Here is a 57,671-nt window from a genome sequence, read left to right on the forward strand (position 1 = left end):
TGTAGACCTGCGCCAGGATGGACCCGCCCATGCGATGCAGGCCGCGACCCAGGTCGACCAGGATCAGCACGCTATCGCCGGCGTCGGCGCGCAGCTGCGGCGTCAACGTGTTGCGGGCATCCTTGACCGGCGCGAAGGCCGTCACCACCAGCGACACGGGCGCCACCACCTGGCGCGACTCACCGTTCTCGCTCCAGGCGGTTTTCATGGACAGGGAATCCTTGCCCACGGGAATCGACAGTCCGACGGTCTGGCACAGCTCGCTCACTGCCGACACCGTGTCATATAACGCGGCGTCCTGGCCGGGCACGCCGCAAGCGGCCATCCAGTTGGCCGACAGCTTGATATGTTCGACCAGCGCCACGTCGGCGGCGGCCAGGTTGGTCAGCGCTTCAGCGACAGCCATGCGGCCCGATGCCGGCGCATTGAGCACCGCCAGCGGCGTGCGTTCACCCATGGCCATGGCTTCGCCGCGGAAGCCTTCATAGTCAGCCAGCGTGACGGCGACGTCGGCAACCGGGACCTGCCACGGACCGACCATCTGGTCGCGCGCGGTCAGGCCGCCCACGGTGCGGTCGCCGATGGTGATCAGGAAGGTCTTGTTGGCCACGGTCGGATGGCGCAACACGCGATAGGCGGCCTCGGTCAGGTCAATGCCCGCCAGGTCCAGCGGCTCGGCAATCGCCGGCAGACGCTGGACATCCCGCGCCATGCGCGGCGGCTTGCCCAGGATGACGTCGATGGGCACGTCCACCGGACGCACGGGGCCCGCGGCCACGCCCGCCGGATCCAGCCCCGGCAGGCCTTCGCCCTGTACCACGCGCAGTTCGCGTTCTTCCGTGGCCACGCCGATCACGGCGTAAGGGCAGCGTTCGCGCCGGGCGATCTCGTCGAAGCGATCCAGGTCTTGCGGCAGGATGGCCAGTACATAGCGCTCCTGCGACTCGTTGCTCCAGATTTCCGCCGGCGACATGCCCGACTCTTCCAGCTGCACCCGCGCCAGGTCGAAGGTGGCGCCACGGCCAGCGTCGTTGACCAGTTCCGGGAAGGCATTGGACAAGCCGCCCGCACCGACGTCATGGATGGCGATGATGGGATTGGCGGCGCCCTGCTGCCAGCAGCGGTCGATGACTTCCTGCGCGCGCCGCTCGATTTCCGGGTTGCCGCGCTGGACCGAATCGAAGTCCAGGTCGGCGCTGTTGCTGCCCACGCTCATGCTGGATGCGGCGCCGCCGCCCATGCCGATGCGCAAGCCGGGGCCACCCAGCTGAATCAGCAAGGCGCCGGGCGGGATGATGTCTTTATGCGTCAGGCCGGCATCGATGCTGCCCAGGCCGCCCGCGATCATGATGGGCTTGTGGTAACCCCAACGCGTGCCGCCCGCCGTCTGTTCATAGCTGCGGAAATAGCCCAGCAGGTTGGGACGGCCGAATTCGTTGTTGAAGGCGGCGCCGCCGATGGGGCCGTCGATCATGATGGACAGGGGCGAAGCGATGCGGTCCGGCAGGCCGTGATGGTCGGCTTCCCAAGGCTGCAGGGCGTCGTCGAAACGCAAATGGGATACGGTGAAACCCGTCAGGCCGGCCTTGGGCTTGGAGCCGCGGCCCGTGGCGCCTTCGTCGCGGATTTCGCCGCCGGCGCCCGTGGACGCGCCGGGGAAAGGCGCGATGGCGGTCGGGTGATTGTGGGTCTCCACCTTCATCAAGGTGTGGACGGTGGTCTCACGGCGCTTGTACACCAGCGCCTCGTCGCCCTGCCCGGCCAGGCCAGCGTGGAAGCGCTGGGCCACGCCGCCTTCCATGATGGCGGCGTTGTCCGAATAGGCCACCACGGTGCCTTCGGGCTGCGCTGCATGGGTGGCGCGGATCATGCCGAACAGCGTGTTCGGCTGCGCCTGGCCATCGATGGTCCATTGCGCGTTGAAAATCTTGTGGCGGCAGTGTTCGCTGTTGGCCTGGGCGAACATCATCAGTTCGACGTCGGTGGGATCGCGTTCCAGCTTGCCGAAGGCTTCGGCCAGGTACTCGATCTCGTCTTCCGACAGCGCCAGGCCCAGGGTGGTGTTGGCCTCGACCAGAGCAGCGACGCCTTGCGCCAGTACGGGCACGGTACGCATGGGACGGCCGTCCAGCGGCGCGAACAGGGCCTGGCCGTCGAAACCGGCATCGACCACGGTTTCGGTCATGCGGTCATGCACCAGCGCGGCGGCACGGCTCAGCATGTCGGCGTCGAAGGACTTGCTGCCCAGCAGACCGCGTTCGGGCACCAGCAGGTAGCGCACGCCACGCTCGATGCGGCGTACCGAGGCCAGGCCGCAATTGTGGGCGATATCCGTGGCCTTGCTGGCCCAGGGCGAAATCGTGCCCAGGCGCGGGATCACGCGCAGGGCCAAGGCCTTGGGATTGTCGGCGATCTCGTAGGGATCGCCGTATTCCAGCAGCTCCGCCAGGCGTTTCTGCTCATCCGCCGACAAGGGGACATCGCAGTTGACGAAGTGTTCGTAGCGGGCGGAGACATCGGCGACCGGCAGGCCGGCCTGCTTCAGCTGCGCAAGCAGCCGCTCGCGGCGAAAAGACGACAGGACGGATGAACCGGGCAGATACTGGACGATGGACACGATGAGCGGCGCCGTAGGGAAAAAGGAGCAAAGCGGGATTTTAACCGCTCCTGGCGCCGGCTCCGGCCCATGTGGATTATTCCGTCATCCCTTCCCTTCATTCCCGGCGCCCAGGCGCCTCAGGGATACCGCACTTCCAGGATTTCCAGCGTTTCCACCCCGCCCGGGGTGCGCAGGGTGACGGCATCGCCCTCGCGCGCCTTGATCAGGGCGCGGGCCACCGGGGAGATCCAGCTGATCTTGCCCGCCAGCGGCTCGGCCTCGTCCACGCCGACGATGGCTACCTCGTGCTCGTCACCAGCTTTGTCCAGGTACAGCACCGTGGCGCCGAAAAAGACCTGGTCGCGATTGGGTTGGGTGGCCGGATCGACCACCTCGGCGATATCCAGGCGACGGGTCAGGAAGCGCATGCGGCGGTCGATTTCGCGCAGGCGCTTCTTGCCGTACAGGTAATCGCCGTTTTCCGAGCGGTCGCCATTGGACGCCGCCCAGGACACCACCTGCACCACGGAGGGGCGCTCGACCGTCATCAGGTGGGCCAGTTCGTCGCGCAGACGGGCATAGCCCGTGGGCGTGATGTAGTTGCGCGTACCCGGCGGCAAGGCCTGCGCTTGCGGGATATCCTCGTCGTCGTCCTGTTCGGACTCTTTCACGAAAGCCTTGTTCATCGCGGCACCACCCTCATTGCCAGTCGTGCCAGACCGTGCGCAAGTCCGGCGGCAGCGGCGGTAACTGCCCCAGATCCAGCCGGCTTTCCTGCGGGCTGTGGAAATCCGACCCGCAGGATGCCAGGAAGCCACGCTGGCGCGCCACTTCAGCGTAACGGCGCGCTTCCTCGGCGGTGTGGCTGCCCGTATTCACCTCGATGCCCTCGCCGCCCAGGGCCAGGAACTCATCGAACAAGGCATCGAACTGCAGCGGGCTGTATTTGTATCGGCCCGGATGCGCGATGACCGCACGTCCGCCCGCGCCACGGATCCAGCCCACCGCCTCGGCCAGGGTCGCCCACTGGATGGCAACCTGCCCGGCGCAGTCATCGCCCAGGTATTTATTGAAGACGGTCTGCACATCCGGGCAGTAACCCGCCTCGACCAGATAGCGGGCGAAATGGGTGCGGCTGATCAGTTCGGGATTGCGGGCAAACGGCAAGGCGCCTTCAAAAGCACCCGGCATGCCCATGTCCGCCAGGCGTTCGCCGATCTTGCGGGCGCGGTCGGCGCGGCCAGCCCGGGTGGCGCGCAAGCCTTCCACCAGATCGGTGTTGGTGGCGTCGAAGCCCAGGCCGACGATGTGCACGGTCTGGGCCGCCCAGGTAACGGAGATTTCCACCCCGGTGATGAAGCGTAAACCCAGCTCCGCCGCGGAAGCGCCGGCCTCGGCCAGGCCCCCCACCTCGTCGTGGTCGGTCAATGCCCACATGTCCACGCCATTGGCATAGGCGCGCGCGGCCACGTCGCGCGGCGACAGGACGCCGTCGGAGACGCGGGAATGGCAGTGCAGATCGACGTTGGAGTAGCGGGTCTTGGTCATAGGGGCATTGTAGGCGGCTTTGGCCTCGGCGCCGTCACTTCTGGCGCCGCTATCCGGGGATGCCTCAGCCTTCCAGCAGGAAATGGGCCACCGGGGTGATCTGGCTGTCGTCCATCAGCGTGGGCGCATGGCCGACGCCAGGGACTTCGAGGGCGTGTGCGCGAGGATTGCGCCGGCACATATCCGCCAGGGTCGCCGGCGTCAGCAGATCGGATTGCTCGCCCCGCAGGACCAGCAGCGGGCAATCGAGCGCTTCGAAAGCTTGCCACAGGAACTGCTCGCCGGCTTCCACCGCCGCCTCGTCCCGCACCGCGAAGGGGACAGCGATCTTCACGTCGTAGTGCTTGCCCCAGCCGCCATTGCGCTCGACGAAGACATGCTCCGCCAGTTCGCGCCACTGCGCATCGGTATGCGGACCGAATGAGCCGGACACCTCGCGCACGTACGCCACCGCGGCGTCGAAATCCGCCAGTTCGATCGGCGATCCGACGTACTCGCCGATGCGTGCAATGGCCTGCGGCGCCAGGTGCGGGCCAACGTCGTTGATCACCATCTTGCCGATGTACCAGCCGTTGCGCGGCAAGACCGGGCCACCCTGGGGACGCCCCACGCCGGCCGAGCGCATGCGCTCGGACAGGATGGCCGATCCGCCCAGCGCCATGCCGATGATGCCCCCCATGGAAGTGCCGACCCAATGCAGGGTGGCCGGTTGCAGCCGCGCCAGCAAGGTGATCATGTCCGCCACATATTGAGGCACGGTGTAGAACGCCGGATTGACCAGCCAGTCCGAGGCGCCGCGGCCGACCACGTCCGGGCAGATCACGCGATACTCGCCCGCCATGCGCCGTGCCAGCGTATCGAAATCCCGGCCGGTGCGGGTCAGGCCATGGACGCAGAGCAGGATCTTGTCGTTGTCCGGATCGCCCCACTCCCAATAGGCCATGCGATGCGTGCCGGTCGGGCTGGCGCAGGTGACAAAATCGAGACGGGGAGACGACATCTGGCACTCCTTGCAAAGGGACATGGGCGCATGCACTACGCACCGCGCCACGCTGCCCTATCTTATGCCAGGACCGCAGCGAAACTCATGACCGCGATGCCCATACTGGCGGTCCATGACTGTGAATCGGCGTATGCCTGTCCGCCCAGCTCGATTCCAACGGCGGCCCTCCCTCACTGACCATGCCAGTAGCGTGCGCGTTCCTCACCCAGGGCCCGCAAGCGCAGGCCCGCCGCGTTCGAGTCGACCAGGACCGCGCCATCCAGGTCGGTCCGCCAGATCTCGGCCCCGGCGCGCTGCCAGCGCCGCAACACCCGCCCGGCGGGATGGCCGAAGCGATTCCGGTATCCCGCCTGGACGATGAGATGCGTGGCGTCGGCGGCCTGCACCAAGGCATCCCCGGACGATGTGGCGGAACCGTGATGCGGCGCCAGCACCACGTCGACGCGCCCCAGCCTGGACGCCAGCGCATCTTCCTGGTTCACGCCGATATCACCCGGCAGCAGGACACTGTGATATCGCCCCCGTACCCGCAGCACACAGCCGTTGTCGTTGCTACGGCCGGCTCGGCCGGCCCCTTGCGCGCCATTGCCACCGGCAGGCCGAGACGCCGCCGGATGCAGGAAATCGAAGCGCACGCCGTCCACCGTCCACGCCTGCCCCGACTGGCAACGCTGGAAGGTCCCCAGCCTTGCCACGGCTCGGTCCGCATCCGCCTCCGCCGTCCGCACCCGCGCGGGCAAGTTGAACGAGGCGTAGCTGGTGCCTGCCGCCACGCCTTGCAGCACGCCACGAATACCGCCAGCGTGGTCCAGGTCCCCATGCGACACCACCAGGGTGTCGATATGCGTCATCCCTTCGGCCCGCAGATACGGCCAGACCACCCGCGCGCCCGCATCGCTGCCGCTGCGAGACGACGGCCCGGTGTCGAACAGCAAGGTGTGCCGGGCGGTACGCAACACCGCCGCGCCGCCCTGCCCGACGTCCAGCACCGTCATGCTCCAGGCGCCCGGCGCAGGACGATCCGGCCGCCAGGCCAGGGCCGGCAGAAGCAGCAGCCAGCCCCAACGCCGCGCCGGCCAGCCTGGTGCCATCAAGGCCCAGGCGGTACCCGCGCATGCCAGAAGCACCAGCCCGGACGGCGGCGCCGCCAGGGGTTGCACTGCCCAGTCTTGCGCCGCCAACCATGCCAGCGGCGCCATGGTCCATTCGATGACGGCGTGCGCGGCCCATGCCACCCAGTACGCAACGTCCCGCGCTGCGCCAAGCCCTGGCATCGCGTGCATGGCCGCTGCCAGCAAAGCCAGAGGCGTGGCCAGCAGGCTGATGGCCGGAATCGCGAAGGCGTTGGCCAGCGGGGCCGCCAGGGACAGCTGCTGCGTCAGCACGGCCAGCACCGGCGCCAAGGCAATATTGATGGTCAGCTGCAAGCGTGAGCCAGCCAGGAACCGCGCGCCGTACCGGCGCAGCGCACCGTGCAGGATTCCACCAGGCAAAGGCACCGCGCGCGCCGCCGGCCGCCGCAACACGCCCGCGCTGCAAGCCATCAGCACCGCCACGGCACCGAAAGACAGCCAGAACCCCGCCGCCAGCGGCGCCCAGGGATCGATCAGCGTGACCACCGCGGCCGCCAGTACCAGCACCCGCCCTGGAGACAGCGGCAGGCGCAGCAGCCAGGCCACGACCGCCACCGCCAGCATGAAAAACGTCCGCTGTGCAGGCAGCCCCCAACCCGCCATGGCGCAATACACCGCGGCCACGGCCAGCGCCGCGACACCACCCGCGATCTGCGCGGGCACCCATTCGGCCGCTCCCAGGCCACGCCAACGCAGCCGACGCCAGCACCACGCCCCACCCAGGCCAGCCAATCCCGCCACCAGGCTGACATGCAAGCCGCTGATGGACACCAGGTGCGTCACCCCGGTGGCGTTGAAGACGGTCCAATCCTCCCTGTCGATCGCCGTCTGATCGCCCAGGGCCAGGGCGATCACCACGCCACCATAGGGCAAGGCACCCAAGGTTTGCGCCAGGCGCTGGCGCAGCGCATGCCGCGCCTGATGCACGCGGACTACCGACCAGAAAGGCAAGGCGGTCGCGGCAGCTTCCATCAGACGCCTGGGCTTGCCTCGCACCGTCCCCAAGGCGCGTACACCAGCATGGAACAAACGCGCCGAGGCATCCGCGGCGTAGGGATTGAGTGCGGCGTGCGGACGCCGTAGCAACAGCGCGGTCTGCCACACCTGCCCCGGCGCCAGCGTGGGCAGGACGGCACCATATCCCTGCGCCCACCAGTCGACCTGTATCTTTGCTGGTAGCGGACCTGGCACCGCTGCCAGCACCTCGGCATCGAAGCGCGCGTGGCCGTCCTGCTGCACCGGCAGACCCGTAATGCGCAGCGTGACCCGCGCCACTTCGTTGTCATGGATCGGCGGCAAGGCATGGGCGATGCGCCAGGCGGCGCGCTCCGAGGCATACGCGATCCCGGCGCAGGCGGCCGCCAGGCAGTAGGCGAACGGTAGCGCTCCTGGGCGCCACCGGCATCCGACATGGCCACAAGCGACCAACCCCAACGCGGTCACCGCCAAGGCGCAGCGCGTCATGCCGCCAGGCAAGGCCGCGAAAGTCTGTACCCCCGCGATTGCGAACACCCAGGTAAGCAACGCCGCGCGTACCCGCATGCGCCATCCCCAAATATCTCGATGCTAGCGAAGCATGCGATGGCGCAATGCGCGGCGCGACAAATCGGCAACGGCGCCAAAAAAAATCGGCCCCGTAAAAACGGGGCCGATCCACTTCATCGAGAGGACTTCCTGTTGCACCCCACCTCTCGCTGGGGACCGCCTTGCTGAGGGGGCACCAAGGCGGTGGGGGTCGATCAGCCTTGGAAAGGCACGTTGTTCAGATCGCCGAAGGCGGTAGCGCCGGGCGTCTTCGCAACTTCGTCGGCAACCTGGGCACGCGTCAGGCTCGACTCGGCTTGGGCAGCGAACGGGACGTTATCCACGTCACCGAAGGCGACCAGGCCTTCATTCTTGGCTTGTTGCAGTTCAGCCTGAATCTGCGCGCGGCTGGTCGAACTATCGGCTTGGCCGTAGGTACCTTGGAAAGGCACGTTGTCGATGTCACCACGGGGGGTACCGGCTTGAGCGGCACCGATCAGGGCAAACGAAATAATCAGCGAGGTAGCGATGGTCTTCATGGCAGTTCTCCAGTCCTTGACGTTGGGAGCAGACCTGGCCGGGTAATTCCGTGAGGTCTGTTGCTGTTCCCGATGGACTGAATTCTGCTCCGCAACAACCTAGGGATAAACCCTGATATGTCGAAATCACTATTCCATATTCACTACCAATTGATGACAAAGGCCCAGAACACTCCAAATAAAAGCGGCCCCGTCCAGAATTGACGGGGCCGCAATCACGCCCGGTGGGGGTCCTGCTGCCTGCACTTCGTTCGTGCGGGCTTATTGGGAAAGTTCGATCAGCTGCCTTGGAAAGGCGCGTTGTCGGTATCGCCCATCGCCGTCTGGCTGATCTGGTCCTGCGGCAATTGTTGGACGTCGTTCAAAGCTTGGGGGGAAGCTTGATCCGAGCGGTAATCGGATTGCTGTGTGCCCTGGAACGGCTCATTATCGGTATCGCCGCGCGGTGTGGCTTGGGCTGCGGCGCCGATCAAGGCAAACGAAAGAATCAACGAGGTAGCGAGGGTCTTCTTCATGGCAGTCTCTCCTGGTCCGTAAAGCTGGTCCGTAAAGCCGGGTTTAAGGTCTGCGACGCAGACACTTGTGCTGAACCCGTTGACCTTATTCTGCTCCCGACACCAGCCAGGATTAACCCTAGGGAATGGGATAGTTGATTCCATTCATCGCGCTTATCCACGCTCGATTTCAATCAGTAACTGCTGAATCGAAGCAATACAGAAGAATCAGCCCAGAGCATGTGCCAGGCGGGGCAATACCCGCATGGCGGTGGCGGCGGTGCCACTGGCCACCGCGGCCTCGCTCACCCCGCGCAACTCGGCCAGCGCGCGCGCCACGCCCGCCACCTGCCCTGGCGTGTTGCGGCGATCCGGCTCATGCAGCCAGGCCGGCGGAATATCCGGCGCATCGGTTTCCAGGACCAGATGCTCCAGCCCCATGTCCTTGGCGTGCCGGCGAATCTGTAGCGCGCGCTCGAACGTCATGGCGCCCCCTAGCCCCAAGGCGAATCCCAGGTCGGCAAAGCCGTGCGCCTGCTGTTCGCTGCCGTTGAAGGCATGCGCAATCCCGGTCAAGCCCTTGCGTTGGCGCAGGTATTTGAGAATGATGTCCTGCGACCGCCGCACATGCAGCAGCACAGGCAGATTGAATTCAAGGGCAAGGTCCAGCTGCGCGGCGTAGTAGCGTTCCTGCTTTTCCCGCGCCGGGCCCGACGCGATCTCCTTGACGAAGAAGTCCAGGCCGATCTCGCCGATCGCGACGAAGCGCGGATCGCCCATGGCCTGCTCTACCGCCGCGCGCAAGGCCACGAGGTCGTCGTCCCAGGCTCGCTCGACGAACAGGGGATGGATCCCCAGCGCATAGGTGCCGCCGGTGGTGGTGTGCGCCAGCTCGCGCACGGTTTCGAAATTGGCGCGGCCGATGGCCGGGATGACGATGCCGCGCACGCCGGCGGCCAGGGCCTGGGCAGCCACTTGCGCGCGATCGGCATCGAACTCGGCGGCGTCCAGATGACAGTGCGTGTCGATCAGCATGGCAGCTCCGGAATGGATGGGGACGGCCGCCCCACCTGGCGATCAGACCAGCCGGCCGTTTTCCATGGCCAATTGCCGATCGGCCCGTCCAGCCAGTTCGCGGTCGTGCGTGACGATGGCAAACGCCGTACCCGATTCCTTGTTCACCCGCGTGAGCAGCTCGAACATATTGTGCGCGGTACCGCGATCCAGGTTCCCGGTCGGCTCGTCGGCCAGTACGCAGGCGGGCCGCGACACCAGGGCGCGCGCCAGTGCCACGCGCTGGCGTTCACCGCCTGACAACTGGCCGGGATAGTGCGTGGACCGCGCGGACAAGCCCACTTGGTCCAGCACTTCCTGGGCGGCGGCGCGCGCCTTTTCCCGGTTCATGCGGCGCACGATCAGGGGCATGGCCACATTGTCCAAAGCCGAAAATTCCGGCAACAGGTGGTGGAACTGGTAGACGAAACCCAGGCTGCGGTTGCGCAGATTGCTCTTGGCGGATTCGTTCAGGCCCGCCGCGGCCACGCCGTCAACGGTGACGCTGCCGGTGGTGGGCGTATCGAGCAGACCCAGGATGTGCAGCAAGGTGCTCTTGCCCGATCCGGACGCGCCCACGATGGCCAGCATCTCACCACGAGCGATGCTCAGGCTGACACCGCGCAGTACGTCCACCCGGGTCGCGCCCTCGTCGTAGTACTTGACGAGGTCTTCGGCATGCAAGGCGTGATCAGTCATGTCGCAGCACCTGCGCGGGTTGCAGGCGCGAGGCGCGCCAGCTGGGATAAAGCGTGGCCAGCAGGGACAGCACCAGCGACGTCACGCCAATGCTGATGATGTCCGCGGATTGCGGGTCGGACGGCAACTCGCTGATGAAATAGACCTGGCGCGGCAGGAAATGCACGCCGAACAAACGTTCGATGAAAGGCACGATGACGTCGATGTTATAGGCCAGCAGCATGCCGCCCAGCACGCCCACGATGGTGCCCACCACGCCGATCAGCGCACCCTGCACCAGGAAGATCCGTGCCACCTCGCCCGGGCTGGCGCCCAGGGTGCGCAGAATGGCGATGTCGGACTGCTTGTCCTTGACGGCCATTACCAGCGAGGACAGCAGATTGAACGCGGCCACCGCCACGATCAGGGCGAGGATCAGGAACATCATGCGCTTTTCGGTTTGCACGGCGGCGAACCACGTGCGGTTGTTGCGTGTCCAGTCGCTGGCGCTGATGTAGCGCGGCAGGCTTTGCTGCAGTTGCGCCGCCACCTCGGGCGCCTGCTGCATGTCGGCGATGCGAAGCCGCACGCCGGCCACGCCAGTATCCCGGAAGACGCGCGCGGCGTCCTCGTTGTCGACAAAGGCCAGTGAAGAGTCGTATTCATAGTGGCCGGAAGAGAAAACCCCCACCACCGTGAACTGCCGCATGCGCGGCGCGAAACCGGCGGGGCTGACCGACGCCTGCGGCGCCAGCATCAACACCGTATCGCCCACCGTCAGGCCCATGCTGCCGGCCAGGTCACGCCCCAGCACCACCCCGTAAGACCCCGGCTTCAGGTCGTCCAGCTTGCCGGCCACCATCTGCTTGGGGATGTCGGATACCTTGCCTTCCAGGTCCGGCGCGATGCCGCGCACCTGCACGCCGTGCAGGCTCTGGCCGCGCACGATCATGCCCTGCGCGGCGACGAAGGGCGCTGCGGCCTTGACTTCCTTGTTGCGCTCGGCGGCCTCGGCAATCTGCTGCCATTGCCCCAACACGCGTTCGGAGTCCGCGCCCGGCACATACAGTTCGATGTGCGGCAGCACCGACAGCATGCGGTCGCGCACTTCCTTCTGGAAACCGTTCATGACCGAGAGCACGACGATCAATGCCGCCACGCCCAGGGCGATGCCCGCCATCGAACTGGCGGCGATGAACGAGATGAAACGATCGCGGCGGCCGCGACGCTTGGTGATCCGGGCCATACCCGCGTAGCGGGCGCCGATCCAAAATTCGTAGGGTATTTTCAGCACCCGCGCATTATGGCATTACGGCGCAAGCCCGCCAGTCTCAACCCTGCCTTGATTGCAAATATATGTGAGGGTGTGTACCCGGGCCGGCGGCGGCAGAGCCGGCCGGGCCATGGCCCTGAGCCATGGTCCGGATCCTGGCCTTGGATCCTGGCCTTGGATCCTGGCCTTGGATCCTGGCGTCGGATCCTGGCGTCGGGACCCCGGCCACGAAGCCACCGCCGGTGCGCGCGTCACACACTACAATCCCGCCATGCTAATTGTCCTTCCCGGCGCCCTGCCGGCCAGCCCGCCTATCGCGGACGAGCTGGCGAAGCGCTTGCCCAGTACCGCCCCTACCCTGCACGCCTGGCTGCGGGCCGCCGACGCCCGCGCCACCCATTTCGATCCCCACGAAGCCGGCTGTACGCCGTACGAGGCATGGCAACTGGAACGCGCCGGCTTCCAGCCCGCGCCCGGACAGCAGACAGGTGCCGGCCTGGGACCATTGCTGGCAGGCGCCTGGCCTGACTCGGCCCCGGTCTGGATCGCCGACCTGACCCACGTGGCCTTGAGCACCGAAAGCGCCAACCTGTTGCCGGTCGAGGCCCTGTCGCTCAGCGCGGAAGAAGGCGCAGCCCTGTTCGCGGCCGCGCAGCCGCTGTTCGAAGGCACCGGCTTCGCCGCCCAGCCCCTGGAACCCGGCCGCTGGCGCATCCAGTTGCCAGACGGCCTGCACCCGCGCATCGCCAGCCCTGCTGCCGTGGGCGGCCAATCGCTGTCCGGCTGGTGGAACCAGGACGCCGCCGTGCGTCCCTGGCGCCGCCTGATGAACGAGATCCAGATGGTCTGGCATGACCATCCCGTCAACGAAGCCCGCGCGGAACGCGGCCTGCCGCCAGTCAATACGCTGTGGTTGTACGGCGGCGCGGCGCCCTGGCCCATGGCCTCCAGGTTGCCGGCATCGCCGTCGGCAAACACTGGCGCCAGCGCCCCCTCCTCGCAGCACACCCAGGTCGTCGAAGACCTGCTGCCCGCCTTCGCCGCCGAAGACTGGGGAACCTGGCTGCTGGCCTTGCAACACATGGACTCGCGCGTGTTCAAGCCGCTGTCCGACGCCCGCGGCCTGCCCGCGCAGCCCGTCGAACTGCTGCTGCTCGGCCGCGACCGCCGCGTCGATCTCACCCTGAAACCGCGCAGCCGCCTCCTGGGCTGGCTGCCCTCGTCCGCAAAGAACTGGAGCGCCTGGTGGTCACCCCGCGCCTGACTGTACGTCCCGCCGATTTCCAAATCACCCGCGTGCTCGAAGCCGCGGGCATACACCCCTTGCTGGCGCGCCTCTGGGCCGCCCGTGGCGTCACGCATCCCGATGACATCCGCCTGAACTGGCCTGCGCTGCTACCCCCGGCCGGCCTGACGCACTGCGAACATGCCGCCCGCGTGCTGGCCGACGCCATCCAGCAAGGCCGCCGCCTGCTGATCGTGGCCGACTACGACTGCGACGGCGCCACTGCTTGCGCGGTCGGGCTGCGCGCCCTGCGCATGATGGGCGCCACGGTCGACTTCCTGGTACCAAACCGCTTTGAAACCGGCTACGGCCTGTCGCCGGCGGTGGTCGAACTGGCCTGCCGCCATCCGGCCGGCAAGCCCGACATGCTGGTGACCGTGGACAACGGCATCGCCAGCGTCGACGGCGTCGCCGCCGCCAACGCCGCCGGCATGGACGTGGTCATCACGGACCACCACCTGCCCGGCGACGAATTGCCGGACGCCCTGGCCATCGTCAATCCGAACCAGCCCGGCTGCGGTTTCCCGTCCAAGAACCTGGCCGGCGTCGGCGTCATCTTCTACCTGATGCTGGGACTGCGCGCGGAACTGCGCCGGCGCGGCGTCTTTCCGGCCGATGGCGGCCCGCGCCTGGATGCGCTGTCCGACCTGGTGGCCTTGGGCACCGTGGCCGACGTCGTCAAGCTGGACGCCAACAATCGCCTGCTGGTCACGCAAGGCCTGCAGCGCATGCGCAGCGGCCGCATGCAGGCTGGCCTGCGCGCCCTGTTCGCCGTGGCCGCGCGCGAACCGCGCAATGCCAACAGCTTCGATCTGGGCTTTGCCCTGGGCCCGCGCATCAATGCCGCCGGCCGCCTGGCCGACATGAGCCTGGGCATCGCCTGCCTGACCACCGACGACGAAGGCGAAGCGCTGGACATCGCCCGCCAGCTCGACGCCATCAACCGCGAGCGCCGCAGCATCGAAACCACCATGCGCGAACAGGCGCTGGCCTCGCTGGAAACCAGCGCGGACGTGGTCGGTGCCACGGTCTGCGTGTACGACGAAAGCTGGCACCAGGGCGTGGTCGGCCTGGTCGCCTCGCGCCTGAAGGAAAAGTACTGGCGCCCCACCCTGGCCTTCGCCCCCGCCGGCGACGATGAACTACGTGGTTCCGGCCGTTCGATTCCCGACGTCCATCTGCGCGACGCCCTGGACCTGGTGTCCAAGCGGCACCCTGGCCTGATACGCAAGTTCGGCGGCCACGCCATGGCGGCCGGCCTGACGCTGGGCCGCGACGGCCTGGCGCATTTTGGGCCGGCCTTCGATGCGGCCGTGCGCGAGCTGACCGGGCGCGACAGTTTCGAGCCCGTCATGGAGACGGACGGTTCGCTGGAATCGGGCTATGCCAACGCCGACGTCGCCGGCCTGCTGCAACAGCAGGTCTGGGGCGCCGGCTTCGCCGCGCCCCTGTTCTTCGACACCTTCCAGGTGCGCAGCCAGCGCTTGCTGGGTGAGAAGCATCTGAAGCTGTCGCTGGAACGGGGCCAGCAACGCTTCGAAGCCATCTGGTTCGGCCACGCCCAACTGCTGCCCGATACGGTGGACGTCGCTTATCGCCTGGAACAGAATATCTGGAACGGCATGGTGTCCGTGCAACTGGTCATAGAACACGCCTCCTGACCGCCCGCGCGCAGCGGATACCGCAGGCCCAGGCCAGGTCAGCGATTCACCAACCGCGCCGGCTGCGCCAGCGCCACCAACGCCCCCACGCACAGGCACGCCGCCAGCACATAGATACCGCTGCTGGTCGTCCCCGTGGTGTCCTTGAGCCAGCCCACCAGATAGGGGCTGATGAAGCCGGCCAGGTTGCTCACCGAGTTGATCAGCGCAATGGCCGCGGCCGCCGCGGTGCCCCCCAGCAAGGCCGTCGGCAGGCTCCAGAACAGAGGCAGCACCGTGCAGATGCCGATGTTCGCCAGCGTCAGCGACACAATGGCCAGCCACGTATTGCCCGCCCAGAGGGCGGAACCCACCAGGCCCACCGCGCCGATGAAGGCGGGAATGGCCAGGTGCCAGCGCCGCTCGCGCCTGCGGTCGGAGTTACGCGAGATGATGATCATCCCTACCACTGCGAACAGATTGGGAATCGCGGTCAGCAAGCCGATGGCCAGGGGGTCATCGACGCCCGTATTCTTGATCAGGGTCGGCATCCAGAATCCGACGCCATACAGGCCCATCACGAAGGAAAAATAGATGCTGGCCATGGCCCACACGCGCGGCTTCGTCATGGCCTCGCGGATGGGCGGATCTTCCTTGGCGCGTTCCTCGGCCTCGATATTGCGCGTCAGCACCGCCTTTTCGCTATCGGTCAGCCATTTGGCGTGGCTGATGCGGTCATCCAGCCACAGCAGCACGACCACGCCGATGATGACCGAAGGAATCCCTTCCAGCAGGAACAGCCACTGCCAGCCCGCCATGCCGTGATCGCCATGGAAAGTGTGCATGATCCAGCCGGAGATCGGGCCGCCGATCAGGCCCGACAGCGGCACGGCGGTCATGAAGAAGGTGGTGATGCGTCCGCGCCGCGCGTGCGGGAACCAGTAAGTAAGGTAAAGAATGATGCCGGGAAAGAAGCCCGCTTCGGCCAACCCCAGCAGGAAACGCAAACCATAGAACATGGCCGGCGTCGTCACGAATATCATGGCCGACGAAATGATGCCCCACGTGATCATGATGCGGGCGATCCAGCGGCGCGCACCGACCTTGTGCAGAATGATGTTGCTGGGCACTTCGAACAGGAAATAGCCCAGGAAGAATATCCCCGCGCCCAGGCCATAAACCGTGTCGCTGAACTTCAGGTCCGACAACATCTGCAGCTTGGCGAAGCCGACGTTGACGCGGTCCAGATACGCCACCACATAGCAAAGCACCAGAAAAGGTACCAGCCGTAACGTGACCTTGCGATAAAGCCTGTCCTCCGTGCTCACGGAGGCCGGGGCATGACCCGGCGTTGCAACGTTCTCCATACCGTCTCCTCTCTTTTATAAAGAACCGCCACGATGGACGGTCTCCCAGCGCCAAAGGCGCCTTTTCGGGCACGGCGCCTGAGGCGCCATTTTTTTCTTTCTTGGCGGAATTTAGCACCAGCGCAAGGCGTGGCCCAGCCGTTGCCGGCCTGCGCTGTTGCAAATCCGCCGCGAGCCGCGGCGAGATCGGACGAATCATGGGTCGCGGACCTGCGCTATCGAACCACCTCCCAGGAATCGTCAAGCACATCCGCTACGACTGGCGCCTGCGCGAGCGGCACCGCCGTCATCGAAAATGCCACCGGCCCCAATTGACGCACTTTTGCCTGCCCGTCCGGAAACTGCGAGACAAGGATGCACTTGCGGAACATGGCACTGCTTTGCGCGGGATCCACGGGCAGGCCTTCCTCGCCGGAAGCGCGTGTCTCGATGACGTTCGACATCGCGTCGTACCTGACTTCTACCTCTATCAAGGTATCGCCGTTCGGCCGCATATCGATCTCGAAGGTCACAGCCGAATAGCCATTTCCAGTGGGCTTGATATTAGCGCCCCATTTCGACAAGCCACCATGTATGAAAAAGACCTGTCCCTGGTCGAGATAAGGCATGAGTTGTCGCACTGAACCCGGACGCACGCTCTCCATGGCGTTCAGGAAATCCTCGACCTCGGTCTCACGTCCCGGACCGCCACGCGTCGAGGCGACAACCCGCTCACCATTTGCGCCAACGCCCCTCAGCGTGAGTCCGTAACGGGGCCGCACGATGACATCGTTGCGGAAAAACTTGGAAATCTCATGCCTGGGCCTCGATGACTCGGGATCCGCCACCCAGCTTAACCAGTCTTGAGGCAAGAGTTCGTTGGCTGCCATGGCGCCTTCCGAATTTGCCCGGAACGCTTCCTGCAGACGCTGTGTTTTCTGCGGGAGCACTCGCAAATTGCGGCCACCCACAACCAGTCCCATTTCGCTGACCAGGGCGTCCCGCCAGGCCTGTTCGTCCTCCAACCGCATCGGACGAACATTCTCCCCATCAGAATTACCGGAATCACCGATCAGTTCGCTCAACCAACCCAACATCTGGTGAGCATCTGCCGGCAACACATGCCTGACGACACCAGGCTCGCGCCCGCCGGATATTTCGGTGTATAGCTTGCTCACACCAGACCCCAGCGCTTCCCACAGCGTTTCAAGGTCGTCACGGTCGCGGAAAGCCGCTACCAGTGCGTCAGGCAGATCCGGCAAGCCCATTCTTTCCGACCGATCGAGCAGTTCTTCCCGCTTGTCGGTGGTATAGCGAATGACATTGAGCACCCGCCGCAACTTGCCTGCCAGGTTCGGCAGATCTCTTTGCTCACCCTGGCCAGCGCTCATGGGGATCCCTGCCATGATGTCGCCTATGGCTTGCGCCCCCGCCGCTTCATGCGCCGCATAACGTTCCCACGCCAGCTCGCTCACCTTGGACGTGAGCAGAATCGAATACGGGACCAGTTGGTCGAGGCGCTCCACCAACACTTTTTGCCAGGCCACCCCATTATTCAAGACCAGGGTTGGCGTTGCGCCGACAGGGTTGGACGGATAGACGTCAGTGACATGGGCATCGCCAAACAATTTCAGCAGGGCGCGGTCAAGCACAGCGCTGTCCAGGGCCAACGTGGGGACTCTGGATTCCTGGCCAAAATTGCCTGGCAACTTTTGCGCCGCGGCGCTCGCATCCTCGAATGCCCCCACCTGAAAATTCAGCGCGGACAGCAATTTCTTGCAGTTGTTTCCGTACACGTCGCAGTTGGTCTCTGCCAGGTTGGCGGCAAGCTCGGACACGCAACGATCTATCCCGGCTCTTTTGTTCTCCAGATCGGCCTGCGCTTCCGCCACTGCCAGACGCTCGCTGACGGCCTCCAGCACGGACCTGCAAAAACGGTCCATATCAGTCGACAACGCTTTACCCAAAGGCGTAGCACCGGGTTCGACAGGGTTGACCGCCGCAACGCTGAAACCGTCATTTTCGCGTGATGCGCCAACCTCTTGCAGCTTGTCGAGCTGATCTTTCAGCAGACGCAGGGTGTCGATATCGTCCACCCGATTCACATGCCCAGCGGCGATGCGAGCCAGATAATCGCTACCCGGCGTGGCCACCGGCCCCTTCAGACTGCCGCGAAGGTTCTCCATGTCCGTCGTCGTCAAAGTCTTGCAGTCATGGAGATGATCCAGCAACTGCGCGAACGTGTCCCGGTCAGGCGTTTCGTAGCGCATTTCCCTCCAGGTGGACAACGCATCCTTGTTGAATATATTTCTCAGCAGCGTGACGAACAGCTTGACCCTTTGGGCCAGCGACAGATCCTGCCTGTGCGTCGGTTTGAAATGCTCCCCAACGAGGACGATTTCGCGATCGGCCACGCGCGGCGGCCTATTTTCCGAGTGCAGAATGCGATCGCCCGCAGGCGCTATCGAGCCGCTTGCCCTGCGCTGCCGCTTGGAAGCGCGCCCCTCATCCGCGCCCGCGCCCCGCTTGACGCCTGGCGCGGGGATGACGTCGGCATCCTGCGATTGAACGAGTCCGCTATTGCCGTGCGCGGACACACCGTGGGTGGTGGAAAACATCGTGAGGATTCCTTGTGATCAATGTCATGGTGAGAACCGCGGAGAAACCGGCGCCAGGCTCGTCTCCCCGGACCGTAGGCAGCGCTGGAAAACCTCATCCGCGTCATGGAAATGCGTGAGCAGCAAGGATGCCGCCGCCCACGGGCTCCCGAGTTGGGATTCCCACGCCATCCGGATGGGAAATTTCTCAACCCCCTGTCGGCACCTTCCCTAACCCTGAAAAAGTGGGGGAACGCGGGCCATCGGGCCGGCTTCCGCCCTGCCGCCGCCAAGCAGGCTAAAATCGCGGGTTCAGTCAATAAAACCGCCTTAGGATTGCCATGGAAGCCGAACGTCAGAACCAGCTCGCCGCCCGCCTCGCCGACTACGCCGAGCGCGAACGCGCGCTTCGGAGGTATCTTTGACTACGATGCCAAAGATGAGCGTCTCCAGGTCGTAAACGCCGAGCTGGAAAATCCTGAAGTCTGGAACGACCCCAAGCACGCCCAGGATCTGGGCCGCGAAAAGAAAAGCCTGGAAGACGTCGTTGGCACGCTGTCCGCATTGGGCAGCGGCCTGGCGGACTCCAACGAGCTGTTCGAACTGGCCGCGGCCGACGCCGACGACGCCACGCTTGAATCCATAGAACTGGACGCCGACGCGTTCCAGGAAAAGCTGGAAGGCCTGGAATTCCGCCGCATGTTCTCCAACCCGGCCGATCCGCTGAACTGCTTCCTGGACATCCAGGCGGGCGCCGGCGGTACCGAAGCGCAGGATTGGGCGTCCATGCTGCTGCGCCAATACCTGAAGTATTGCGAACGCAAGGGCTTCAAGACCGAAATCCTGGAAGAGTCGGAAGGTGAAGTGGCCGGCATCAAATCGGCCACCATCAAGATCGAAGGCGAATACGCTTTCGGCTACCTGCGCACTGAAACCGGCGTGCACCGCCTGGTGCGCAAGAGCCCGTTCGACTCCTCGGGCGGCCGCCACACGTCCTTCGCCAGCGTGTTCGTCTACCCCGAGGTGGATGAATCCTTCGAAGTCGACGTCAACCCCGCCGACCTGCGCATCGACACGTATCGCGCCAGCGGCGCCGGCGGCCAGCACATCAACAAGACCGATTCGGCGGTGCGTATCACGCACAACCCGACCGGCATCGTCGTGCAGTGCCAGAACGACCGTTCCCAGCACCGTAACCGCGCCGAAGCCATGCAGATGCTGAAATCGCGCCTGTACGAGCTGGAGATGCGTAACCGCATGGCGGAACAGCAGAAACTGGAAGACTCCAAGACCGACGTGGGCTGGGGCCACCAGATCCGTTCCTACGTGCTGGACCAGAGCCGGATCAAGGACCTGCGCACCAACGTGGAAATCTCCAACACCCAGAAGGTGCTGGACGGCGACCTCGACCCCTTCATCCAGGCCAGCCTGAAGCAAGCGGTTTAAGACCGACCGCGGCGCCCCTGGCGCCGCGGCGGCAGCTTTTCCCGACGAACCCCCTTTTTGTCAGATCAACAAGGACCCGGCATGCCATTAACCTCTGTCGTCCTCACCGGCGCCTCGCGCGGCATCGGCGCCGCCCTGGCCCGTGCCCTCGCCAAACCCGATGTGCAACTGATCACGCTGGCGCGCCGTACCGACGCCGAGCTGCAGGCACACGCCGAGGCCCAAGGCACCCAACTGACGCAGATCGCCGTGGACCTGTCCGACCTGGCCGCGGCCGGTGACGTCGGCGCCCGTGTCGCCGCCGCACTGCCGCGCGACGCTGCCCGCTATCTGTTGATCAACAATGCCGGCACGGTGCAACCCGTGGCCCGCGGGGATCAGCTGGACGATGCCGCCGCCATCACCACCGCCTTCAACCTGAACGTCAGCGCCGTGATGCTGCTGACCGCGCGTTTCCTGGCCGCGACTCAAGGTACCGAAGCCGACCGCCGCATCCTCAACATTTCCTCGGGCGCCGGCCGCAATCCCAACCCGGGCTGGGGTGTCTACTGTGCCACCAAGGCGGCACTGGACATGTACACCCGAGTGCTGAAGCAGGAACAAGGCGCCGACGGCGCGCGCGTGGTGTCGCTGGCCCCCGGCGTGGTCGACACGGACATGCAGGTCGCCATTCGCGGCAGCGATCCGGCCGCCTTCCCTGCCCTGTCACGCTTCCAGGACATGCACGCCAGCGGCAAGCTGTCCGCGCCGACCAACGTCGCCGCGCGGATCGCCGCCTATCTCGACCGTGACGATTTCGGCCAGACCGAAATCGACGACATCCGCAATTACGACTGAACCCCGCCATGACCGATACTTCGACCGCCAATCCCGCGCAAGACGAAAACCGCCTGATCGCCGAGCGCCGCGCCAAGCTTGCCAAGCTGCGTGAAAACGGCGTCGCCTTCCCCAACGACTACGTCCCCGATGCGCACGCGGACGAACTGCACGCCGAGTACGACGACAAGGACCAGGAAGCCCTGGCCGCCACGGCCCGCGTGGCCAAGGTAGCCGGCCGCATGATGCTCAAGCGCGTCATGGGCAAGGCCAGCTTCGCCACGCTGCAGGACGCCACCGGCCGCATCCAGATCTACCTGGACCGCGGCACGCTGGGTGAAGAGCCCTACGCGGCTTTCAAGACGTGGGATATCGGCGACATCATCGCGGTCGAAGGCACCATCTTCAAGACCAACAAGGGCGAACTGTCCATCCACGCCACGCAGGCCCGTTTGCTGTCGAAGTCCCTGCGCCCCCTGCCGGACAAGTTCCACGGTGTGGCCGACCAGGAACTGCGCTATCGCCAACGCTACGTCGACCTGGTGATGACCGAAGAGACGCGCCGCACGTTCGCGGCGCGCAGCAAGGCCATCGGCGGCATCCGCCAGTTCATGCTCGACGCCAATTTCCTGGAAGTCGAAACGCCGATGCTGCACCCCATTCCCGGCGGCGCGGCGGCCAAGCCCTTCATTACGCATCACAATGCGCTGGACATGCAGATGTTCCTGCGTATCGCGCCCGAGCTTTACCTCAAGCGCCTGATCGTCGGCGGCTTCGAGCGCGTGTTCGAAATCAATCGGAATTTCCGCAACGAAGGCGTCAGCCCGCGGCACAATCCCGAATTCACGATGATGGAGTTCTACGCGGCCTTCACGGACTACCGTTGGCTGATGGACTTCACCGAACAGCTGATCCGCCAGGCCGCCATCGCCGCCGCCGGCAGCGCCGTGCTGACGTACCAGGAGCGCGAACTGGACCTGTCGCGTCCCTTCGACCGCCTGACCATCTGCGAAGCCATCCTCAAGTACGCGCCGGGCTACACCCAGGCGCAGCTGGACGATATCGCCTTCGTGCGGGCCGAGCTGAAGAAGCTGGGCGCCAACGTCGACAACGCGCCGCTGGCGCGCGCCGGCCTGGGCGCGCTGCAACTGGCGCTGTTCGAAGAAACCGCCGAAGCCAAGCTGTGGCAGCCGACCTACATCATCGACTATCCCGTCGAGGTCTCGCCGCTGGCCCGCGCGTCGGATACGCGCGAAGGCATCACCGAACGCTTCGAACTGTTCATCACCGGCCGTGAGATCGCCAACGGCTTCTCCGAGCTGAACGATCCCGAGGACCAGGCCGAGCGCTTCCGCGCCCAGGTCGAAGCCAAGGACGCCGGCGACGAAGAAGCGATGTTCTACGACGCCGACTACATCCGCGCGCTGGAATACGGCATGCCGCCCACGGGTGGTTGCGGCATCGGCATCGACCGCCTGGTCATGCTGCTCACCGACAGCCCCAGCATCCGCGACGTCATTCTGTTCCCGCACCTGCGACGCGAAGACTGAGCCTGAGCGCTCGGCCACTGTCCGTTGCAGTGAAATGGCCACCCGAAGGGGTGGCCATTTTTGCGTCCGGTGAAGCATCCCTGCAAAATCACCCACCCAGGCGTTGCAACCGTAGCTCCATCGCCTGTGCCCATCGGCGTGCGACCGCGGGCGACGTGGCGCAGGACGCCGTCGCGGTGACCACCCGTACCGCACGTTCCAGCAGCTGGATATCGGCCTCATGCTGCCGCGCCACATGCGGATCCTCGAAAAAGATCACCCGCTGGCACTGATGCTCCAGTACCAGCTCACCGATCTGCGCATCACCGCCCAGCGGCCCGCTCAGGTAGCGATGCACCCAGGGCTTGTCCGACGGCCAGCCGCGCGACCAAGCCAAGTCGTTCAAGCGGCCACCGGTGGTCCCCGTCGCCACCCGGCGCGCAAAGCGCGACAACAGATCGAAGTGCGTATCCGCGAAATCGACCATCTGGTCCTTCAACGCATCGTGCGCGATCAAGGCCACCGTCTGGCGCGAAAAATCCAGCAGGCGTGTAGCCCCGGGGTCCGGCGCCAGCCCCGCCAACACCCGCTCGACCTCCACCCACTCGATGGCCCCCGCCAGCGTCGACACGAACGGCTTGCCATGCGTAATGCACTGCCGCTTGAGCGCCAGCGCCTCGGGGAAAATCGACGAAGGATCGACCGGGTCGATCAGGTAGATGGCCCCGTCGAATGGCTGGCTGCCATCGCGCCCTTCCGTGACGCGCGCCACCAGCTTCATCAAACCGCCTTCGCGGCCATATGGGTAGCGAATCAGGCCAGCGTAACCTTGCAACATGCCCTCGCGCGAAATCGCATCGTGCGTGCGGCCCACCGTGTAAAGCTGGATGCCCATCTCGCGGATGGAACCCGAACAGGCGCGCAACCAGTCGAACAAGGCCGCATTGGGCGCCTCGTGGTGCAGCCGGTTCGCTGCCAAGCCAAAACGCAAGGTCGGAAGGGACATGAATCGCTCGCTTGATGAGAGTGGCGCCGTGCTTTTCCCGGAATACCTGGGCCAGGCCAGCACCCATCCGGCAAAACGCAAAAAGGCCGGCTGTCCTCAGGGAACAGCCGGCCTGCATGATACCGCCGCGCGCGGGCAAATACTTGCCGCGACCTCCTGCCTCAGGCAGCCTCGTCTATCCAGGCTTGCTGGATGGCTTCCAGGATTTTTTCCCCCGAGCGGGCGGGATCATCCTCGAATTCCGGCAGGGCAATCACCATCTCGCGCAGTTGTGTGAAACGCACGGTAGACGGATCCACGTCCGGATGGGCGTCGTACAGGGCCTCGGCAATCTGTAGCGTGTCGATCCATTTCATCAATGGTTCTCCTTGGCATGATTGATCGTGTAGCGCGGAATTTCCACGGTCAGGTCGGCGTCGGCGATCTGGGCCTGGCAGGCCAGGCGCGAGGTCGACGACAGGCCCCAGGCCTTGTCCAGCAGATCTTCCTCGGAATCAGTGGCCTCTTCCAGGGAGTTGTATCCTTCGCGCACGACTACATGGCAAGTGGTACAGGCGCAGGACAGCTCGCAGGCATGCTCCAGCTCGATATGGTTGTCCAGCATCACGCGGCAGATCGACACCCCGCGCGGGGCATTTTCGATGACAGCGCCCTCGGGGCAAACGTCGGGATGGGGTAGAACTGTAAGTTTGGGCATATGAAAAAACTCAGGCGATTTCGTCCAGCTTGCGGCCCGACAGAGCGCGGCGGATGCTGCGGTCCATGCGGCGGGCGGCGAAGTCCTCGGTAGCGTCGGACAAGGCCTGCACGGCCGCACGCACGGCGTCGACATCGGTCGCTTCCCGGGCCGCGGCGGCACCGGCAAGGGCCGTGTCCACCTTCGCGCGTTCGTCGGCGTCCAGCAGGTCACCATCGGCGGCCAGCGCGGCCTGCACAGATTCCAGCAGTTGGCGGGCCTCGACCTGTTGTTCACGCAGCATCCGGGCCTGCGCATCGGCGTCGGCCTGGTCCACGCTATCGGCCAGCATGCGGGTGATTTCCTCGTCGGACAGCCCATAGGAAGGCTTGACCGTCACCGAGGCTTCCACGCCAGTGCTCTGTTCCCGCGCCGTCACACCCAACAACCCATCCGCGTCGACCTGGAAGGTCACCCGAATGCGCGCCGCGCCCGCCACCATGGGCGGAATCCCGCGCAATTCGAAACGCGCCAGCGAACGGTTGTCGGTCACCAGTTCACGCTCGCCCTGCAGCACGTGGAAGCTCATCGCCCCCTGCCCGTCCTTGAACGTGGTGAATTCTTGCGCCCGCGCCACGGGAATGGTGCTGTTGCGCGGGATGATGCGCTCGACCAGCCCGCCCATGGTTTCCAGGCCCAGTGACAGCGGAATCACGTCCAGCAACAGCCAGTCCTCGCCCGGCGCGCGATTGCCCGCCAGCAGATTGGCCTGCAACGCCGCGCCCAGCGCCACCACCTGATCCGGATTCAGATCCGTCAGCGGCGTCTGCTTGAAAAACTCGCCCACCTTGCGGCGCACGACCGGCATGCGCGTGGCGCCGCCGACCATCACGACACCGCGCACCCCGGCCTTGTCCAGATTTGCATCCTGCAGGGCGCGCCGCGCGCAAGCCAGCGTACGATCGATCAGGCCGGCGGCCATGTCTTCGAATTGCGCGCGCGTCAGCGGCTGGCTGAGTTGCCGGCCATCCTGCAGGCGCACATCGACCGTGGTCGTTTCGGCATCGGTCAAGCGCTCACGCGCCGCTTTCGCGGCAACCGCCAACGCGCGCCGGTCATGCCGCGACCAGCTGGCGCCGTCCAGCGCGTCCAGCGCGTAGGCAACGATCAAGCCGTCGAAATCGTCCCCGCCCAAAGCGGTATCGCCACCCGTGGCGATTACCTCGAACACGCCCTTGGTCAGCCGCAGCACCGATATATCGAAGGTACCGCCGCCCAGGTCATACACGGCGTACACCCCTTCCGCGGCATTCTCCAGCCCATAGGCAATGGCGGCCGCGGTGGGTTCGTTGAGCAGGCGCAATACATTCAGCCCCGCCAGACGCGCCGCGTCGCGCGTGGCCTGGCGTTGCGCATCGTCGAAATACGCCGGCACGGTGATCACCGCGCCCACCAGCTCGTCGCCCAATACTGCCTCGGCGCGCACGCGCAGGCGTTCCAGGATGTGGGCCGACACCTCGACCGGGCTCAGCTCGCCCTGCACGGTGCGCAAGCGCGCCATGCCGGGGGCATCGACGAAGTCGTAGGCGGCACCGCTGGCGCGGGCGTCATCGGCCGAGCGGCCCATGAAGCGCTTGACGGAAACAATGGAATTGGCAGGATCTTCGGCCTGCGACGTCAGCGCGTCGTACCCGACCACGCGCTGCCCATCGGCCAGGTAGCGCACCGCGGACGGCAGCAAGGCACGGCCTTGTTCGTCCGGCAGCACTTCGGACACGCTGCTGCGCACCGCCGCCACCAGGGAATTGGTTGTACCCAGGTCTATCCCCACCGCCAGCTTGCGCTCATGGGGCGCGGGCGATTCACCGGGTTCTGAAATCTGCAATAGAGCCATGATGGATTCGTATCGTTGAACGGCGCCGGCCAGGGCCGAAACGCCGTTGCGCAGCCCCGCGACACCGCGGAGCCGTCATCGCTAATCGGCCGGATGCCCGGACTGCACCGCCTGCGCCACTTCCTGGCTCATCTTGCGCACGAACATCCATTCCCGGACTTTCGCGCCCGCCGCCGCAGCGTCCCGGCGAGTGTCCAGCAAGTCCGCAAGGGTGGCCTGCATGGCCGCATCGGCTTGCTCCAGCTCCCCGCGCAAGGCATCGAAGGCGTGCGCATTGCCGCGGTCGGCACGCGCCTCGTCCAGCATCTCACGCCATTCCATCTGCTGCATCAGGAAAGCGCGGTCCATGGAAGTGTTGCTCTCGGTCTGCAAATCTACGCCAGCTTGCTCGCACAGATAGCGTGCACGCAGTTGCGGGTCGCGCAGGGTCCGATAGGCCTCGTTGGCGCGGGCAGCCCATTGCATGGCGACACGCTTCTCCGCGGCGGAAGCCGTGGCGTAGCGATCGGGATGCACTTGCGCCGCCACGGCGCGCCAGGACTGCTCCAGGGCCTGGTTATCCAGGGCGAAACGCGCCGGCAGGCCAAACAGGCTGAAATGATCGTCAGCGGCCAACACTACACCGTGAACGACTCGCCGCAGCCGCAGGTCGCCTTTTCGTTGGGATTACTGAACTTGAACCCTTCGTTCAGGCCTTCGCGGGCGTAGTCGAGTTCGGTGCCGTCGATATACGACAAGCTCTTGGGATCGACGAACACCTTGACCCCGTGGCTTTCGAACACCTGGTCGGCCGGGTCCGGCGCATCCACGTATTCCAGCTTGTAGGCCATGCCCGAGCATCCGGTGGTCCTGACGCCCAAGCGCAAGCCCACACCCTTGCCGCGGCGCTGCAAATAGCGGTCGATGTGGTTCGCCGCCTGCTGAGTGAGCGTAACAGCCATGGTCAGTTCACCGAGTGCTTTTCTTTGTAATCCTGGACAGCCGCCTTGATGGCGTCTTCGGCCAGGATCGAACAGTGGATCTTCACCGGCGGCAGCGCCAACTCTTCGGCGATCTGCGTGTTGCGGATGCTCATCGCCTCGTCCAGCGTCTTGCCCTTGACCCACTCGGTAACGAGCGAGCTGGAGGCAATCGCCGAGCCACAGCCATAGGTCTTGAAGCGCGCGTCTTCAATGACGCCGTCGGCGCCGACCTTGATCTGCAGCTTCATGACGTCGCCACAGGCGGGCGCGCCCACCATGCCCGTTCCCACCGTGCTGTCGCCCTTTTCGAACGAACCGACGTTGCGGGGGTTTTCGTAGTGATCCAGAACTTTTTCGCTATATGCCATGATGTTTTCTCCCACTTCGCTCGGGGCGAAGCTTACCGATATCTTGGATTTAGTGGGCAGCCCACTGCACGGAATTCAGGTCGATGCCATCCTTGGCCATTTCCCACAGCGGCGACATGTCGCGCAGCTTGCCGACGCGGCTCTTGAGCAGATCGATGGTGAAATCGATTTCCTGCTCCGTGGTGAAACGGCCGATGGTGAAGCGGATCGAGCTATGCGCCAGCTCGTCGTTGCGGCCCAGGGCGCGCAACACATAGGACGGCTCCAGGCTCGCGGACGTGCAGGCGGACCCGCTCGACACCGCCAGTTCCTTCACCGCCATGATCAAGGATTCACCTTCCACATAATTGAAGCTGACGTTCAGGTTGTGCGGCACGCGTTGGTCCATGTCGCCGTTGAGGTAAACCTCTTCGATCTGCGACAGCCCGGCCCACAGACGATCGCGCAGCATGCGGATGCGTTCGTTTTCGGTGCCCATCTCTTCACGCGCCAGGCGGAAGGCTTCGCCCATGCCGACGATCTGATGCGTCGCCAGCGTACCCGAACGGAAACCGCGCTCGTGGCCACCGCCGTGGATTTGGGCTTCGATGCGCACACGCGGCTTGCGTCGCACGTACAGCGCGCCGATACCCTTGGGGCCGTACGTCTTGTGCGCCGAGAACGCCATCAGGTCGACTTTCAGCTTCTGCAGGTCGATTTCAACCTTGCCGGTCGCCTGCGCGGCGTCGACATGGAAAATGATGCCCTTCTCGCGGCAGATCTCACCCAGCGTTTCGATGTCCTGGATGACGCCGATTTCGTTGTTGACCATCATCACCGAAACCAGGATGGTGTCCGGCCGCAACGCAGCCTTGAACACGTCCAGATCGATGAGGCCGTTGTCCAGCACGTTCAGATAGGTCACTTCGAAACCCTGGCGCTCCAGTTCGCGACAGGTATCGAGCACAGCCTTGTGCTCGGTTTTCACCGTGATGATGTGCTTGCCGCGCTCGGCGTAGAAATTCGCCGCACCCTTGATCGCCAGGTTGTCGGACTCCGTAGCGCCCGAAGTCCAGACGATTTCGCGCGGGTCGGCATTGACCAGCTTGGCAACCTCTTCACGAGCGCGCTCGACGGCGTCTTCCGACTCCCAGCCGAAGGCGTGGCTACGCGAGGCCGGATTACCGAAATTTTCGTACAGCCAGGGCACCATCTTGTCGACCACGCGGGGATCGACAGGAGTGGTAGCGGAATAATCGAGATAAATGGGACGAGTGGTCATCTTGGTACAGCTCCTGATCTTTGTATCTTCACGCAGCCGCCACGGCGCCACCAGGTGCGGTCGTCGCCGTACCCGAACTGGTGTTGCCGGGCACGCGATTCACGCGCACCGTGGAATTCTGGGTGGTGTTATTCGCCTCTTGCAGCTGGCGTACGCGCTGTTGATCGACCAGATCCTGCAAGGAGACGGAGTCGAGGTAATCGACCATCTTGCGGTTCAGCGTCGCCCACAGTTCGTGGGTCATGCACTTGCCCGACTTGCCGTCCTTGCCGCTCGTACAGTCCTGCTTGCCGCCGCAGCTGGTGGCGTCCAGAGGCTCGTCCACGGCAAAAATGATGTCCGCGACGGTGATGTTGCGCGCCAGGCGGGCCAGAGAATAGCCGCCGCCAGGGCCGCGCACGCTGTCGACCAATTCATGGCGACGGAGCTTGCCGAACAATTGTTCGAGGTACGAGAGAGAAATATTCTGACGCTGGCTGATGGCCGCGAGAGTGACCGGACCGCTATGCTGCCGCATAGCCAAGTCGATCATGGCAGTCACCGCGAAACGCCCTTTGGTGGTCAACCGCATGGTGGGTTTCCTAAAGTCCGGTGGGGAAGCGCAGGGAAGCCGGGAGGGGTAAATGCAAAACTGCTGGATGCAAAACTATGACCCGAACCAATACCTGAGCAATTACGTCAAGTATACCCAATTCCCGACTAAATTGGTACAGAAACCCTGGCGACACCAGGGGTAGCTCTGCCGTAGCGCTGGCCACGGTCAGCTCGCCGCGGAAGACGCGGCGGCCGGACGTAAAAACGGCGGCTAGCGCCGCCGTTCAGTCCCTGCCCCGTGCCGTGCTGTCGCCCGAGGCCGGTTTTCCCTGTGTCTTATGCCGCCTGATACTGGGTCGCGCGCTTGCGCACCAGTTCAAGCAAGCCCTGACAGGCGTCTTCCAGATAATCCAGGACCTTGCCGAAGCCTTCCGGGCCGCCATAGTACGGATCGGGCACGGTGGCCTCTTCGTACTCATTCGCAAAGCGCATGACCAGATTCAGCTTGTGCTGATACGCCTTGGGGCACTGACGCTGCAAGTCGGACAAGTCTTCCCAATCCATGGCGAGGATCAGGTCGTACTCACGAAAATCATCCGGCAAAACCTGGCGGGCTTCGCGATGGTTGATTTCATAGCCGCGCTTGCGAGCAGCCGCCTGGGCGCGAGCATCGGGCGCCTCGCCAATATGGAAAGCATGCGTTCCGGCAGAGTCGACGCGCACGACTTCACCGAGTCCGGCGTCGTTGATCAACTGACGGAACACACCTTCTGCGCTCGGCGAGCGACAGATGTTGCCCTTGCAAACGAAAAGTACCTTGGTCATCATGTGTGCTAGTCTGCGGGAAAACCCGCAAGAAGGCAAGCTTTTTTTGCCGGTCGGCCAACCGGATCCAAACTGCCTCCAGACCAATAATCCCAATAAAATTAATTACTTATTTATAAAAACTAAGGGACCGATTGATGATCTGCATCCCTGGCTTGATCGAAGTTGACATTTTGCTGACACAGAGCGAACAGCTGTAATAAGTGCTGAAGGCCGCTACACCGCACCATCCAGCAGGATCCTGTCCTTCAGCGCATTCAAGGTGTCGCGTGCCGCTGCTGCCTGCTCGAACTCCAGGTTGCGGGCGTGGTCCATCATCAGTTTTTCCAGGCGCTTGATTTCCTTCGCCACGGCCTTTTCGTCCTTCAGGACCGACGCCGGCAATGCATCTTCGAGCGTCGAATGCTGCTGCGGCGCTACAACACCGTCGATCAGTTCGCGCACCGCCTTCGTGACGCCACGTGCCGTGATGCCATGCTCCGCGTTGAAAGCTTCCTGTTTCTGGCGGCGCCGCTCGGTTTCGCTCATCGCGCGGTGCATGGAGTCGGTGACCCGGTCCGCATAAAGGATGGCGCGACCATTCAGGTTGCGCGCCGCGCGTCCGATGGTCTGGATCAGGCTGCGCTCCGACCGCAGGAAACCTTCCTTGTCGGCGTCCAGGATGGTAACCAGGGACACTTCCGGAATGTCCAGGCCTTCGCGCAGCAGGTTGATACCTACCAGCACATCGAAAACGCCCAGGCGCAGGTCGCGGATGATTTCCACCCGTTCCACCGTATCGACGTCCGAGTGCAGGTAGCGCACGCGTACACCGTGCTCCGACAGATAGTCCGTCAGATCCTCGGCCATGCGCTTGGTCAGCGTGGTGACCAGCACCCGCTCGCTGACGGCCACGCGCAGCTTGATCTCGCCGAGCAGATCGTCCACCTGGGTACGCGCCGGGCGCACCTCCACAATAGGATCGACCAGGCCAGTGGGCCGCACCACCTGCTCCACCACGTTGTCGGTATGCTCGTTCTCGTAGGCGGCCGGCGTGGCGGAGACGAATACGCACTGGCGCATGCGCGTCTCGAATTCCTGCAATTGCAGGGGCCGGTTATCCATCGCGGACGGCAGGCGAAAGCCGTAATTGACCAGGGTTTCCTTCCGCGACCGGTCGCCGCGATACATGCCCCCGAGCTGGCCGATGGTGACGTGGCTTTCGTCGATGAACATCAGGGCGTCGGCCGGCAGGTAGTCGATCAGCGTGGGCGGCGGCTCCCCCGCCGCGGCACCGGACAAATGGCGCGAATAATTCTCGATGCCTTTGCAGAAACCCAATTCCTGCAGCATCTCCAGGTCGAAACGGGTGCGCTGTTCCAGGCGCTGGGCCTCGACCAGCTTGCCGTCGTCCACAAAGAACTTGGACCGTTCGCGCAGCTCTTCCTTGATGGTCTCGATAGCGCGCAGCACGGTGTCGCGCGGCGTCACGTAATGCGACCCCGGATACACGGTGAAGCGTGGCACCTTGTGCCGCACCTTGCCGGTCAGCGGATCGAACAGCTCCAGCGTTTCCACCTCGTCATCGAACAAGGTGACGCGCAACGCCAGCTCGGCACTTTCCGCCGGGAAAATGTCGATGGTTTCACCACGCACGCGGAAAGCGCCGCGCGTGAACTCGGCATCGTTGCGGGTGTATTGCATCGATACCAGGCGGGCGAGGATTTCCCGCCGCGCCAGGCGGTCACCCGCGCGCAAAATGAGCACCATGGCGTGATAGTCGCCAGGGTTGCCGATACCATAGATGCACGACACCGTACCGACGATGACGGTGTCGCGGCGCTCCAGCAGACTTTTGGTGGCCGACAACCGCATCTGCTCGATGTGCTCGTTGATCGACGAGTCCTTTTCGATGAACAGGTCGCGCGTCGGCACATAGGCTTCGGGCTGGTAGTAGTCGTAATACGAGACGAAGTACTCCACCGCATTGCGGGGGAAGAACTCACGCATCTCGGAATACAGCTGAGCCGCCAGCGTCTTGTTCGGTGCCAACACCAAGGCCGGTCGTCCGAGACGGGCAATGATATTGGCCATGGTGTAGGTCTTGCCGGAGCCCGTCACGCCCAGCAAAGTCTGGTACATGAGGCCATCCTGTATGCCTGCCGTCAACGCATCGATGGCGTTGGGCTGGTCACCGGCTGGTGGGTAAGGCTGAAACAGCTGAAAAGGGCTGTTGGGGTACTCGACGAATCCAGGTGAGGACATGCTAGACTGTCCAAGGGCAAACCCCTGATTATCCGCCGCACTGCCCGCTGCGTCCACCCTTCCTCTGTTCGATCCGATGACCACTCTTTTCGACTCCGTAGAGTTAGCACCCCGTGACCCCATTCTGGGCCTGAACGAGCAATACAACGCCGACACGCGTCCCGGCAAGGTCAACCTGGGCGTGGGCGTGTATTACGACGACGCCGGCCGCATCCCCCTGCTGGCCGCAGTGCGCAAGGCGGAAACCGCCCGTATCGAAGCCGCCGCCGCGCGCGGCTACCTTCCTATCGAAGGGATTGCCGGTTACAACAAGGGAGCGCAAGCCCTGCTCCTGGGCAGCGACTCGCCCCTGGCCGCCGCCGGCCGCGTGCTGACGGTCCAGGCCCTGGGCGGTACCGGTGCGCTGAAGATCGGTGCCGATTTCCTGCGCCAGCTGCTGCCGGGCGCCAAGGCCTATATCAGCGATCCCAGCTGGGAAAACCACCGCGCCCTTTTCGAGCGCGCCGGTTTCACCGTTGAAAACTATACGTATTACGACGCCGCCACCCGTGGCCTGAATTTCGAAGGCATGCTGGCCAGCCTGAAAGCCATGCCGGCGCAAAGCGTGGTCGTGCTGCACGCCTGCTGCCACAACCCGACCGGCGTCGACCCCACCTTCGAACAGTGGCAGCAGATTGCCGCCGTCGTGAAGGAACGTGGCCTGGTGCCCTTCCTGGACATCGCCTACCAGGGTTTCGGTGAAGGCTTGCAGGAAGATGCCGCGGTCGTGCGCCTGTTCGCCGATCTCGACCTCACCATGCTGATCAGCTCGTCGTTCTCGAAGTCGTTCTCGCTGTACGGCGAACGCGTCGGCGCCCTGACGGCTGTCGCCGGCAACAAGGACGAAGCCACTCGCGTGCTGAGCCAGCTCAAGCGCGTCATCCGTACCAACTACTCCAACCCGCCCACGCACGGCGGCACGGTGGTGGCTTCGGTGCTGAACTCGCCCGAGCTGTTCGCCCTGTGGGAAGAGGAACTGGCCGGCATGCGCGACCGTATCCGCCTGATGCGCGCGCAACTGGTCGAGAAGATCAAGGCCGCCGGCGCCACCCAGGACTTCAGCTTCGTGCTCAAGCAGCGCGGCATGTTCTCGTACTCGGGCCTGACCTCGGCCCAGGTGGACCGCCTGCGTGAAGAACACGGCGTGTACGCGGTGAGCAGCGGCCGTATCTGCGTGGCTGCGCTGAACAGCGGCAACATCGACAAGGTGGCCAAGGCCATCGCCGAGGTGTTGAAGGGCTAAGCGCCATCGAGGGATGCAGCCCGGCTGCTCCCTCGACCCTGCTCGATGAAAGGACTTGCGCGATGCGCAGGTCCTTTTTTTCGTCCCGACCCGGCGTATCCAGCACGCCTTTGGAAAAAGCTTGCAATTCCAAGCTATGTCCCCCAAAATTCCAAGCTGTATATCCATACAGCCCGAAGATTCCTGGAGACGGACGCATGGCTACGAAACTCACCGAACGTCAGCAACAGATTCTCGATCTGATTCGCGAGACGCTCGCCAGCACCGGCTTTCCTCCTACCCGCGCTGAAATCGCCCAGGCCCTGGGCTTTCGTTCGCCCAATGCCGCGGAAGACCACCTGAAGGCCCTGGCCCGCAAGGGCGCCATCGAACTGACCGCTGGCGCATCGCGCGGCATACGCTTGAAGGACGCGCCCGTGGGCGTACAAGCCATGCTGCCCTTGCCGTCGCTGGCGCAGCTGTTGCTGCCCTTGATCGGCCGCGTTGCCGCCGGCAGCCCCATCCTGGCGGCCGAGCATGTCGAACGCGACGTCGGGGTGGACCCAGGCCTGTTCGCGCAACGGCCCGATTACCTGCTGAAGGTACGTGGCATGAGCATGCGGGACGCCGGCATCCTGGATGGCGACCTGCTGGCCGTCAAGAAAGCCGGTGAAGCGCGTGACGGGCAGATCGTCGTGGCACGTATCGACGACGACGTCACGGTCAAGCGCCTGCAGCGCCAGGGCGGCCGCATCCAGCTACTGCCGGAGAACCCGGATTTCGAACCCATCGTCGTTCAGAATGGCCAGGAGTTCGCGCTGGAAGGCATCGCCGTCGGGCTGATACGCACGCAAGCTTTGCATTAAGCCAGGGCGGCAGCAAACAAAAAGGCGAACCTTGCGGTTTGCCTTTTTCTTGCACGGACGGGGCCGGGGCCCCTTCCCTGCATACCTGCTTAGTGCTTCGTCACCGGATCGGCGGCGGTTTCACCAGCGGGCTGCGTCGACACCAAGGGCTTGTCCTTGGATTCTTCTTCAGCCAGGGGCTCGGGCGCACGCTCGAGTGCCAGTTCCAACACTTTGTCGATCCAACGCACCGGCACCACTTCCAGGTGGTTCTTCACGTTGTCCGGAATCTCCGCCAGATCCTTGACGTTTTCTTCAGGGATCAGCACGGTCTTGATGCCGCCACGGTGCGCCGCCAGCAGCTTTTCCTTCAAGCCGCCGATGGCCAGCACTTCGCCACGCAGGGTGATTTCACCCGTCATGGCTACGTCCGCGCGCACCGGGATACCCGACAAGGCGGACACCATTGCCGTGGTGATGGCGATACCCGCCGAAGGACCATCCTTGGGCGTCGCGCCTTCCGGCACGTGCACGTGCATGTCGCGCTTCTCGAACACGCTGTCGGTAAAGCCCAGGCGGCGGGCGCGCGAGCGCACTACCGTACGGGCCGCTTCGACCGATTCCTTCATCACATCGCCCAGCGAACCGGTGCGCTGGATGGCGCCCTTGCCAGGCATGTCGGCGACTTCGATGGTCAGCAGATCGCCACCCACCTCCGTCCAGGCCAGGCCAGTCACCTGACCCACCTGGTTTTCCTTCTCCGCCATGCCGAAGGAGTAGCGGCGCACGCCCAGGTAGTCGTTCAGGTTTTCGGCCGTGACGACCACGCCCTGTGCCACCGGCGCAGCAGCGCCCTTGGCGCCCTTTTCCGCGGCCGCATCGCGCTTGGTCAGCAATTCCTTGACGACCTTGCGGCAGATCTTGCCGATTTCACGCTCCAGCGCCCGCACACCGGCTTCGCGGGTGTAGTAGCGGACGATATCGCGCAAAGCCGATTCATCGACGGCCAGCTCGCCGTCTTTCAGGCCGTTGTTCTTCAACAGCTTGGGCAGCAAGTGGTCGCTGGCGATGTGCACCTTTTCGTCTTCGGTGTAACCCGACAGGCGGATCACTTCCATACGGTCCAACAGGGCCGGCGGAATGTTCAGCGTGTTGCTGGTCGCCACGAACATCACGTCGGACAGGTCGAAGTCGACCTCGACGTAGTGATCCTGGAAGGTGTGGTTCTGTTCCGGATCCAGCACTTCCAGCAGGGCCGACGAGGGGTCGCCACGGAAGTCCATGCCGAGTTTGTCGATTTCATCCAGCAGGAACAGCGGATTGCGCACGGCAACCTTGTTCATGTTCTGCAGGATCTTGCCCGGCATGGAACCGATATAAGTACGGCGATGCCCGCGGATTTCCGCTTCGTCGCGCACGCCGCCCAAAGCCATGCGAACGAACTTGCGGTTCGTTGCCTTGGCGATCGACTGGCCCAGCGAGGTCTTGCCGACGCCCGGAGGGCCGACCAGGCACAGGATGGGCGCCTTGACCTTGTCCACGCGCTGCTGCACGGCCAGATATTCGAGGATGCGTTCCTTGACCTTGTCCAGGCCATAGTGGTCATCGTCCAGCACCGATTCGGCGTTGGAAATCGAATTATTGACCTTGCTCTTCTTGCGCCACGGCAGATTGATCAGCGTGTCGATGTAGTTGCGCACCACGGTGGCTTCAGCCGACATGGGCGACATCAGCTTGAGCTTCTTGAGCTCGGAATCGGCCTTCTTGCGCGCGTCCTTGGGCATGCGGGCAGCGACGATCTTCTTTTCGAGCTCCTCGATGTCCGCGCCTTCCTCGCCTTCACCCAGTTCTTTCTGGATGGCCTTGACCTGTTCGTTCAGGTAGTAATCGCGCTGGCTCTTCTCCATCTGCTTCTTGACGCGGCCACGGATACGCTTTTCGACCTGGAGGATGTCGATTTCCGTTTCCAGCTGGGTCAGCAGACCTTCCAGACGCTCGGCGGTGCCGAAGATTTCCAGCATCTTCTGCTTCTGTTCGAGCTTGAGCGGCAGATGCGCGGCGATGGTATCGGCCAGGCGGCCGGCATCGTCGATTCCAGCCAGCGAGGTCAGGATCTCGGGCGGAATCTTCTTGTTCAGTTTTACGTATTGCTCGAACTGGGCCACGATGGCGCGGCGCAGCGCTTCGGTTTCCGAGCCCTGCGAAGCATCCTGCTCGATGGGCACGACTTCGCAGGTGAAATGCGAGTCGACGTCCTCGATGCGGGTGATGCGGGCGCGCTGCGAACCCTCGACCAACACCTTGACGGTGCCGTCGGGCAGCTTGAGCATTTGCAGAATACCGGCGACGCACCCGATTTCGTAGACGTCCTCGGGCGAAGGATCATCCTTGCCAGCGGATTTCTGCGCAACCAGCATGATGCTCTTGCCAGCTTCCATGGCGACTTCCAGCGCCCGAATCGAGCGGGGACGTCCCACGAACAGAGGAATGACCATGTGCGGAAACACGACTACATCGCGCAGCGGCAACAGTGGCAGGTCGATAGGTTCGGAAGGCAGGGTCTGCGTACCAGACATAGAGTATTCCTCGGTATGACAGTCGGAGATGCTATCGGCGTGCCCGTAGGAACGATCCTGTCAAACATCAGTTACGACCGATATGGGAACGATAGCTTAATTTTCAAGCCCGCGGCCCCACCCCGGCAAAATGAATGAAAAAACCCGTAGAACACTACGGGTTTCTCACACGAGAGGAACTCAAGCAGCCGCGTCGCGGACTTCGCCTCGTTCCGGCTTGGCAGGCTGACTGGCGTCATCGGCATAGATGAGCAGCGGCTGGCCATCGCCGTCGATGACGTTGTCATCCAAAACGACTCGGCTGACGTTGCCTTGGGAAGGCAACTCATACATGGTGTCCAACAAAGCCGACTCCAGGATGGAACGCAGGCCGCGGGCACCGGTTTTGCGCTTGAGCGCCTTGCGCGCGATAGCCTTTAGAGCCATCGGACGCACATCCAGTTCCGCCCCTTCCATCGCAAACAGTTTTTGGAACTGTTTGAGCAGCGCATTCTTGGGCTCGGTCAGAATCTGCACCAGGGCAGCCTCGTCCAGCTCGTCCAGGGTAGCGACCACCGGCAGACGGCCGACCAGTTCGGGGATCAGGCCGAACTTGATCAGGTCTTCCGGCTCGGCTTCGCTGAACAGTTCGCCGACACCACGTTCGGACTTGGCCCGTACCGACGCCGAGAAACCGATACCCGATTTTTCCGTACGGTCGCGAATCACCTTTTCCAGGCCATCGAAAGCACCGCCGACGATGAACAGGATATTGGTGGTATCGACCTGCACGAAGTCCTGGTTCGGATGCTTGCGGCCACCTTGCGGCGGCACCGAGGCAACCGTGCCTTCGATCAGCTTCAGCAGCGCCTGCTGTACACCCTCGCCCGACACGTCGCGGGTGATGGACGGGTTGTCCGACTTGCGCGAAATCTTGTCGATTTCGTCGATGTAGATAATGGCGCGCTGCGCCTTTTCCACTTCGTAATTGCAGTTCTGCAGCAGCTTCTGGATGATGTTCTCGACGTCCTCGCCGACATAACCCGCTTCCGTCAGCGTGGTTGCATCGGCCATGACGAAGGGCACATTCAGCATGCGCGCCAGCGTCTGCGCCAGCAGCGTCTTGCCCGAACCCGTAGGCCCGATCAGAAGAATGTTGCTCTTGGACAGCTCGACCTCGTCGCCCTTCAGTTCACCGTGGCGGATGCGCTTGTAATGGTTGTACACCGCGACCGCCAGCAAGCGTTTCGGGCCGGTCTGGCCGATGACGTACTGGTCGAGGAAAGTCTTGATTTCGGCCGGCGTGGGCAGTTCCGAACGGATGGCTGCGCGCGCCGTGGCCTGTGCCTCTTCACGAATGATGTCGTTGCAGAGGTCTATGCACTCATCGCAGATGAACACGGACGGGCCCGCAATCAGCTTGCGGACTTCGTGCTGGCTCTTGTTGCAGAATGAGCAGTGCAGGACCTTTGCGTCTGCCGATCCCTTTTTTTCAGGCATAAATATCTCTGGTGACGGCGGACAGCCGAATCAACGGCTGCCCGCGCTACGCTGGCTCGAAAAATATGACGGCTTGGTCCAGGACCCGCGGGAAACTTTAACGCTCTTCCGAACGCGAGTTCAGGACCTTGTCCACGAGTCCATACGATACCGCATCTTCCGCGGACATGAAGTTGTCACGCTCCGTGTCTACTTCGATGCGTTCGATGGGCTGCCCGGTGTTCTCGGACAGGATGCGGTTCAGGCGGCTACGCAAATCCAGGATCTCGCGCGCCTGGATCTGGATGTCGGTAGCCTGGCCCTGCGCACCGCCCGAGGGCTGGTGGATCATGATGCGGGAATTGGGCAGCGAGTAACGCTTGCCCTTCTTCCCCGCCGCCAGCAGGAAGGCGCCCATGCTGGCCGCCAAGCCGGTGCACAGCGTGGACACATCCGGTTTCACGAAGTTCATCGTGTCGTAGATGGCCATGCCGGCGTACACCGATCCGCCCGGCGAATTGATATAGAACGAGATGTCCTTATCAGGATTTTCCGACTCCAGAAACAGCAGCTGCGCGACGACGAGGTTGGCCGAATTGTCATTGACGGGGCCGACCAGGAAGATGACACGTTCGCGCAGCAGGCGCGAATAGATGTCGTAGGCGCGCTCACCGCGCCCCGACTGCTCGATGACCATGGGGATATAACCCAGGCCAGTGGGCGTCACCGAAGCGCCGCCGTGCATTGCCGCATAGAAATCGGTAAATCTTTCCATCAAGCCATCCCCATCAACTGATCGAAAGGCAGTTGCTCGTCGGTCACCTTGGCCTTTTCGAGCACATGTGCCACCACATTGTCTTCCACGACGATCGCCTCGATTTCGGCGCGGCGCTGACGGTCAGCCAGGTAGTAGCTGACGACCTGGGCCGGTTCCTCGTAGTTCTGGGCGAATTCTTCGATGCGCGTACGCACCTGTTCCGGCTTGGCTTGCAGGTTGTTCTGCTTGACCAGTTCGGATACCAGCAGACCCAGGCGCACGCGGCGCTCGGATTCGGTGGTGAAGGCTTCGGGCGGGATCGGCACCGACTCGGCGTTGGGGATGCCACGCTGCTTCAGTTCCTCGCGAGCGGCGGCAACGCGGGTTTCCACGTCGCTGTCGATCAGGGCCTTGGGCACATCGAACTTGGCGGCTTCGACCAGGGCGTCCATGACGCTGGTCTTGGTCCGGCCCTGCACGCGCACCTTGGCTTCGCGCTCGACGTTGCCGCGGATGTCAGCCTTGAGCTTTTCGACATCGCCTTCGGCCTGGCCCAGCGACTTGGCGAACTCGCCGTCGACGGTGGGCAGCACGGCTTCGGCAACTTCCTTGACCGTGATGGTGAACTCGGCGGTCTTGCCGGCCACTTCAACGCCTTGGTAGTCAGCCGGGAAGGCCAGCGGAAACACCTTGCTTTCGCCAGCCTTCAGGCCGGTCGCGGCGGCTTCGAATTCGGGCAGCATGCGGCCCTGGCCCAGCACGAAGGGGAAGTCTTCCGCCTTGCCGCCTTCGAACGGCACGCCGTCGATGGTGCCGGCGAAGTCCAGGGTCACGCGGTCGCCATCCTGGGCGGCGCGGCCTTCGCGGGCTTCGTAGGTGGCGCGCTGCTTGCGCAGGACGTCCAGCGTGCGGTCGACTTCGGTGTCGCCCACGGGGCTTTCGTAGCGGGTGACGGTCAGCGCGCCCAGGTCGGGCAGCGCGACTTCAGGATAAACCTCGAACGTGGCGCTGAAGGCCAGCGTGTCGTCAGCCACGCCTTCAGTCTTGGGTTCGAGCTTGGGCGAACCGGCGATGCGCAGTTGCGCGCCATCGACGGCCTGCTCGAAAGCACGGCCAACCAAGGAATTGATGACGTCATAGCGGATGCCAGGGCCGTGGCTGCGTTCGAGCATGGCCAGCGGCGCTTTGCCGGGACGGAAGCCGGGTACCTTGGCGGTACGCGCAACGCGCTTCAATTGCGCCTGAACTTCTTTTTCGACGTCTGCCAGGGGAACGGACAGATCGACGCGGCGCTCCAGGCCGGAGAGGGTTTCAACCACAGGCTGCATTAGAAAAGACCTATATTGCGAGTGAATGGACGAAGGTGGATCGAGAATCAACCGCCCATTTTACCGGAAAAAGAAAAGCCCTCCGTACTGGGAGGGCCGGGACGCAGGATGCCCCGCCGGAGCGCCGCTGGGTCAGCGGCGTCCAGGCTGGGTAAATGGCCTGTTTACTTGTTGCTGGCGATGCGTTCCTGGATGTGCTCCGCGCGCTTGGTCGACGACGGGTGGGAGCTCATCATGCTGCTCTTGCCGCCGTCCAGCTTGGCCAGCTTCTGGAAGGCCGTGACCAGGCCCTGGGTGGGCAGGCCTGCCTTCTTCAATTTGTCGAAGGAGTAGTCGTCGGCGGCGCTTTCTTGCGACTGCGAAAACTGGGCGTTGACGAACTTTTCCGTCAGATCGCCCAACTGCGAGCTGTTCAGGGCGGCAACGGCCGAACCGCCGGCAGAGGCGGCGGCGTCGCGCGCGGCGGACACGGTGTAGGCCGTCTGCATGGCCTTCTTGCTGTGGCCCAGGGCGACGTGGCCCATTTCATGGCCGATCACGCCCAGCAGCTCGTCGTCGTTCATCATGTCCATCAGGCCGCTGTAGACACGGATGCAACCGTTGCCCATGGCCCAGGCATTCACGTCGGACGTGATGTAGACCTTGTAATTGACGGGCTGGCCGTTGATGTTGTTGCCCAATTGCTTGCCCAGCTTCTGCACGCGCACGTCGTACTTGCTGCCGGACGCGGCCAGCTTTTCCTCCTTGTCGCTTTGCGCGCAGGCCTTGTCGGACAGCTGCTTGATATCGTTGTCGCTCAGCGTCGCGGCCTGGACCATCTTGCCACCGGCGCCGACCAGGCCGCCGATGTCGAATGCCAGGGCCGGGCGCACGGCGAAGGCCGCGCAGGCGGCGGAAACGATAGCGGCGTATTTGATTGTCTTGTTCATTTGTTTGGGCTCCCACTCCCGTGCCCTATATCGGGCAGAGCGCAGATTCTATTGATGGGGACATGGATTTGATCCATCTCCGCTACACAATATCTCCCAATTTCAAATTCATTTACATTTGATTAACTTACTGTTGCTGAATTAGTTACTTTACAGAGCACTAATAAATCAGTGACTGTAATTCTTCGGCCACGAGATATTTTTAACTTGGTGGGTCAAAAAACAGGCCAACCCGCTTGATAGAATCGTCGCGCAAAGGCTTACAGGCAACTGTACGCCATACCGGGTGGCGCCTCGCCAGCCTGGCGCCGATACACACCCCGAAAGGCTGATTACGCATATGGCATCCCCCTCCCCGACCCGACTGCATCCGCTGGCAGCCATCATTTTCAGTTCGCGCTGGCTGCAACTGCCGCTGTATCTGGGCCTGATCATCGCCCAGGGCGTCTACGTGCTGCTGTTCGTCAAGGAGCTATGGCATCTGGTGAGCCATGCCAATACCTTCGGCGAACAGGACATCATGCTCATCGTGCTGGGCCTGATCGACGTGGTGATGATTTCCAACCTGCTGGTGATGGTGATCGTGGGTGGCTACGAGACCTTCGTGTCTCGGCTGGGCCTGGAAAACCATCCGGACCAGCCGGAGTGGTTGAGCCACGTCAATGCCAGCGTCCTCAAGGTCAAGCTGGCCATGGCGATCATCGGCATTTCATCCATCCACTTGCTGCGCACGTTCATCGAGGCCGGCAACCTGGACAGCGCCACCAGCCGCTACACGTCGACGGGTGTGATGTGGCAGACGATCATCCATTGTGTGTTCATCCTGTCGGCCATTGGTATTGCACTGGTGGACCGGCTTATCGTGGTGCCGCACACCACCGAAGACGCGGACGCCAAGAACAGGCATTGAGGGAATACAAAGGGGACCGCAAAGGCAACGCCAAGGCTCCAATGACAAAGCCCCGCATGTATAAGCCATGCGGGGCCTGCGTTCCCTAGTCGCCGGGGCGCGGAAATTACAGAATCTGGATGTTCTTGGCCGAAGGACCTTTCGGGCCGTTCTTGTCGATTTCGAAGCTGACGCGCTGGTTTTCCTGCAGAGTCTTGAACCCTTCGGTGCGAATCTCCGAGAAGTGCACGAACAGATCCTTGCTGCCGTCGTCAGGAACGACGAAGCCATAACCCTTTTCCGCGTTAAACCACTTCACGATACCGGTTGCCATATTGCCACCCCAAAATTATGAACGAGAGGATGCCAGATTATCAAGGAAGTGGAAATCCGCAACTACAGTACCTGTGACGGCGACAAATAGAACTAAGGACCGCGTCGCTTGAATATCTCGCGCGCCAAGTGTAAACGGGAATTTTTTGCGTGGTCAACACAATGCGCCCCAACATGTATCGGGGCGTCATTGGCAGTTTCACGGGCTTAAAACGGCCTGTCCTGAACCGCAACACGCCATACGCCAAGCGCGGAGATAGGGTTCAGGCAACCTGGCCGCGCATCCATGCCACCAGTGCCGCGCTCAAGCCAGCCAGGTCGGCTTGCAAACGCGCATAGCCTTCGTGCGGACGCAGGGTGACTTCATCCATGTAAAGCTTGCGATTGACTTCGATCTGCAGGCTGTGGCGGCCGGCCGCCGGATTGCCGAATGCACGCACCAGTTCGACGCCCTTGTAAGGGTCGTTCTCGGTCACGTTGTAGCCCTTCTCGCGCAGCCATGCCGCTACGAACTGGCGGAACTCGGGCGCGCTGGTGCTGCCGTCGCGGTCGCCCAGGACGAAATCGGGATGGACCAGGCCGGGCTTGTCGGTCGCGTAGGCGCCCGCCACGCTGGGCATCGAGTGGCAGTTGATGTGCCAGACTTTGCCGAAGCGCTGATGGGCGGCGTCGAGCAGTTGGCCGACGGCCTGGTGATAGGGCTTCCAGCAGGCATCGACGCGGTGATGGACTTCCGCCACGCTGAGCTTGCGTCGGTACAGCGGCGTGCCGTCGTCCAGCATGCGCCAGATCAGGCCCTTGCCCAGCTTGACCTTGCCGGTTTCGTTCACCGGGCCGTCCCAGGGCGCGTCCAGCAGCAGCGCATCGATCTCATCGGCGGCGCGATTGGCATCGATATAGGCACGCGGAAAAGACGCCGCCACCATGGGCACGCCGATCGCCAGTGCCCCGCTCCACAGGTCGTCTATCCAGGTGTCCTCCGCGGTGCGCAGCGCGCCGAAGTCGATGGCGGGCGCGAAGTCGGGGGGATACGTGGTGCCGCTGTGCGGCGAATCGAGCACCAGGGGAGAAGAAGTGGCGGCCGCCGGATAGTCGGTCGGCGCGTAGAGGCGGTAGGAGAGCGGCTGGGTTTTCAGCATGATGGAGGCAGTACGTATTCGGGAGAACGGGCCACCGGGCAAAGCCATCCCGGGCGCGTGGCCGCGGGCGGCATGCCCAGGCGGCCCGTTGTTAGGGTCAGTCGACCTTGACGTGGGCTTCGGCAGCCACACGCTTGTTCTTGGCGATTTCAGCAGCGATCTGCTTGGCGAACTCTTCCGGCGTGTTGTTGGCCGTTGCGGCACCCAAACCTTCCAGACGGGTCTTTACGTCGTCTTCGGCTTCGACCTTGGCGACAGCGGCATTCAGCTTGTCGACCACGGCCTTGGGCAGCTTGGCCGGACCGATCAGGCCGAACCACGACGCGTCATTGACGGCGGGCAGGCCGACTTCGGCGAACGTCGGCACATCCGGCAGGGCCTTGACGCGCTGGGGCGCGGCCACGGCCATGGCGATCAGGCGGTTGGCCTGCACGTGGGGCAACGTGGAAGGCAGGTTGTCGTACATGACATCGACCTGGCCAGCCAGCACGTCGTTCAGCGCAGGGCCCACGCCGCGGTAAGGCACGTGAACCAGGTTGGTGCCCGAAGCCATCTTGAACAGTTCGCCCATCATGTGCGAAACCGAACCGTTACCGGCCGACGCATACGTCAGCTTGCCCGGCTCGCTCTTGGCCAGCTTGATGAATTCAGCCATGTTCTTGGCGCCAACCTTGGGGTTGATGGCCATGATGTTGGGCACGGCGGCCAGATTGGTGATGGGCGTGAAATCCTTCTCGGCGTCGAACGGCAGCTTGGCGTACACGGCGGGGTTGATGCCGTGGGTGCTGGCGGTGGCGATGCCCAGCGTGTAGCCGTCCGGGGCGGCGTTGGCGATGGCCGCGCTGCCGATGGAGCCGCCGGCGCCGCCGCGGTTTTCCACGATCACGGTCTGGTTCAGTTCACGGCCCAGTTTGTCGGCGAACAGACGGCCGACGATGTCGGTGGTGCCTCCGGGCGGGAACGGCACGATCAGGCGAATGGGCTTGCTGGGGTAGGCGTCATCGGCGTGGGCCAGCGTGGGCACGGCGGCGAGGACGGGCGCAATGACGGCGGCGACGGCGGTCAGGCCCAGGAGGCGTTGCTTGAGGAGCATGGAATCCCTTGATGGATAGCGTTCTGTAGATATGTCGGCAATTTGCGAACCCGGCGATTCTTAGCTTCCGCAACAAATTGTGCAAACGAAGAATTCTCCGTATGCTATGACTTAATTTCATACCAGACTGCGGATTCCTACCGCGGCTGTCCTCCCAGGCTTCGTTGCCATGCGCCGGCTCTGCCCTTCCCTCACCGACCTGCAAGCGTTCGAAATGGCTGCCCGCCACGGTAGTTTCACGCGTGCCGCGCAGGAACTGTCGGTTACGCAAGGGGCGGTGAGCAAACAGGTGAAGCAGCTGGAACGTTTCGTCGGCGTCGAACTATTCCTGCGGCTCCGTCATGGCCTGGTCTTGACCGAAGCCGGGCGGGCCTATCTGGCGAAGATACAGGTCGGCCTGGGGCAGATCGAGGCGGCCACGCTGGAGCTGATTTCACACCAGGGCCAGGGTGGCATGCTGCACTTGACCAGCATGCCCACATTCGGCGCGCGCTGGCTGATCCCGCGCCTGCCCGGCTTCATACGCCTGCGGCCCGATATCCACGTCGAATTCCTGCCGCACATCAAGGGCTACGACTTCTCGGCACCGGAACTGGATGCCGCCGTGCGCTTCGGGGAAGGTTTCTGGCCCGGCAGCGGCGCGGATTACATCGTCGGGCGCGACGTGGTACCGGTGGGCAGCCCCAAGCTGTTTCCCCATCCCTGCAAGACGCCCGAGGATCTGCTGAAACACCCGCTGATGCATCACACGTCGGCCCTGGAGGGATGGACCGACTGGTTTACCCAGGCAGGGTGCGACACCCGCCGCGCGCGCGAAGGTGCGCGCTTCGATCAGTACAACCTGCTGTCACAGGCGGCGGCGGCAGGCTTCGGCATTGCACTGATCCCTCGCTGCCTGATCGAAGATGAACTGCGCGACGGCAAGCTGGCTGCCGTCATCGACCTGCCCATCCGCGCGCGCCAGGGCTACTACCTTTGCTATCCCGAAACGAAATCCAGCCTCCCTACCCTGCAGGCATTTCGGCAATGGCTGATGGAAGAGTCGCTGGCGGCGGAACCGCGGACAGCCTGATATAACGCGTTTGCCGCGCTTGCCGCCGCTGCCGTCGGTCAAGTGCCGAAGTCCCGCGCGGCCTCCGGCTGGTACAGGATCTCCGCCAGCGTGGCCCGGTGGGCGACACGGTCGGGGCCCTGCCAGCGTATGGGCTGGCCGACACGGTGGCCGATGAGCGCCAGGCCCAGGGGTGACAGAACGGAAATATGCCCGGTGGCCGCGTCGCTTTCAGGCGGGTACACCAGGGTGATCACCATATCGTCCCCCTCGTCGTCCTGCAGCTTCAGGCGCGAACGCATGGTGGCGATATCCGAGTCGATCAGATGCACGGGCACTGTGACGGCGGAATCGATGAGGTCATAGGCGGCCTCCTCGACGTCCTGGGACAGGCCATCGGCCGGCAAGCGTTCGAGCATGCCGTTCAGGCGGGCATGGTCGAGATCGGTCAACACACGATCGGTGGTGGGGGTTGGCATGTAGGGCTCCTTCATTGCCGTGGCGCCGGCAGCGCGGCGGCACGACAGATCCTTGCGCGGGAATGGGCCCGACGACCTGAAGAATTGCGCGTGTGAAAAAGGGGGGTGGCGGTCGCCGGGCTCAGGCATGTGCGGCAAGAGCCGCGCAAGCCGGTCCGGGTTTGTTCGCTCGGGGCAAGGCGGCCCACGGCGTAACCACGCCGGGCAATGCTGCCCGCGCCACGCTTGCCCGCGCCGCGCCCGCGCGCAAACGCACCGGTCGCGCTGGCGACCCGGTTCGTGCTGTTGCGTAGGCGGTGGACACGGAAGGCATGCGCTCGATTCTAGTGGGGTATGGGGATGCTGTCCAAGCGAAGATAGTGTCCGAGAGTGATGCCGTGCAGGCTGCGGCACCGTTCGCAGGGAACCCAAATCGGTTTTGTGGGACTAGAGCATCGTTGCCCCGCCGAGTAACAGTAGAGCAACGATCAGCAGAGCAACGATCACCGGCCAGGGAGCACAGCGACGGCTCGGGTAACGCCGATGCAGTGCTTCGTTCGATTCACCAGGTCCTCTCTCTCACATATACATGGTCACCATCTCATGTGCAGGCATAGCAACGATCGGGGCCACCGGCCTCGTCGATGGCGGCTCGGCTGCAGAAACAAAAGAGCCATCCATGCTGGCGCTGGCACAAACCACGTTAGCGCCGGTGCTCGATGACCCCTTGTACCAATATCAATGGCATCTGAAGAACACGGGCCAGCGCGTGTTTGGCGATACGTTGCCGACGGCGGGTATCGATTTGAACATCGGCACCCTGCATGAGCGAGGCATAACGGGCAAAGGCATAGTCGTCGAGTTATTGGAACCAGGACGCGTTGATGTCGATCATGAGGATCTTGCGGCCAATCTGTTCGCGCATGACCCAATATCCCCGGCGCAAGCGAGTCCTCACGCGACCAGCATGGCAGGCATCATTGCCGCTGTCGCTCGCAATGGCAAGGGCGGGCGCGGCGTCGCTCCGGATGCGACCATCATCGATCACCTCGCGCCCGCCGCGGCAAAAGCACCGCCGCGGCGGTTGTACAACTTGAGTGGGGCCTGTTCCGTGACCTCGTTCAATCGCTATAGCTGGTCCAAGAAGCCTGGTGGCAACTGGAACTCCCTCGCGAGCGCAGCGATCATCAAGGCCGCCGGCAATGATTTTTTATCTGCTCAAAACGGTGGCCCGAACGCGGAGCAGTGCCGAGACATGACGCGCGGCACCGGCATCAGCTGCCTCACGGCCGTCGCCGAGGAAACCCATGCCTACCCGCAATTGATCACCGTCGGAGCGATTAACGCCTCGGGAAAAAAGGCCTCCTATTCCAAGAGCGGGTCGGTGCTCTGGGTATCGGGATTGGGCGGAGAACATGGCGACGAAAAAGCGCTGGCAGGCGCAGGCGTCTCGGCGAGGCAATACGATCCGGCCATCCTCACGACGGACATAACGGGACCGGATCTCGGCTTGTCGGGAAATCAACTTGATAAGCAGCCGCGTAATCGCCTGGACCGTGGCCGTCACTCCAAGATCGACGCGACAGGCAACTACACCGCTATCGCCAACGGCACATCGTCCGCGACGCCAACCGTCACCGGCGTCGCCGCCCTTATGTTGCAAGTCAATCCGGCCTTGACCGGGCGTGACGTCAAATACATCCTGGCCACCACGGCGCGCAAAATCGATCCCGAGCAGGGGAAAATCGATTACCAGGGGTTGCGACTGGACGACGGCTGGGTGACCAATGCCGCGGGACGCCCTTTCAGCAATTGGTACGGCTTCGGTCTGGTCGACGCCACGGCGGCGGTGGAAGCGGCCAGTCACTACACGCCCCTGGGGCCGCTGCGCGACAGCGGCTGGCTGGTGACAGAGGCGATCGGAACGCCTGTCGCACTGGCCACCACCCCTCAGCCCCAGGGGGCACCCATCGTGTTTCCCGACGATGTGACGATAGAAACCGTACAACTGCGCCTGCGCACAAACCACGCGATTTCTCACGGCCTGCAGATCCAGCTGACTTCACCGTCGGGCACCAAAAGCATCATTCTGCCGGCGCTGACGTACCTCAAGGATCGGGATGGGGAATTCTTTTCGATAGACCTGACGGCGAGCAACGCCTTTCTGGACGAATCCGCCCGCGGCACGTGGACCTTGCATGCGATAGACGTCATGAACCGAACGCCGCGCAGCACGCTTATTTCATGGGAGTTGCGGGTGTGGGGGCATTGACGCTGGAGCACGGATCCGCGCAATGAAAATTCATTGGCGTGAGCAGCGTTGTGCTGCCGCACGCAAGCGGAATCGACATCACGCATGTGCCCTACAAGGGCACGGCGGCCCTGACGACCGCGCTGATCTCTGGCCAGATCGAAATGCATTCGATAGCGTCGGTTCGACAAAACCGCTGTTGGACTCGGGGCGGGCACGCGCCTTGGCGGTCACGGGTGACACGCGCTCCTCGCTATGGCCGGATATACCAATGCTGGCCGAAGCGGGCGTCCCCGGCGTGAACGCCAGTAAGCAGTGGTCGAGTTGCCAAGCCATCCAGAAAATCTGGCCAACGGTGCTCAATCGGGCCTGCGTACAGTATCGGCGCCCGCATCGGATGCGGCACACCTACGCCAGCATGATGCTTTCAGCAGGCGAGCACCCGATGTGGGTTGCCCAGCAGATGGGACTCAAGGATTGGGCCATGATCATCCGCGTGTATGGCCGCTGGATGCCGTCCGAGGATCTGGACGCCGGCGGCAAGGCCGTCGGTCTTTTGGAAACAATGCTGGCAAAAAGCTGGCATTTCAAAGCCAAAACGGCCCAAAACGCCCCGAATCAATGACAACCTGAAAAATCAAGTTGTTGATTTCAAAGGGAAAGACTGGTGCGAGGGAGGGGACTCGAACCCCTACACCCGTAAAGGCGTCAGGACCTAAACCTGGTGCGTCTACCAATTTCGCCACCCTCGCATTTAGGTAAGCCTGCTATTGTAGCTTGCTTGTTAAAATTGCGCCCATGAACCCGCGTCTCAAAGCTCTTCAGTCGTATCCCTTCGAAAAACTGCGCCAGTTATTGGCCGGCGCAGGCACGCCGCCCAGCGGTCTAGGGCCCATCAACCTGTCCATCGGGGAACCCAAGCACGACACCCCGCAGCGTGTGGCCCAGGCCATGGCGCAGGCGCTGCCCGGCGGGCTGGCGGCCTACCCGCCCACCAAGGGCGAACCGCGCTTGCGCGAAGTGATCGCGCAGTGGATCGGCAAGCGCTACGGTATCCCCGCGCTCGACCCCGATACCCAGGTACTGCCGGTGCTTGGCTCGCGCGAAGCCCTGTTCTCGTTCACCCAGACGGTGATCGACCCGGACGCCGACGACATCGTCATCTGCCCCAACCCCTTCTACCAGATCTACGAAGGCGCGGCCCTGCTCGCCGGCGCGACGCCGTATTACGTCAATGCCGACGCGGCGCGCAATTTCGCCCCCGACTGGTCACAGGTGCCCGAGGACATCTGGCGCCGTACCCGCATGGTGCTGGTGTGCTCGCCCGGCAATCCCGCCGGCAACGTGATGTCCCTGGACGACTGGCGTGAACTGTTCGCGCTGAGCGATCGCTACGGTTTCATCATCGGCTCGGACGAGTGCTACTCCGAGATCTACCTGAACGAAACGACGCCCCCGCTGGGCGCCCTGCAGGCAGCCGTCCAGCTGGACCGGCCGGACTTCCCGCGCCTGATCACGTTCTCCAGCCTGTCCAAGCGCTCCAACGTTCCCGGCATGCGCTCCGGCTTCGTGGCCGGCGACGCCTCGCTGATCGCCCCCTATCTGCTGTATCGCACCTACCACGGCAGTGCCATGAGCCCCGTGGTAGCCGCCGCCAGCATCGCGGCCTGGACCGATGAGACCCATGTGCGGGACAATCGCCGGTTGTATCGCGAAAAATTCGATGCAGTGGTGCCCATCCTGCAGCGCGCGCTGAACTTTACCCGGCCGGCGGCGTCCTTCTACCTGTGGCTGCCCACGCCCGGTTCGGATACCGACTTCGCGCGGGACCTCTACGCGCAATGCGCGGTGACCGTGTTGCCGGGCAGCTTCCTGGGCCGCGAGGCGCACGGGGTGAACCCGGGCGCCGGCCGCGTGCGCCTGGCGCTGGTGGCCCCGCTGGCACAGTGCGTGGACGCCGCCAACCGCATCGCCGAATTCGTGAAGAAAACCGCCTGAAACCCGACCCATCAACTCCCACCCCCCTGAACACTATGACTCTCGACCTCCAAACCACCATCGAAGCCGCCTGGGAAGCCAGGGCCTCCCTGACTCCCAGCGACGCCGGCGCCGCAGTCCGCGAAGCCGTCGAACACACCATCGACGGCCTGGACACGGGCCGCCTGCGCGTGGCCGACAAGAGCACCGGCGAATGGGTCGTACACCAGTGGATCAAGAAGGCCGTGCTGCTGTCCTTCCGCCTGCAGGAAAACGCCATCATGGGCCAGGCGCCCATGCAGTTCTACGACAAGGTGCCGCTGAAGTTCGCCGAATACGGCAATGCCGCGTTCCAGCACGGCGGCTACCGCGTGGTGCCGCCCGCCGTGGCCCGCCGCGGCTGCTTCGTCGCCCGCAACGTGGTCCTGATGCCCTCCTACGTCAACATCGGCGCCTACGTCGATGAAGGTACCATGGTCGACACCTGGGCTACCGTCGGCTCGTGCGCGCAGATCGGCAAGAACGTCCACCTGTCCGGCGGTGTCGGCATCGGCGGCGTGCTGGAGCCCCTGCAGGCCAACCCCACCATCATCGAAGACAACTGCTTCATCGGCGCGCGCTCCGAAGTCGTGGAAGGCGTGGTCGTCGAAGAGAACTCGGTGCTGTCGATGGGCGTGTTCCTGTCGCAAAGCACCAAGATCTTCGATCGCACGACCGGCAAGATCAGCTACGGCCGCGTGCCCTCGGGTTCGGTCGTGGTGCCCGGCACCCTGCCTTCGGCCGACGGTTCGCACAGCCTGTACTGCGCCGTCATCGTCAAGCGCGTTGACGCGCAGACGCGCGCCAAGACCAGCATCAACGACCTGCTGAGGGCTTGATGAGCGCATCCCCGGTACTCGATCTGGTCAAGGACCTGATCGCCCGCCCGTCGGTGACGCCAGACGACGTCGACTGCCAGCAGCTGCTCACGCAGCGGCTGCAGGCCGCCGGCTTTTTCTGCGAGAGCATCGTCAGCAACGACGTCACCAACCTGTGGGCCCGGCGCGGCAGCGCCGGCCCCCTGCTGGTGTTCGCCGGCCATACCGATGTGGTACCGCCGGGGCCGCGTGACAAATGGGAAAGCGATCCCTTCGTGCCGGTCGAGCGCGACGGGTATCTGTACGGCCGCGGCGCGGCCGACATGAAGAGCTCGATCGCCGCCTTCGTGGTGGCGGCCGAGGAATTCGTGGCGGCCAACCCCGGCCACGCCGGCTCCATCGCCCTGCTGCTGACCTCGGACGAGGAAGGCCCCGCCACCGACGGCACCGTCGTCGTGTGCGAGCGCCTGCGCGAGCGTGGCGAGACGCCGGACTACTGCATCGTCGGCGAACCGACCTCGGTCGACAAGCTGGGCGATGTCTGCAAGAACGGCCGCCGTGGCTCGCTGTCCGGCCGGCTGACGGTCAAGGGTATCCAGGGCCACGTCGCCTATCCGCACCTGGCGCGCAACCCGGTGCATCAACTGGCTCCCGCGCTGGCCGAGATCGTCGCCATCGAGTGGGACCAGGGCAATGAATACTTTCCGCCCACCACCTTCCAGGTATCCAATCTGAATGCCGGCACCGGCGCCACCAATGTGGTGCCGGGCGAGGCGGTGGCGTTGTTCAACTTCCGCTTCTCCACGGCCAGCACGCCGGACAGCCTGAAAGCGCGGCTGACCGAGGTGCTGGAACGCCACGGGCTGGAATACGACATCGAATGGAACCTGGGCGGCGAGCCTTTCCTGACGCCGCGCGGCACGCTGAGCGCGGCACTGACGCGCGCCATCGCCGACGAAACCGGCCTGACCACGGAACTGTCGACCACCGGCGGCACGTCGGACGGCCGCTTCATCGCCAAGATCTGCCCCCAGGTGATCGAGTTCGGACCGAACAACGCGACCATCCACAAGGTGAACGAGCGGATCGAACTGGCGGCGCTGACGCCGTTGAAGAACATCTATCGCCGCACGCTTGAAAACCTTTTGCTTTCCACTGAATCCGCCGCATGACCACCCCCGACCATCCGGAATTGACCACCGTACGCGACCTGATCCGTTACGGGGTATCGCGCCTGAACGCCGGCGAAGTGACCTTCGGCCATGGCAGCGACAACGCCTGGGATGAAGCGGTCTACCTGGTGCTGCACACGCTGCATCTGCCGCCCGACACGCTGGATCCGTTTCTCGACGCCCACGTGCTGGGCGAAGAACGCCAGCGCGTGCTGGAAGTGATCGAGCGCCGCGTGCAGGAACGCCTGCCGGCGCCCTACCTGACCAACGAAGCCTGGCTGCGCGGCCACCGCTTCTACGTCGACAATCGCGTCATCGTGCCGCGCTCGCCTATCGCCGAATTGCTGGACGACGGCCTGTCGCCGTGGCTGCACGACCCCGAAACCGTTGAGAACGTGCTGGACATGTGCACGGGCTCGGGTTGCCTGGCGGTGCTGTCGGCGCTGGCCTTCCCCTTCGCCCATGTGGACGGCGTGGACATCTCGTCCAGCGCGCTGGAAGTGGCGATGCACAACGTCGGCGCCTACAACCTGCATGACCGCGTGGGCCTGCACTTGAGCGACCTGTTCGACAAGCTGAACACGGGGCGCCTGTACGACGTGATCATCTGCAACCCGCCCTACGTCAACGAGGGCTCCATGGCCGCGCTGCCCGCCGAGTTCCGCCACGAGCCGCAACTGGCCCTGGCCGGTGGCGACGACGGCATGGACCTGGTGCGCCGCATCCTGCACGACGCGCCCAAGTACCTGAAACCCGAAGGCATCCTGGTGCTGGAGATCGGCCATGAGCGCAGCCATTTCGAAGCTGCCTTCCCCGACCTGACGCCGGTCTGGCTGGACTCGTCCGAGGCGTCCGACCAGTTGCTGCTGCTTACCCGAGAGCAACTGGCGTCGTGATTCGTGCTCAAGGCTTGACGCTGCGGCGCGGCACCAAGGTGCTGCTCGACAGCGCGGAATTCGTGGTCAACCCAGGCGAACGGGTAGGCATCGTCGGCAAGAACGGCGCCGGCAAATCCACCCTCTTCGCCCTGCTTACCGGCGCGCTCGATCAGGACGCCGGCACGCTGACGCTGCCCGAAGGCTGGCGCATCGCCAGCGTCAAACAGGAAATCGCGGCCGATGACCGCCCCGCGCGCGACTTCGTCATCGACGGCGACGTGCATCTGCGCGAGCTGCAGCAGCGGCGCGCGACGCTGACCGACAGCCAGGGTACGGAGATCGCGGAAACCGAGGCGGCCCTGATCGAAGCCGGCGCATGGAGCGCCAATTCGCGCGCCGAGCAATTGCTGGCGGGCCTGGGGTTCAAGCCAGCGGAATGGACCCAGCCGGTGAACAGCTTCTCCGGCGGCTGGCGCATGCGCCTGGCGCTGGCGCGCGCGCTGATGGCGCCGTCCGAACTGCTGCTGCTGGACGAGCCGACCAACCATTTGGACCTCGACGCCATGCTGTGGCTGGAGAAGTGGCTGGCGTCGTACGAAGGGACCGTGCTGCTGATTTCGCACGACACCGAATTTCTCGATGCCGTGGCGCGCTCCATCCTGCATTTCGACCATGCCAAGCTGGTGCGCTATCGCGGCGGGTACCAGGACTTTCTGACCCAGCGCGCGGAACGCCTGCGCCAGACCAGCATCGCTTATGAACGGCAGACGCGCGAAGCCGCGCGCCTGCAGGGCTTCATCGATCGCTTCAAGGCCAAGGCGTCCAAGGCCAAGCAGGCGCAGAGCCGGGTCAAGGCCCTGTCGCGCATGGAGGCCCTGGCGCCGCTGCACGCGGAAGCGGGCATCGATATCCGCATCCCCTCACCCGACTACATGCCGGACCCCTTGCTGGTGCTGGACAAGCTGTCGGCCGGCTACACCGCCGACGATGGCCAGCAGGTGTCCATCCTGCGCGACGTCACGCTGATGGTGCGCGCGGGCAGCCGTATCGGCGTGCTGGGCGCCAACGGCGCCGGCAAGAGCACGCTGATCAAGACACTGGCCGAAGAGCTGCAAGTCCAGAGCGGCGAACGGCGCGCCTCGCGTGGCCTGGCGATCGGGTACTTCCATCAGCACCAGCTGGATATGCTGGACCTGGAAGCGACGCCGCTGATGCATCTGGCGCGCATCGCGCCGGAGGTACGCGAGCAGGAATTGCGTAATTACCTGGGAGGTTTCGGCTTTTCTGGCGACACCGTCAACAGCAAGGTCGAGCCCATGTCCGGGGGCGAGAAGGCGCGCCTGGCGCTGTCGCTGATCGTCTGGCAGAAGCCCAACCTGCTGCTGCTGGATGAACCCAGCAACCACCTGGACGTGGAAACCCGCGAGGCGCTGGCCACCGCGCTGGCCGAGTTCGCCGGCAGCATGCTGCTGGTGTCGCACGATCGCCATCTGTTGCGCACCACGGTCGATAGCTTCTGGATCGTGGCCGACGGCGCGGTGCGCGAGTTCGACGGCGACCTGGAGGACTACCGGGAATGGCTGGCCGCGCGCAACGCCGAGGAAAGAGCCGGACAGCGGGCGGCTGACAAGGCCGATACGGCACGCGGCGACGACGCCGAGGCACCGGTCGACCGCAAGCAGCAGCGCCGCCTGGAAGCCGAACAAAGGCAAAGGCTGGCCGTCGCCCGCAAACCGCTGCAGGCCAAGCTGGCCAAGGTGGAAACCGCGATGGAAAAGGCACGGGTGCGCCTGGCTGCGCTCGACGCCCTGGTGGCGGACGCGGATCTCTATACCGACGCGCGCCGCGCCGAACGCCAGCAGGTCATGAGCGAACATGGCGAACTGAGCAAACAGCTGGAAACCCAGGAAGAGGAATGGCTGGTGCTGCAGGAAGAGATAGAGGCGCTGGAACGCGCGGTGGAGTAGATGCCGGGCTGGCCGCTGACCGCCGTGAGCCTCACGATATCTTCGTGATCTGGCTCACGGAGGGCCAGCAACGCGACTGCCTCGCGGACGATTGCGTCAGCTGGCGATGACGTCCAGCTTGGCGATACCCAGCGCCAGCGTCTTGGTGCCGACGTCACGGAACTGGATCTGTGCCTGGGCGTCCTGGCCACCGCCACTCAAGCCGATGATGGTGCCATCGCCGAAGCGCGCATGGCGCACACCCATGCCGATACGGAATTGGCGATCGCCCACCGTGACGCCAGTGGTGACCGAACGTGGCGTGCGCGGCGCTGCCGTGCCGGTCGGCTTGCGGCCGAAGGCATCGCCGCCGCCACGTTGAGCCCCGCTCCAGCGGTCTTCACCAAAGCTGCCCGGGTTCGCACCGTAGCCCTGGCTGCCACCGCCGGTACGCGGGGTCAGCCACTTCAGGTGCTGTTCGGGGATTTCGGTAAGGAAGCGCGAGCGCAGGGCGTAGCGCGTCTGGCCATGCAGCATGCGGCTTTGCGCCAGGCTCAGGTACAAGCGCTCACGCGCGCGCGTGATGGCCACGTACATGAGGCGGCGCTCTTCTTCCAGGCCGGCCTGCTCCAGCAGGCTGTTCTCGTGCGGAAACAGGCCCTCTTCCAGGCCCGTGATGAACACGGCGTCGAACTCCAGGCCCTTGGCGGCGTGCACGGTCATCAACTGCACCGCGTCCTGCCCGGCTTGCGCCTGGTTGTCGCCCGCTTCCAGCGCCGCATGCGACAGGAAGGCGGCCAGCGGCGTGAGCCCGCCATCGGCAGGCGCGCCCGGCAGCACCTCACCCGTGGCGGCGTCCGTCGCGGGCGGCTCGTTCTGTGGCACCAATCCGCCAGGCAAGCCTTCGAAGTTGGCCTCGGACGCGAACACCGCCGCGGCGGTGATCAATTCGTTCAGGTTCTCGATGCGCTCGGCGCCTTCGCGCTCGCCCTTGTAATGTTCCAGCAGACCGCTGCCATGCAGGACGTGTTCGACCATTTCCGGCAAGGGCAGGTTGCGCGTCTCGTCGGCCATGCGCTGAATCAGCATGGCGAACTGCGCCAGGTTGGCGCCGCCCTTGCCTGGCACCCGCGCCACGCCGCCGTAGAGACTGGTGTCCTGCGAGCGAGCCACGTCGGCCAGCTGTTCCAGCGTGCGCGCGCCGATGCCGCGCGCCGGGAAATTGACCACCCGCATCCAGGACGTGTCGTCATCGGGGCTGGCGAGCAGGCGCAGATAGGCCAGCGCATGCTTGATTTCCTGGCGCTCGAAGAAGCGCAGGCCGCCGTAGACCTTGTAAGGAATGCCGGACGAAAACAGCCCGTGCTCCAGCACGCGCGACTGCGCGTTGCTGCGATAAAGCACGGCGATTTCGCTGCGGCTGCGGCCGTCGCTGACCAGGGCACGGATCTCGTCGACGATCCAGTGCGCTTCCATGCCATCGGAAGGCTGCTCGATCACGCGGATCGGCTCGCCCTCGCCCTGTTCAGTCCACAGGTTCTTGCCCAGGCGGCCACTGTTGTGATCGATCAGCGCGTTGGCGGCATCCAGGATGTGCCCATAGGAACGGTAGTTCTGCTCCAGCCGGATGACGGTGCCGTGCGCGTAGTCGCGTTCAAAGTCGGCCATATTGCCGACATTGGCGCCGCGGAATGCATAGATGGACTGATCGTCGTCGCCCACCGCGAAGATGTGGGCACCGCCGCCCGCCAGCAGGCGCAGCCACTTGTACTGCAGCTTGTTGGTGTCCTGGAACTCGTCGACCAGGATGTGGCGGAAACGGCGCTGGTAATGCTCGCGCACGGGTGCGTTGCGCGACAGCAATTCATACGCGCGCAACAGCAATTCAGCGAAGTCCACCACGCCTTCACGCTGGCACTGCGCTTCGTAAAGCTGGTAGATCTCGACCAGGCGGCGGCGATGGGCGTCCCAGATCTCGACGTCGCCGGGGCGCTCGCCCTCTTCCTTGGCACCGTTGATGAAACGCTGCACGTCGCGGGGCGGGAATTTCTCGTCGTCGATGCCATTGGCCTTCATCAGACGCTTGATGGACGCCAGTTGATCGGCGGTATCGAGAATCTGGAAAGCTTGCGGAAGGCCGGCATCGCGATGATGGGCGCGCAGGAGACGATTGCACAGGCCGTGGAAGGTACCCACCCAC

49 protein-coding genes and 1 tRNA gene (2 of these 50 only partly in view) are annotated in these 57,671 nt (G+C 64.1%); 16 read left to right on the forward strand and 34 right to left on the reverse strand.

Annotation, left to right across the window (positions count from 1 at the left end; genetic code table 11):
- The 10 genes from purL to CEY05_RS05895 all read right to left on the reverse strand — a co-directional run.
- Positions 1-2,617, reverse strand: partial view of a phosphoribosylformylglycinamidine synthase gene (gene purL, locus CEY05_RS05850; RefSeq protein WP_088596482.1) — the 5' portion only. It extends 1,421 nt beyond the left edge of the window; only the first 2,617 of its 4,038 coding nucleotides appear in the window; its start codon is at positions 2,615-2,617; its stop codon lies beyond the left edge, outside the window.
- Positions 2,618-2,736: 119 nt separating this feature from the next.
- Positions 2,737-3,285, reverse strand: coding sequence for a transcription elongation factor GreB (greB, locus tag CEY05_RS05855; RefSeq protein WP_088596483.1), 549 nt, complete (start codon positions 3,283-3,285; stop codon positions 2,737-2,739).
- A gap of 13 nt (positions 3,286-3,298) precedes the next feature.
- Positions 3,299-4,147, reverse strand: a complete 849-nt coding sequence (locus CEY05_RS05860; protein WP_088596484.1) for a 3',5'-nucleoside bisphosphate phosphatase — start codon at positions 4,145-4,147, stop codon at positions 3,299-3,301.
- 64 nt (positions 4,148-4,211) lie between these two features.
- Positions 4,212-5,147, reverse strand: a complete 936-nt coding sequence (locus CEY05_RS05865) for an alpha/beta fold hydrolase (protein ID WP_088596485.1) — start codon at positions 5,145-5,147, stop codon at positions 4,212-4,214.
- A gap of 173 nt (positions 5,148-5,320) precedes the next feature.
- On the reverse strand, positions 5,321-7,825 hold the full coding sequence (locus tag CEY05_RS05870; RefSeq protein ID WP_233161372.1) for a DNA internalization-related competence protein ComEC/Rec2: 2,505 nt from the start codon (positions 7,823-7,825) through the stop codon (positions 5,321-5,323).
- A 197-nt stretch (positions 7,826-8,022) separates the two neighbouring features.
- Positions 8,023-8,346, reverse strand: coding sequence for a DUF4148 domain-containing protein (locus tag CEY05_RS05875; RefSeq protein ID WP_088596486.1), 324 nt, complete (start codon positions 8,344-8,346; stop codon positions 8,023-8,025).
- A gap of 278 nt (positions 8,347-8,624) precedes the next feature.
- On the reverse strand, positions 8,625-8,861 hold the full coding sequence (locus CEY05_RS05880; RefSeq protein ID WP_088596487.1) for a hypothetical protein: 237 nt from the start codon (positions 8,859-8,861) through the stop codon (positions 8,625-8,627).
- 207 nt (positions 8,862-9,068) lie between these two features.
- Positions 9,069-9,875: a TatD family hydrolase gene (locus CEY05_RS05885; protein WP_088596488.1), complete on the reverse strand. Its 807-nt coding sequence runs from the start codon at positions 9,873-9,875 to the stop codon at positions 9,069-9,071.
- Between the two features lie 42 nt (positions 9,876-9,917).
- Positions 9,918-10,592 carry a lipoprotein-releasing ABC transporter ATP-binding protein LolD gene (gene lolD, locus CEY05_RS05890; protein WP_088596489.1) on the reverse strand — a complete coding sequence of 225 codons (675 nt, stop codon included), beginning with the start codon at positions 10,590-10,592 and terminating at the stop codon, positions 9,918-9,920.
- Positions 10,585-11,817: a lipoprotein-releasing ABC transporter permease subunit gene (locus CEY05_RS05895; RefSeq protein ID WP_233161373.1), complete on the reverse strand. Its 1,233-nt coding sequence runs from the start codon at positions 11,815-11,817 to the stop codon at positions 10,585-10,587. Before CEY05_RS05895 ends, lolD begins: the two co-directional genes overlap by 8 nt.
- Before the next feature lie 298 nt (positions 11,818-12,115).
- Here CEY05_RS05895 and CEY05_RS05900 point away from each other — a divergent pair, with 298 nt between their 5' ends.
- Complete coding sequence (locus tag CEY05_RS05900) at positions 12,116-13,108, forward strand: hypothetical protein (RefSeq protein ID WP_088596619.1); 993 nt, start codon at positions 12,116-12,118, stop codon at positions 13,106-13,108.
- Positions 13,090-14,790, forward strand: a complete 1,701-nt coding sequence (gene recJ, locus CEY05_RS05905; protein WP_088596491.1) for a single-stranded-DNA-specific exonuclease RecJ — start codon at positions 13,090-13,092, stop codon at positions 14,788-14,790. Before CEY05_RS05900 ends, recJ begins: the two co-directional genes overlap by 19 nt.
- Positions 14,791-14,828: 38 nt before the next feature.
- Here the strand turns inward: recJ and CEY05_RS05910 are convergent, their stop codons facing one another.
- The gene (locus CEY05_RS05910) at positions 14,829-16,136 is read right to left on the reverse strand and encodes an MFS transporter (protein ID WP_088596492.1); all 1,308 of its coding nucleotides are present in this window, start codon (positions 16,134-16,136) and stop codon (positions 14,829-14,831) included.
- 215 nt (positions 16,137-16,351) lie between these two features.
- Positions 16,352-18,733, reverse strand: a complete 2,382-nt coding sequence (locus tag CEY05_RS05915; RefSeq protein WP_088596493.1) for a hypothetical protein — start codon at positions 18,731-18,733, stop codon at positions 16,352-16,354.
- Between the two features lie 320 nt (positions 18,734-19,053).
- Between CEY05_RS05915 and prfB the strand changes: the two genes are divergently transcribed.
- The 3 genes from prfB (at position 19,054) to lysS (ending at position 22,524) form a co-directional block, all read left to right on the forward strand.
- A protein-coding gene (gene prfB, locus CEY05_RS05920) for a peptide chain release factor 2 (protein WP_143220287.1) occupies positions 19,054-20,158 on the forward strand; the annotation gives its coding sequence in 2 pieces (ribosomal slippage) (positions 19,054-19,134 and positions 19,136-20,158; 1,104 coding nt in all).
- An 81-nt stretch (positions 20,159-20,239) separates the two neighbouring features.
- Positions 20,240-20,995 (forward strand): SDR family oxidoreductase, encoded by a 756-nt coding sequence (locus CEY05_RS05925; protein ID WP_088596494.1) that lies wholly within the window; start codon positions 20,240-20,242, stop codon positions 20,993-20,995.
- A gap of 8 nt (positions 20,996-21,003) precedes the next feature.
- Positions 21,004-22,524, forward strand: coding sequence for a lysine--tRNA ligase (gene lysS, locus CEY05_RS05930; RefSeq protein WP_088596495.1), 1,521 nt, complete (start codon positions 21,004-21,006; stop codon positions 22,522-22,524).
- An 88-nt stretch (positions 22,525-22,612) separates the two neighbouring features.
- Here lysS and CEY05_RS05935 read toward each other — a convergent pair whose 3' ends face one another.
- From CEY05_RS05935 to uvrB, 11 genes are all read right to left on the reverse strand, one after another.
- Positions 22,613-23,509 (reverse strand): methylglyoxal synthase, encoded by an 897-nt coding sequence (locus tag CEY05_RS05935; RefSeq protein WP_088596496.1) that lies wholly within the window; start codon positions 23,507-23,509, stop codon positions 22,613-22,615.
- Positions 23,510-23,670: 161 nt separating this feature from the next.
- Complete coding sequence (gene iscX / locus CEY05_RS05940) at positions 23,671-23,865, reverse strand: Fe-S cluster assembly protein IscX (RefSeq protein WP_088596497.1); 195 nt, start codon at positions 23,863-23,865, stop codon at positions 23,671-23,673.
- Complete coding sequence (fdx, locus tag CEY05_RS05945) at positions 23,865-24,206, reverse strand: ISC system 2Fe-2S type ferredoxin (protein ID WP_088596498.1); 342 nt, start codon at positions 24,204-24,206, stop codon at positions 23,865-23,867. The genes iscX and fdx overlap by 1 nt, the downstream gene beginning before the upstream one ends.
- Positions 24,207-24,216: 10 nt before the next feature.
- Positions 24,217-26,079, reverse strand: a complete 1,863-nt coding sequence (gene hscA, locus CEY05_RS05950) for a Fe-S protein assembly chaperone HscA (protein WP_088596499.1) — start codon at positions 26,077-26,079, stop codon at positions 24,217-24,219.
- A gap of 81 nt (positions 26,080-26,160) precedes the next feature.
- On the reverse strand, positions 26,161-26,694 hold the full coding sequence (gene hscB / locus CEY05_RS05955; RefSeq protein WP_088596620.1) for a Fe-S protein assembly co-chaperone HscB: 534 nt from the start codon (positions 26,692-26,694) through the stop codon (positions 26,161-26,163).
- 2 nt (positions 26,695-26,696) lie between these two features.
- Positions 26,697-27,020 (reverse strand): iron-sulfur cluster assembly protein IscA, encoded by a 324-nt coding sequence (gene iscA, locus CEY05_RS05960; protein WP_088596500.1) that lies wholly within the window; start codon positions 27,018-27,020, stop codon positions 26,697-26,699.
- A 2-nt stretch (positions 27,021-27,022) separates the two neighbouring features.
- Entirely contained in the window at positions 27,023-27,409 is a 387-nt protein-coding gene (gene iscU, locus CEY05_RS05965; RefSeq protein ID WP_088596501.1) for a Fe-S cluster assembly scaffold IscU, read from the reverse strand.
- A gap of 49 nt (positions 27,410-27,458) precedes the next feature.
- A complete protein-coding gene (locus CEY05_RS05970; protein WP_088596502.1) occupies positions 27,459-28,670 on the reverse strand; it encodes an IscS subfamily cysteine desulfurase in 1,212 nt (403 codons plus the stop codon).
- Positions 28,671-28,698: 28 nt separating this feature from the next.
- Entirely contained in the window at positions 28,699-29,241 is a 543-nt protein-coding gene (gene iscR, locus CEY05_RS05975; RefSeq protein WP_088596503.1) for a Fe-S cluster assembly transcriptional regulator IscR, read from the reverse strand.
- Positions 29,242-29,540: 299 nt separating this feature from the next.
- Entirely contained in the window at positions 29,541-30,032 is a 492-nt protein-coding gene (locus CEY05_RS05980; protein WP_088596504.1) for a low molecular weight protein-tyrosine-phosphatase, read from the reverse strand.
- A gap of 213 nt (positions 30,033-30,245) precedes the next feature.
- Positions 30,246-32,273: an excinuclease ABC subunit UvrB gene (uvrB, locus tag CEY05_RS05985; protein ID WP_088596505.1), complete on the reverse strand. Its 2,028-nt coding sequence runs from the start codon at positions 32,271-32,273 to the stop codon at positions 30,246-30,248.
- Positions 32,274-32,349: 76 nt separating this feature from the next.
- Between uvrB and CEY05_RS05990 the strand changes: the two genes are divergently transcribed.
- Both CEY05_RS05990 and lexA read left to right on the forward strand, forming a co-directional pair.
- On the forward strand, positions 32,350-33,555 hold the full coding sequence (locus CEY05_RS05990) for an amino acid aminotransferase (protein ID WP_088596506.1): 1,206 nt from the start codon (positions 32,350-32,352) through the stop codon (positions 33,553-33,555).
- A gap of 197 nt (positions 33,556-33,752) precedes the next feature.
- Positions 33,753-34,400 (forward strand): transcriptional repressor LexA, encoded by a 648-nt coding sequence (gene lexA, locus CEY05_RS05995; RefSeq protein WP_088596507.1) that lies wholly within the window; start codon positions 33,753-33,755, stop codon positions 34,398-34,400.
- An 89-nt stretch (positions 34,401-34,489) separates the two neighbouring features.
- On the opposite strand, the gene lon is transcribed toward lexA, so the two are convergent.
- The 5 genes from lon to CEY05_RS06020 all read right to left on the reverse strand — a co-directional run bounded on the left by lon (position 34,490) and on the right by CEY05_RS06020 (position 41,427).
- Positions 34,490-36,955, reverse strand: a complete 2,466-nt coding sequence (gene lon / locus CEY05_RS06000; RefSeq protein ID WP_088596508.1) for an endopeptidase La — start codon at positions 36,953-36,955, stop codon at positions 34,490-34,492.
- Positions 36,956-37,135: 180 nt separating this feature from the next.
- Positions 37,136-38,434, reverse strand: coding sequence for an ATP-dependent Clp protease ATP-binding subunit ClpX (gene clpX, locus CEY05_RS06005; RefSeq protein ID WP_088596509.1), 1,299 nt, complete (start codon positions 38,432-38,434; stop codon positions 37,136-37,138).
- A 97-nt stretch (positions 38,435-38,531) separates the two neighbouring features.
- Positions 38,532-39,188 carry an ATP-dependent Clp endopeptidase proteolytic subunit ClpP gene (gene clpP, locus CEY05_RS06010; protein WP_088596510.1) on the reverse strand — a complete coding sequence of 219 codons (657 nt, stop codon included), beginning with the start codon at positions 39,186-39,188 and terminating at the stop codon, positions 38,532-38,534.
- Positions 39,188-40,498: a trigger factor gene (gene tig, locus CEY05_RS06015; RefSeq protein WP_088596511.1), complete on the reverse strand. Its 1,311-nt coding sequence runs from the start codon at positions 40,496-40,498 to the stop codon at positions 39,188-39,190. Before tig ends, clpP begins: the two co-directional genes overlap by 1 nt.
- A 164-nt stretch (positions 40,499-40,662) precedes the next feature.
- Positions 40,663-41,427 carry a M48 family metalloprotease gene (locus CEY05_RS06020; RefSeq protein ID WP_088596512.1) on the reverse strand — a complete coding sequence of 255 codons (765 nt, stop codon included), beginning with the start codon at positions 41,425-41,427 and terminating at the stop codon, positions 40,663-40,665.
- A 340-nt stretch (positions 41,428-41,767) separates the two neighbouring features.
- Between CEY05_RS06020 and CEY05_RS06025 the strand changes: the two genes are divergently transcribed.
- Complete coding sequence (locus tag CEY05_RS06025; protein ID WP_088596513.1) at positions 41,768-42,337, forward strand: TIGR00645 family protein; 570 nt, start codon at positions 41,768-41,770, stop codon at positions 42,335-42,337.
- Between the two features lie 106 nt (positions 42,338-42,443).
- Here the strand turns inward: CEY05_RS06025 and CEY05_RS06030 are convergent, their stop codons facing one another.
- The 3 genes from CEY05_RS06030 to CEY05_RS06040 all read right to left on the reverse strand — a co-directional run bounded on the left by CEY05_RS06030 (position 42,444) and on the right by CEY05_RS06040 (position 44,881).
- Positions 42,444-42,650 carry a cold-shock protein gene (locus CEY05_RS06030; RefSeq protein ID WP_088596514.1) on the reverse strand — a complete coding sequence of 69 codons (207 nt, stop codon included), beginning with the start codon at positions 42,648-42,650 and terminating at the stop codon, positions 42,444-42,446.
- A 262-nt stretch (positions 42,651-42,912) separates the two neighbouring features.
- Positions 42,913-43,788: an N-formylglutamate amidohydrolase gene (locus CEY05_RS06035; RefSeq protein ID WP_088596515.1), complete on the reverse strand. Its 876-nt coding sequence runs from the start codon at positions 43,786-43,788 to the stop codon at positions 42,913-42,915.
- 97 nt (positions 43,789-43,885) lie between these two features.
- The gene (locus CEY05_RS06040; protein WP_088596516.1) at positions 43,886-44,881 is read right to left on the reverse strand and encodes a tripartite tricarboxylate transporter substrate binding protein; all 996 of its coding nucleotides are present in this window, start codon (positions 44,879-44,881) and stop codon (positions 43,886-43,888) included.
- Between the two features lie 169 nt (positions 44,882-45,050).
- Here CEY05_RS06040 and CEY05_RS06045 point away from each other — a divergent pair, with 169 nt between their 5' ends.
- Positions 45,051-45,953, forward strand: coding sequence for a LysR substrate-binding domain-containing protein (locus tag CEY05_RS06045; RefSeq protein ID WP_088596517.1), 903 nt, complete (start codon positions 45,051-45,053; stop codon positions 45,951-45,953).
- Between the two features lie 38 nt (positions 45,954-45,991).
- On the opposite strand, the gene CEY05_RS06050 is transcribed toward CEY05_RS06045, so the two are convergent.
- Positions 45,992-46,411, reverse strand: a complete 420-nt coding sequence (locus tag CEY05_RS06050) for a GreA/GreB family elongation factor (RefSeq protein ID WP_088596621.1) — start codon at positions 46,409-46,411, stop codon at positions 45,992-45,994.
- Positions 46,412-46,979: 568 nt separating this feature from the next.
- Between CEY05_RS06050 and CEY05_RS06055 the strand changes: the two genes are divergently transcribed.
- Positions 46,980-48,662 (forward strand): S8 family serine peptidase, encoded by a 1,683-nt coding sequence (locus tag CEY05_RS06055; protein ID WP_088596518.1) that lies wholly within the window; start codon positions 46,980-46,982, stop codon positions 48,660-48,662.
- 22 nt (positions 48,663-48,684) lie between these two features.
- Positions 48,685-49,266 carry a tripartite tricarboxylate transporter substrate-binding protein gene (locus tag CEY05_RS30810; protein WP_143220288.1) on the forward strand — a complete coding sequence of 194 codons (582 nt, stop codon included), beginning with the start codon at positions 48,685-48,687 and terminating at the stop codon, positions 49,264-49,266.
- A gap of 40 nt (positions 49,267-49,306) precedes the next feature.
- On the opposite strand, the gene CEY05_RS06065 is transcribed toward CEY05_RS30810, so the two are convergent.
- Positions 49,307-49,393, reverse strand: a tRNA-Leu gene (locus tag CEY05_RS06065).
- Between the two features lie 46 nt (positions 49,394-49,439).
- Between CEY05_RS06065 and dapC the strand changes: the two genes are divergently transcribed.
- The 5 genes from dapC to CEY05_RS06090 are packed head-to-tail and all read left to right on the forward strand — an operon-like array spanning position 49,440 to position 55,492.
- Positions 49,440-50,639: a succinyldiaminopimelate transaminase gene (dapC, locus tag CEY05_RS06070; RefSeq protein ID WP_088596520.1), complete on the forward strand. Its 1,200-nt coding sequence runs from the start codon at positions 49,440-49,442 to the stop codon at positions 50,637-50,639.
- Positions 50,640-50,674: 35 nt separating this feature from the next.
- On the forward strand, positions 50,675-51,496 hold the full coding sequence (dapD, locus tag CEY05_RS06075) for a 2,3,4,5-tetrahydropyridine-2,6-dicarboxylate N-succinyltransferase (protein ID WP_088596521.1): 822 nt from the start codon (positions 50,675-50,677) through the stop codon (positions 51,494-51,496).
- Positions 51,496-52,647 carry a succinyl-diaminopimelate desuccinylase gene (dapE, locus tag CEY05_RS06080; RefSeq protein ID WP_088596522.1) on the forward strand — a complete coding sequence of 384 codons (1,152 nt, stop codon included), beginning with the start codon at positions 51,496-51,498 and terminating at the stop codon, positions 52,645-52,647. The genes dapD and dapE overlap by 1 nt, the downstream gene beginning before the upstream one ends.
- The gene (gene prmB / locus CEY05_RS06085; RefSeq protein WP_088596523.1) at positions 52,644-53,543 is read left to right on the forward strand and encodes a 50S ribosomal protein L3 N(5)-glutamine methyltransferase; all 900 of its coding nucleotides are present in this window, start codon (positions 52,644-52,646) and stop codon (positions 53,541-53,543) included. Before dapE ends, prmB begins: the two co-directional genes overlap by 4 nt.
- Positions 53,540-55,492: an ABC-F family ATP-binding cassette domain-containing protein gene (locus CEY05_RS06090; RefSeq protein ID WP_088596524.1), complete on the forward strand. Its 1,953-nt coding sequence runs from the start codon at positions 53,540-53,542 to the stop codon at positions 55,490-55,492. The genes prmB and CEY05_RS06090 overlap by 4 nt, the downstream gene beginning before the upstream one ends.
- A gap of 96 nt (positions 55,493-55,588) precedes the next feature.
- Here CEY05_RS06090 and CEY05_RS06095 read toward each other — a convergent pair whose 3' ends face one another.
- On the reverse strand, positions 55,589-57,671 hold the 3' portion of the coding sequence (locus tag CEY05_RS06095; protein WP_088596525.1) for a UvrD-helicase domain-containing protein. The gene runs 239 nt beyond the window's last position; only the last 2,083 of its 2,322 coding nucleotides appear in the window; its start codon lies off the right edge, out of view; the stop codon is at positions 55,589-55,591.

Source organism: Achromobacter sp. HZ34 (genome assembly GCF_002209485.1).
Classification (GTDB): Bacteria; Pseudomonadota; Gammaproteobacteria; order Burkholderiales; family Burkholderiaceae_B; genus Bordetella_C.

Excerpts from the sequence above, each read along its gene's own strand:
- greB (WP_088596483.1), bottom strand. The coding sequence starts at position 3,285 with ATGAACAAGGCTTTCGTGAAAGAGTCCGAACAGGACGACGACGAGGAT.
- CEY05_RS05860 (WP_088596484.1), bottom strand. The coding sequence starts at position 4,147 with ATGACCAAGACCCGCTACTCCAACGTCGATCTGCACTGCCATTCCCGC.
- CEY05_RS05865 (WP_088596485.1), bottom strand. The coding sequence starts at position 5,147 with ATGTCGTCTCCCCGTCTCGATTTTGTCACCTGCGCCAGCCCGACCGGC.
- CEY05_RS05870 (WP_233161372.1), bottom strand. The coding sequence starts at position 7,825 with ATGCGGGTACGCGCGGCGTTGCTTACCTGGGTGTTCGCAATCGCGGGG.
- CEY05_RS05875 (WP_088596486.1), bottom strand. The coding sequence starts at position 8,346 with ATGAAGACCATCGCTACCTCGCTGATTATTTCGTTTGCCCTGATCGGT.
- CEY05_RS05880 (WP_088596487.1), bottom strand. The coding sequence starts at position 8,861 with ATGAAGAAGACCCTCGCTACCTCGTTGATTCTTTCGTTTGCCTTGATC.
- CEY05_RS05885 (WP_088596488.1), bottom strand. The coding sequence starts at position 9,875 with ATGCTGATCGACACGCACTGTCATCTGGACGCCGCCGAGTTCGATGCC.
- lolD (WP_088596489.1), bottom strand. The coding sequence starts at position 10,592 with ATGACTGATCACGCCTTGCATGCCGAAGACCTCGTCAAGTACTACGAC.
- CEY05_RS05895 (WP_233161373.1), bottom strand. The coding sequence starts at position 11,817 with ATGGCCCGGATCACCAAGCGTCGCGGCCGCCGCGATCGTTTCATCTCG.
- CEY05_RS05900 (WP_088596619.1), top strand. The coding sequence starts at position 12,116 with ATGCTAATTGTCCTTCCCGGCGCCCTGCCGGCCAGCCCGCCTATCGCG.
- CEY05_RS05910 (WP_088596492.1), bottom strand. The coding sequence starts at position 16,136 with ATGGAGAACGTTGCAACGCCGGGTCATGCCCCGGCCTCCGTGAGCACG.
- CEY05_RS05915 (WP_088596493.1), bottom strand. The coding sequence starts at position 18,733 with ATGTTTTCCACCACCCACGGTGTGTCCGCGCACGGCAATAGCGGACTC.
- CEY05_RS05925 (WP_088596494.1), top strand. The coding sequence starts at position 20,240 with ATGCCATTAACCTCTGTCGTCCTCACCGGCGCCTCGCGCGGCATCGGC.
- lysS (WP_088596495.1), top strand. The coding sequence starts at position 21,004 with ATGACCGATACTTCGACCGCCAATCCCGCGCAAGACGAAAACCGCCTG.
- CEY05_RS05935 (WP_088596496.1), bottom strand. The coding sequence starts at position 23,509 with ATGTCCCTTCCGACCTTGCGTTTTGGCTTGGCAGCGAACCGGCTGCAC.
- iscX (WP_088596497.1), bottom strand. The coding sequence starts at position 23,865 with ATGAAATGGATCGACACGCTACAGATTGCCGAGGCCCTGTACGACGCC.
- fdx (WP_088596498.1), bottom strand. The coding sequence starts at position 24,206 with ATGCCCAAACTTACAGTTCTACCCCATCCCGACGTTTGCCCCGAGGGC.
- hscA (WP_088596499.1), bottom strand. The coding sequence starts at position 26,079 with ATGGCTCTATTGCAGATTTCAGAACCCGGTGAATCGCCCGCGCCCCAT.
- iscA (WP_088596500.1), bottom strand. The coding sequence starts at position 27,020 with ATGGCTGTTACGCTCACTCAGCAGGCGGCGAACCACATCGACCGCTAT.
- iscU (WP_088596501.1), bottom strand. The coding sequence starts at position 27,409 with ATGGCATATAGCGAAAAAGTTCTGGATCACTACGAAAACCCCCGCAAC.
- CEY05_RS05970 (WP_088596502.1), bottom strand. The coding sequence starts at position 28,670 with ATGACCACTCGTCCCATTTATCTCGATTATTCCGCTACCACTCCTGTC.
- iscR (WP_088596503.1), bottom strand. The coding sequence starts at position 29,241 with ATGCGGTTGACCACCAAAGGGCGTTTCGCGGTGACTGCCATGATCGAC.
- CEY05_RS05980 (WP_088596504.1), bottom strand. The coding sequence starts at position 30,032 with ATGATGACCAAGGTACTTTTCGTTTGCAAGGGCAACATCTGTCGCTCG.
- uvrB (WP_088596505.1), bottom strand. The coding sequence starts at position 32,273 with ATGTCCTCACCTGGATTCGTCGAGTACCCCAACAGCCCTTTTCAGCTG.
- CEY05_RS05990 (WP_088596506.1), top strand. The coding sequence starts at position 32,350 with ATGACCACTCTTTTCGACTCCGTAGAGTTAGCACCCCGTGACCCCATT.
- lexA (WP_088596507.1), top strand. The coding sequence starts at position 33,753 with ATGGCTACGAAACTCACCGAACGTCAGCAACAGATTCTCGATCTGATT.
- lon (WP_088596508.1), bottom strand. The coding sequence starts at position 36,955 with ATGTCTGGTACGCAGACCCTGCCTTCCGAACCTATCGACCTGCCACTG.
- clpX (WP_088596509.1), bottom strand. The coding sequence starts at position 38,434 with ATGCCTGAAAAAAAGGGATCGGCAGACGCAAAGGTCCTGCACTGCTCA.
- clpP (WP_088596510.1), bottom strand. The coding sequence starts at position 39,188 with ATGGAAAGATTTACCGATTTCTATGCGGCAATGCACGGCGGCGCTTCG.
- tig (WP_088596511.1), bottom strand. The coding sequence starts at position 40,498 with ATGCAGCCTGTGGTTGAAACCCTCTCCGGCCTGGAGCGCCGCGTCGAT.
- CEY05_RS06020 (WP_088596512.1), bottom strand. The coding sequence starts at position 41,427 with ATGAACAAGACAATCAAATACGCCGCTATCGTTTCCGCCGCCTGCGCG.
- CEY05_RS06025 (WP_088596513.1), top strand. The coding sequence starts at position 41,768 with ATGGCATCCCCCTCCCCGACCCGACTGCATCCGCTGGCAGCCATCATT.
- CEY05_RS06030 (WP_088596514.1), bottom strand. The coding sequence starts at position 42,650 with ATGGCAACCGGTATCGTGAAGTGGTTTAACGCGGAAAAGGGTTATGGC.
- CEY05_RS06035 (WP_088596515.1), bottom strand. The coding sequence starts at position 43,788 with ATGCTGAAAACCCAGCCGCTCTCCTACCGCCTCTACGCGCCGACCGAC.
- CEY05_RS06040 (WP_088596516.1), bottom strand. The coding sequence starts at position 44,881 with ATGCTCCTCAAGCAACGCCTCCTGGGCCTGACCGCCGTCGCCGCCGTC.
- CEY05_RS06045 (WP_088596517.1), top strand. The coding sequence starts at position 45,051 with ATGCGCCGGCTCTGCCCTTCCCTCACCGACCTGCAAGCGTTCGAAATG.
- CEY05_RS06050 (WP_088596621.1), bottom strand. The coding sequence starts at position 46,411 with ATGCCAACCCCCACCACCGATCGTGTGTTGACCGATCTCGACCATGCC.
- CEY05_RS06055 (WP_088596518.1), top strand. The coding sequence starts at position 46,980 with ATGGTCACCATCTCATGTGCAGGCATAGCAACGATCGGGGCCACCGGC.
- CEY05_RS30810 (WP_143220288.1), top strand. The coding sequence starts at position 48,685 with ATGAAAATTCATTGGCGTGAGCAGCGTTGTGCTGCCGCACGCAAGCGG.
- dapC (WP_088596520.1), top strand. The coding sequence starts at position 49,440 with ATGAACCCGCGTCTCAAAGCTCTTCAGTCGTATCCCTTCGAAAAACTG.
- dapD (WP_088596521.1), top strand. The coding sequence starts at position 50,675 with ATGACTCTCGACCTCCAAACCACCATCGAAGCCGCCTGGGAAGCCAGG.
- dapE (WP_088596522.1), top strand. The coding sequence starts at position 51,496 with ATGAGCGCATCCCCGGTACTCGATCTGGTCAAGGACCTGATCGCCCGC.
- prmB (WP_088596523.1), top strand. The coding sequence starts at position 52,644 with ATGACCACCCCCGACCATCCGGAATTGACCACCGTACGCGACCTGATC.